Annotated in this window: 38 protein-coding genes; 14 read left to right on the top strand and 24 right to left on the bottom strand. The window is 70.3% G+C overall.

Features of this window, described 5'->3' with window-relative positions:
- From ALA01S_RS33200 to ALA01S_RS17945, 11 genes are all read right to left on the bottom strand, one after another.
- A partial coding sequence (locus ALA01S_RS33200) for a methyl-accepting chemotaxis protein (RefSeq protein WP_174548634.1) occupies positions 1–1,129 on the bottom strand: 1,129 nt, incomplete at its 3' end.
- A gap of 422 nt (positions 1,130–1,551) precedes the next feature.
- On the bottom strand, positions 1,552–3,732 hold the full coding sequence (locus ALA01S_RS17900) for a sugar nucleotide-binding protein (protein WP_066338993.1): 2,181 nt from the start codon (positions 3,730–3,732) through the stop codon (positions 1,552–1,554).
- Between the two features lie 4 nt (positions 3,733–3,736).
- A complete protein-coding gene (glf, locus tag ALA01S_RS17905; protein ID WP_238455847.1) occupies positions 3,737–5,011 on the bottom strand; it encodes a UDP-galactopyranose mutase in 1,275 nt (424 codons plus the stop codon).
- 173 nt (positions 5,012–5,184) lie between these two features.
- Positions 5,185–6,765 (bottom strand): nitrite reductase, encoded by a 1,581-nt coding sequence (locus ALA01S_RS17910; protein WP_066339079.1) that lies wholly within the window; start codon positions 6,763–6,765, stop codon positions 5,185–5,187.
- Positions 6,766–7,024: 259 nt separating this feature from the next.
- Positions 7,025–8,230: a heme d1 biosynthesis radical SAM protein NirJ gene (gene nirJ / locus ALA01S_RS17915; RefSeq protein WP_066338996.1), complete on the bottom strand. Its 1,206-nt coding sequence runs from the start codon at positions 8,228–8,230 to the stop codon at positions 7,025–7,027.
- A 2-nt stretch (positions 8,231–8,232) separates the two neighbouring features.
- Positions 8,233–9,312 carry a siroheme decarboxylase subunit beta gene (gene ahbB, locus ALA01S_RS34840; protein ID WP_238455844.1) on the bottom strand — a complete coding sequence of 360 codons (1,080 nt, stop codon included), beginning with the start codon at positions 9,310–9,312 and terminating at the stop codon, positions 8,233–8,235.
- Positions 9,305–10,297, bottom strand: coding sequence for a siroheme decarboxylase subunit beta (ahbB, locus tag ALA01S_RS17925; protein ID WP_066338998.1), 993 nt, complete (start codon positions 10,295–10,297; stop codon positions 9,305–9,307). The genes ahbB (ALA01S_RS34840) and ahbB (ALA01S_RS17925) overlap by 8 nt, the downstream gene beginning before the upstream one ends.
- Positions 10,298–10,388: 91 nt before the next feature.
- Positions 10,389–11,609: a cytochrome D1 domain-containing protein gene (locus tag ALA01S_RS17930; RefSeq protein WP_066339001.1), complete on the bottom strand. Its 1,221-nt coding sequence runs from the start codon at positions 11,607–11,609 to the stop codon at positions 10,389–10,391.
- Entirely contained in the window at positions 11,606–11,932 is a 327-nt protein-coding gene (locus tag ALA01S_RS17935) for a c-type cytochrome (protein ID WP_066339004.1), read from the bottom strand. Before ALA01S_RS17935 ends, ALA01S_RS17930 begins: the two co-directional genes overlap by 4 nt.
- A gap of 14 nt (positions 11,933–11,946) precedes the next feature.
- Positions 11,947–12,261: a c-type cytochrome gene (locus tag ALA01S_RS17940; protein ID WP_066339006.1), complete on the bottom strand. Its 315-nt coding sequence runs from the start codon at positions 12,259–12,261 to the stop codon at positions 11,947–11,949.
- Positions 12,262–12,391: 130 nt separating this feature from the next.
- Positions 12,392–14,140 carry a nitrite reductase gene (locus ALA01S_RS17945; protein WP_066339008.1) on the bottom strand — a complete coding sequence of 583 codons (1,749 nt, stop codon included), beginning with the start codon at positions 14,138–14,140 and terminating at the stop codon, positions 12,392–12,394.
- A gap of 153 nt (positions 14,141–14,293) precedes the next feature.
- On the opposite strand from ALA01S_RS17945, the gene cobA reads away from it, so the two are divergent.
- The 5 genes from cobA (at position 14,294) to ALA01S_RS17970 (ending at position 21,980) form a co-directional block, all read left to right on the top strand.
- Positions 14,294–15,112, top strand: coding sequence for a uroporphyrinogen-III C-methyltransferase (cobA, locus tag ALA01S_RS17950; protein ID WP_066339016.1), 819 nt, complete (start codon positions 14,294–14,296; stop codon positions 15,110–15,112).
- A 124-nt stretch (positions 15,113–15,236) separates the two neighbouring features.
- Positions 15,237–16,250 carry a ubiquinone anaerobic biosynthesis protein UbiU gene (gene ubiU / locus ALA01S_RS17955; RefSeq protein ID WP_066339017.1) on the top strand — a complete coding sequence of 338 codons (1,014 nt, stop codon included), beginning with the start codon at positions 15,237–15,239 and terminating at the stop codon, positions 16,248–16,250.
- Positions 16,251–16,255: 5 nt separating this feature from the next.
- On the top strand, positions 16,256–17,194 hold the full coding sequence (locus ALA01S_RS17960; protein ID WP_066339020.1) for a U32 family peptidase: 939 nt from the start codon (positions 16,256–16,258) through the stop codon (positions 17,192–17,194).
- Positions 17,191–17,673 carry a ubiquinone anaerobic biosynthesis accessory factor UbiT gene (ubiT, locus tag ALA01S_RS34845; RefSeq protein ID WP_084267689.1) on the top strand — a complete coding sequence of 161 codons (483 nt, stop codon included), beginning with the start codon at positions 17,191–17,193 and terminating at the stop codon, positions 17,671–17,673. The genes ALA01S_RS17960 and ubiT overlap by 4 nt, the downstream gene beginning before the upstream one ends.
- A gap of 239 nt (positions 17,674–17,912) precedes the next feature.
- Positions 17,913–21,980: a ribonucleotide reductase barrel domain-containing protein gene (locus ALA01S_RS17970; protein WP_066339023.1), complete on the top strand. Its 4,068-nt coding sequence runs from the start codon at positions 17,913–17,915 to the stop codon at positions 21,978–21,980.
- A 37-nt stretch (positions 21,981–22,017) separates the two neighbouring features.
- On the opposite strand, the gene ALA01S_RS17975 is transcribed toward ALA01S_RS17970, so the two are convergent.
- From ALA01S_RS17975 to ALA01S_RS35400, 3 genes are all read right to left on the bottom strand, one after another.
- A complete protein-coding gene (locus ALA01S_RS17975; RefSeq protein WP_238455845.1) occupies positions 22,018–22,920 on the bottom strand; it encodes an alpha/beta hydrolase in 903 nt (300 codons plus the stop codon).
- A gap of 34 nt (positions 22,921–22,954) precedes the next feature.
- Positions 22,955–23,683 (bottom strand): carbonic anhydrase, encoded by a 729-nt coding sequence (locus ALA01S_RS17980; RefSeq protein WP_066339029.1) that lies wholly within the window; start codon positions 23,681–23,683, stop codon positions 22,955–22,957.
- 125 nt (positions 23,684–23,808) lie between these two features.
- On the bottom strand, positions 23,809–24,132 hold the full coding sequence (locus ALA01S_RS35400; RefSeq protein ID WP_066339031.1) for a hypothetical protein: 324 nt from the start codon (positions 24,130–24,132) through the stop codon (positions 23,809–23,811).
- Between the two features lie 302 nt (positions 24,133–24,434).
- On the opposite strand from ALA01S_RS35400, the gene ALA01S_RS17990 reads away from it, so the two are divergent.
- Both ALA01S_RS17990 and ALA01S_RS17995 read left to right on the top strand, forming a co-directional pair.
- Entirely contained in the window at positions 24,435–25,340 is a 906-nt protein-coding gene (locus ALA01S_RS17990; RefSeq protein WP_066339032.1) for a trypsin-like serine protease, read from the top strand.
- 66 nt (positions 25,341–25,406) lie between these two features.
- On the top strand, positions 25,407–25,748 hold the full coding sequence (locus ALA01S_RS17995) for a hypothetical protein (protein ID WP_066339041.1): 342 nt from the start codon (positions 25,407–25,409) through the stop codon (positions 25,746–25,748).
- 42 nt (positions 25,749–25,790) lie between these two features.
- Here ALA01S_RS17995 and ALA01S_RS18000 read toward each other — a convergent pair whose 3' ends face one another.
- A complete protein-coding gene (locus ALA01S_RS18000) occupies positions 25,791–26,771 on the bottom strand; it encodes an MBL fold metallo-hydrolase (RefSeq protein ID WP_066339044.1) in 981 nt (326 codons plus the stop codon).
- A 92-nt stretch (positions 26,772–26,863) separates the two neighbouring features.
- On the bottom strand, positions 26,864–27,025 hold the full coding sequence (locus tag ALA01S_RS18005; RefSeq protein ID WP_066339084.1) for an oxidoreductase-like domain-containing protein: 162 nt from the start codon (positions 27,023–27,025) through the stop codon (positions 26,864–26,866).
- A 129-nt stretch (positions 27,026–27,154) separates the two neighbouring features.
- Between ALA01S_RS18005 and ALA01S_RS18010 the strand changes: the two genes are divergently transcribed.
- A complete protein-coding gene (locus tag ALA01S_RS18010; protein WP_066339047.1) occupies positions 27,155–27,745 on the top strand; it encodes an IMPACT family protein in 591 nt (196 codons plus the stop codon).
- A 16-nt stretch (positions 27,746–27,761) separates the two neighbouring features.
- Here ALA01S_RS18010 and ALA01S_RS18015 read toward each other — a convergent pair whose 3' ends face one another.
- Complete coding sequence (locus ALA01S_RS18015) at positions 27,762–28,067, bottom strand: hypothetical protein (protein ID WP_066339050.1); 306 nt, start codon at positions 28,065–28,067, stop codon at positions 27,762–27,764.
- Positions 28,068–28,174: 107 nt separating this feature from the next.
- Here ALA01S_RS18015 and ALA01S_RS18020 point away from each other — a divergent pair, with 107 nt between their 5' ends.
- The 5 genes from ALA01S_RS18020 to ALA01S_RS18040 all read left to right on the top strand — a co-directional run bounded on the left by ALA01S_RS18020 (position 28,175) and on the right by ALA01S_RS18040 (position 33,599).
- Positions 28,175–29,203: a LacI family DNA-binding transcriptional regulator gene (locus tag ALA01S_RS18020; protein WP_066339052.1), complete on the top strand. Its 1,029-nt coding sequence runs from the start codon at positions 28,175–28,177 to the stop codon at positions 29,201–29,203.
- A gap of 131 nt (positions 29,204–29,334) precedes the next feature.
- Positions 29,335–30,309: a Bug family tripartite tricarboxylate transporter substrate binding protein gene (locus ALA01S_RS18025; protein WP_066339054.1), complete on the top strand. Its 975-nt coding sequence runs from the start codon at positions 29,335–29,337 to the stop codon at positions 30,307–30,309.
- A gap of 168 nt (positions 30,310–30,477) precedes the next feature.
- A complete protein-coding gene (locus ALA01S_RS18030) occupies positions 30,478–31,776 on the top strand; it encodes a glucarate dehydratase family protein (RefSeq protein WP_066339056.1) in 1,299 nt (432 codons plus the stop codon).
- A gap of 185 nt (positions 31,777–31,961) precedes the next feature.
- A complete protein-coding gene (locus ALA01S_RS18035) occupies positions 31,962–32,297 on the top strand; it encodes a BON domain-containing protein (RefSeq protein ID WP_066339059.1) in 336 nt (111 codons plus the stop codon).
- A 156-nt stretch (positions 32,298–32,453) separates the two neighbouring features.
- Complete coding sequence (locus tag ALA01S_RS18040) at positions 32,454–33,599, top strand: SPM autocatalytic domain-containing protein (RefSeq protein WP_066339061.1); 1,146 nt, start codon at positions 32,454–32,456, stop codon at positions 33,597–33,599.
- A gap of 18 nt (positions 33,600–33,617) precedes the next feature.
- On the opposite strand, the gene ALA01S_RS32000 is transcribed toward ALA01S_RS18040, so the two are convergent.
- From ALA01S_RS32000 to ALA01S_RS18055, 4 genes are all read right to left on the bottom strand, one after another.
- Complete coding sequence (locus tag ALA01S_RS32000; RefSeq protein WP_084267692.1) at positions 33,618–33,839, bottom strand: cysteine-rich CWC family protein; 222 nt, start codon at positions 33,837–33,839, stop codon at positions 33,618–33,620.
- A gap of 5 nt (positions 33,840–33,844) precedes the next feature.
- Positions 33,845–35,392, bottom strand: coding sequence for a malonate--CoA ligase (locus ALA01S_RS18045; RefSeq protein WP_066339064.1), 1,548 nt, complete (start codon positions 35,390–35,392; stop codon positions 33,845–33,847).
- 137 nt (positions 35,393–35,529) lie between these two features.
- On the bottom strand, positions 35,530–36,534 hold the full coding sequence (locus tag ALA01S_RS18050) for a Bug family tripartite tricarboxylate transporter substrate binding protein (RefSeq protein WP_084267693.1): 1,005 nt from the start codon (positions 36,532–36,534) through the stop codon (positions 35,530–35,532).
- Between the two features lie 99 nt (positions 36,535–36,633).
- Positions 36,634–37,071 carry a response regulator gene (locus ALA01S_RS18055; RefSeq protein WP_218011490.1) on the bottom strand — a complete coding sequence of 146 codons (438 nt, stop codon included), beginning with the start codon at positions 37,069–37,071 and terminating at the stop codon, positions 36,634–36,636.
- A gap of 328 nt (positions 37,072–37,399) precedes the next feature.
- Between ALA01S_RS18055 and uvrA the strand changes: the two genes are divergently transcribed.
- A complete protein-coding gene (uvrA, locus tag ALA01S_RS18060; protein WP_066339074.1) occupies positions 37,400–43,069 on the top strand; it encodes an excinuclease ABC subunit UvrA in 5,670 nt (1,889 codons plus the stop codon).
- 131 nt (positions 43,070–43,200) lie between these two features.
- On the opposite strand, the gene msrQ is transcribed toward uvrA, so the two are convergent.
- The 3 genes from msrQ to ccsA form a co-directional block, all read right to left on the bottom strand.
- Positions 43,201–43,866, bottom strand: coding sequence for a protein-methionine-sulfoxide reductase heme-binding subunit MsrQ (gene msrQ / locus ALA01S_RS18065; RefSeq protein ID WP_238455846.1), 666 nt, complete (start codon positions 43,864–43,866; stop codon positions 43,201–43,203).
- Between the two features lie 13 nt (positions 43,867–43,879).
- Entirely contained in the window at positions 43,880–44,872 is a 993-nt protein-coding gene (gene msrP / locus ALA01S_RS18070; RefSeq protein WP_066339077.1) for a protein-methionine-sulfoxide reductase catalytic subunit MsrP, read from the bottom strand.
- A gap of 227 nt (positions 44,873–45,099) precedes the next feature.
- A partial coding sequence (ccsA, locus tag ALA01S_RS18075) for a cytochrome c biogenesis protein CcsA (protein WP_169805954.1) occupies positions 45,100–45,286 on the bottom strand: 187 nt, incomplete at its 5' end.

Here is a 45,286-nt window from a genome sequence, read left to right on the forward strand (position 1 = left end):
CGTCGATGACGTTGATGATGTCGGCGATCTTGCGCGAGCTCTCCTCGATGCCGCGCATGGTGTCCACCACCTGCGCCACGACCGCGCCGCCCTTGACGGCCACGTCCGAGGCGCCCTGGGCGAGCTGGTTGGCCTGCTGCGCGTTGTCGGCGTTGTGGCGCACGGTGCTGCCGAGCTCGTCCATGGAGGCGGCGGTCTGCTGCAGCGCCGTGGCCTGCTGCTCGGTGCGCTGGCTCAGGTTGTGGTTGCCCTGGGCGATTTGGGCGCTGGCGGAGGCCACGCCCTCGGCGTTGCGGCGCACTTCGCCCACGGTGCTCACCAGTTGCGCGCGCATGGCGGCCATGGCGGCCATGAGGCTGCCCTCGGCCGCGCCGTGGCGGGCCACGTCGCTGCAGAGGTCGCCCTGGGCGATGTCGCGCGCCACGCGCGTGGCTTCCTCGGGCTCGCCGCCGAGCTGCCGCGTGATGCTGCGCGTGATCCACACGCCCAGGCCCACCGCCAGGCCTATGGCCAGCAGCGGCCCGGCGATGAGCACGACCATGTTGATGCCGCGCGTGCGCTGGGCCGTGGCGATGCTGGCGGCCGCGGCCTCGCGCTGCGCCTTGTCGAATTCATCGTGCACGGCGCGGAAGTTGTCCATGGCGGCCTGGTCCAGGCCTTCCATGAAGGTGCCCACCAGGTCGGCCAGCAGGCCCCTGCCGGAGGCGATCTCGCGGCGCTCCTGGAGCAGCGGCGTGATCACCTTCTCGAACTCGACGCGGCGGGCGTCCATGCCCTCCAGCCGCTTGAGCTGGGCCGGCTCGTCGGCCACCAGGGCGCGTGCCCCGGCCAGGTGCTTCTCGAAGGACTTGTGGCCATCGTCCCAGGCGGCCAGGAAGCGCTCGTCGCCGCTGAGCAGGAAGCCGCGCGCACCGCCCTGCATGGCCAGCATGTCGCGCAGCATGTCGTCGGCCGTGGTGGCGGCCTCCCCGGTGCGGGTGTTGGTGCGTTCCGCGTCTTCCAGCTTCAGCGCGGTGTAGAGCGAGGCGCCCGCCACCGCCAGCAGCACCAGCACCACCAGGCCGAAGGCCAGTGACAGGCGCTGCGCCACGGTCATGCGCGCGGGCGATATGGGGTTGCGCGCGCTCATAGTCCGCGCTCCAGCGTGGCGGGCAACGAAAACCGCGGCGCAGCTTCAGTGCGGCAGCGGCGTGCAACGGGCGGCAAACAGGCCGGCATGGTCGTCCTCCTGGGGCTTGGACAGGCCGGCCCGCACATGGACAAGCCGCTGCCCGCTGTGGTGGTGTGACGGGCAAAAAAGCACTCCGCGACCAGGCGCGGTTTGCCGTTTGGCTTCAATGTAACTAGAAATTTCTTGCGGGTGTCACGGTGTTGCTTGCCGTTCGCACACCGCGCGAAAAAGTGCGTTTGTCACGCTGTTGAAAGCGATCCGCGTTTGGAACGTGCGCGAAAGCGGCCGTTGGGCGGACGCCGGATCGCCGCAACGCCACGGGATCAGCGGGGCGTCCGGCAAAAAAGCGGCCAGCCCGCCGCCGCGGCGGGCCAGGGGGCTTACAGGCCGAAGGCCGGCGCCGGGGCGCCCTCGTGCAGCCGCTGCGGGGCTTCGGCCAGAAAGCGCTGCAGCGCGTCTTCCAGCCGCGGCGTGAGCTCGCCGCGCTCGCTGGTGAGGGCGCTGTAGGGCGGGCGCGCGGCGCGCAGGCCCAGCGAGCCGCTGTCCACGGCACGCACCAGTGCGCACGGGTGGCCGGCGGCCTCGGCCGCGGCGCAGGCCAGCGCGTACCAGCTCAGCGCGCCGCGGTTGGCCACGTGCCACAGTCCCTGCTGCCCATCCACCAGCAGGTCCAGGCAGGCGTTGACCAGGTCGGGCACATACGTGGGCGAGACGATCTGGTCGTCCGGCGCCGTCCAGGTCTCGCCGCGCGCAAGCCGCTCCAGCCCAAGGTGCAGGAAGTTGTGGCGGTCCCAGGGGCCGAAGAAGGCGCTGGTGCGCACCACCAGCGAGCCCGGCACGCGCGCCAGCGCCCGCTCGGCGCGGGCCTTGGCGCGGCCGTAGGCGTTGAGCGGGTTGACGGGATCGCTCTCGCGGTAGGGGCGCTGCTGGCGGCCGTCGAAGACGAGGTCGCTGGAGAAGGTGAGCACCGGCACGCCGGCATGGCCGCAGGCGCGCGCCAGCGCCATGGGGCCCAGGGCGTTGTCGTGCCACTGGCGCGGGTCGTCTTCGGCGTCGTCCACGCGCACGTAGCCCGCGGCATTGATGACGGCCCAAGCGCCGCTGGATTGCAGCAGCGCGCGCACGGCTGCGCCGCGGGTGATGTCCAGCTCCTCGCGGCGCAGCAGCCGGTAGGGCAGGCCGCGCTGGCGGCACAGCCGCGCGAAAGCCTGGCCCAGCGTGCCGCGCGCGCCCACGATGAGCACGGGCGGCCCGCCGCAGCGCCGGCTTTGCACCTCGCCGTGGGGCAGGTAGACGTGGCGCTCCTCGCGATGCCACCAGCCCGCGCCTTGCAGCACCGGGTGCGAGGGCTCGCGCCCGGCGGCCAGGTCGCGCGCCAGGGCGGCCAGCGCGGTTTCGCGCGGCGTTGGGCCGCGCACGTCCCAGGCGCCGCTTTCGTAGTGGCCACGCGGCCGGGTGAGCAGGCTGTCCCAGTCGAAGGTGCCGAAGGCCGCCCACAGCGTGAGCGCGCGTAGCTTGACGCCGCGCGAGCGCAGCGCTTGGGCGGCGCTCCAGGCCTGCGCCAGCCAGCGCATCTGCTCCTCGCGGGTGCAGCCGATGTGGACCTCGGTGATGGCCAGCTCGTGCCCGGGGTAGCGTGCCGCCACCTCGCGCAGCCGCGCCTCGAAGCCGCCCACGTGCGCGCCCAGCACGCGCACGGCCTCGGTGTCCACGTAGCGGTCGCGGCCGTTGCCGCCGTGCAGGTGCGCCGGGTAGCGCTCCAGCCGGTGGTCCAGGAAGCGCTCGCTGGTGATGTAGTGGTTCACGCCGATGAGCATGTCGGCCTCGGGGGCCTCGCGCAGCGCGTCCAGCTCCCGCGGCGTGGCGCCGTGGTCCAGCAGGTAGCCGCGCAGGGGGTGGTGCTCGTCCACGCGGCCGGCCAGCAGGTCCAGGGCCAGCCAGCGGCGGGCGTTGTCGTGGCGGGCCTGGTACTGCAGTGGCGGCGTGGAGTGGATGAAGCCTATGTCCTCGGTCTGCACCAGGCGGGCCGCGGGCTGCGCCTCGCGCAGCCCGCGCATCGCCGCGGCCGTGCCCATCACCTCGTTCATGAGGGCGCGCACGAAGCTGCGGCCGTCGGCGCGGTGCGGATACCAGATGCCGTAGAGGCCTGAAAAGCGCGCCGTGGTGACGGGCTCGTTGACCGGCGTCCACAGCGTGGCCCAGGGGTAGCGCTCGGCCACGGCGCGGGCGAAGGCGGCGAGCTTGCCCGGGAAGGCGTCGTCCAGCAGGCTGGTGTGGCGCGGGCCGCTGCCGTGGTGCAGCAAGCCCACGATGGGCTCCAGCCCAAGCTCGCGCAGCCGCGCCATGCGCGCGTCGGCCCACGTGAAGTCCAGCGTGCCGTCGGCCTGCTCGGTGCGCTCCCACAGGATGGGGAAGCGCACACGCCTGGCGCCCAAGGAGGCCAGCCGGTCCAGGTCGTCCAGGCGGTGGTTGAAACCGCTGCATTCGAGCTGGTCGATGTAGCGATCGCCTATGCGGTTGACGGTCGCCTCGGGGGCGGCCCACAGCTCCAGCCCGGCCATCGCGTCAGGTGGCAGCGCTGCCGTTGAGCGGCGCGTGCGGCAAGGAGGCTTCGCGCCGCGTGCGGCCCGCGGCCGTGGAAGCCGCAGGCACAAGGGTCTCGGGCGCCAGCGCCACCGGCTCGGCGGCCTCGCCGCCGAGCTGCGCCTTGAGCTTGCGGAAGGTGGTGAGCGCCTGGGCCACGACCTGGTCCATGTTGTAGTACTTGTAGGTCGCCAGCCGGCCCACGAAGCTCACGTTGGGCACCTGCTCGGCCTCGGCCTGGTAGAGGCGGTAGAGCTCGGCGTTCTGCGGCCGCGGCACGGGGTAGTAGGGGTCGCCCTCGTCGCAGGGGAACTCGTAGACCACGGAGGTCTGCGCGTGCGCCTGGCCGGTGAGGTGCTTGAACTCCGTCACGCGGGTGTAGGCGTAGTCGTTGGGGAAGTTGACGGTGCCCACGCTCTGGAAGTGCTCCTGCGGCAGCGTCTGGTGCTCGAAGCGCAGGCTGCGGTAGGGCAGCTTGCCGTGGCGGTAGTCGAAGTAGGCGTCGATGGGGCCGGTGTAGACCATGTGCCGCCAAGGAAAGAGGTGCTCTATCTCGCGGTAGTCGGTGTTGAGCATCACCTTGATGTTCGGGTGCGCGAGCATGCGCTCGAACATGCGGGTGTAGCCCGCGCGCGGCATGGCCTGGAAGGTGTCGGTGAAGTAGCGGTCGTCGCGGTTGCAACGGGTGGGCACGCGCGCGGTGACGCTGGCGTCGAGCTCCGAGGGGTCCAGCCCCCATTGCTTGCGGGTGTAGCCGCGGAAGAACTTGTTGTAGAGGTCGCGGCCGACCTTGCTGACCACCATGTCCTCGGAGGTCTTCACGCTCTCCAGCTTCTCGGCCATGGAGGCGAGGAACGCCTCCATCTGCTGCGCCGTGAGGTTCATGCCGTAGAGGCGGTTGACGGTGTCGAGGTTGATGGGCATGGGCAGCAGCTGGCCGTCCACGCTGGCGAGCACGCGGTGCTGGTAGGGGCGCCACTCGGTGAAGCGCGAGAGGTAGTCGAAGACCTCGGCCGAGTTGGTATGGAAGATGTGCGGGCCGTAGGGGTGGACGAGCAGTCCGGCGTCGTCGTAGCGGTCGTGGGCATTGCCGCCGATGTGTGGGCGCTTGTCGCACACGAGCACGCGCAGTCCGAGCTGGCTGGCCAACCGCTCGGCCAGCACGCTGCCGGCAAAGCCGGCACCGACCACGAGCACGTCGAACCCGCCGGACGCGGCGGCCGGGCGCGGTTGGGCGGCCAGACCGCTGGTATTGATGGAACCCACGGGCATCTCCTGTCAGGACTTCACAAAGACAGGGCTTGGACGGCAATGCGCGTGCCGGGGGGATTTCCCGGGGCCAGGGCAAGGGACCTTGCGAGGGCAGGCGCTCGCCAAGCCAGCCTCGCAGCGGTGCGCTGCCGGCGGCTTTTTCAAGGCGCGCTGCCGCCTCAGTGCGACGTCCCTTCCGAGCGCGTGATCTTGTTCCACACGTTGTACTTGCCCACGGGCTTGCTCATGGGCAGGCGCTTGACCTCCTTGAGCGTTTGCGCGTCGTAGACGATGAGGGCGCCGTCCATCTCCCACAAGCTCACCAGGGCGAAGCGGCCGTCCCGGGTGAACTCGGTGTGGGCCAGGGTGCGGCCGGGCTCGCGTATCTGCGCGGCCACCTGCAGCGTGCGCTTGTCTATGAGCGTGAGCGTGTCCTTGGCGCCCGGGCTCATCATGGAATCGGTCCAGGCGTAGGGCGTGGCCTCGTGGCTGCGCATGAAGAAGCCCGGGCCCGGCGTGGCGATGCGCTGCAGCGGCCGCCAGGTCTTCATGTCGATCACGTCCACCGCGCCGCCTTGCAGGTTGGGGCTGGCCAGCACCGTGCTGCCCTTGAAGGGGAAGGTGATGCCCGACCCCAGGTGCGGCATGCCGGCAATGGGCAGCTCGGCAATTTTTTTGCGGATGTCGAGGTTCACCACCTGCGCCGTGGGCGGGGCTTGCGTGGGCGCCTGCGCGTCGCCCGGGGCGGCGGTGCGCGGGCGTGTCGCGCCCAGGGCATGGGCATAGCTTTGGTCGAAGAAGAAGTCGTCCAAAGGCTCGTCCAGCAGCGTGCGGCGAATGCCGAACGTGCCGGGCTTGGCGATGGCCTCGCCTTGTCTGTAGTCGTGCACGTAGCCGTCGAAGATGGGCTCGGCCTGGGGGTCGTAGCTGATCTCCCACAGCTCCGGGATGTCCTTGAGTGCGACGACGAAACTCTTGCGCGGCGCGGCGTCGTAGACGGCCGACACGCGCGAGCTGGCCTGGCCGTCCAGCGTCGTGGCGGCGTAGGTCTTGACGAGGTTCAGCGCCGCGTCGAAGAGGGCCAGCGTGTGCGGCAGGTAGTTGGCGGCCATGAGCCACTTTCCGTCGCCGCTCACGGCCACGTTGCGCATGTTCAGGCCCGCGCGCACCTCGGCCACCACCTGCAGGTTCCACAGGTCGTACTTGGTGATCCAGCCGTCGCGCGAGCCGAAGTACACGAAGCGCCCGTCCGGGCTGAACTTCGGCCCGCCGTGCAGCGCGAAGCGCGAGGCGAAGCGGTGGATGACTTCGAAACGGTCGCCGTCCACCAGCGACACGTGGTGGTCGCCGCCCTCGACCACCACGAACAGGTTCATGGGGTCGGCCTTCCATGCCGGCTTGGCGGGCAGCTCCTTCGCGTTGGGCGCCGCGGTGCGCGAGGCGCGTATGTCGGCCTCGCCCCACGTGGGCGCGGGCGAGACGGGGGCGTAGATCCAGGCAGCCAGCGCCTGCACGTCCTCGGCGGCGAGTTTTTCTCCGAAGGCCGGCATCTGCGTGGCGGCGCGGCCGTGGGTGATGACCTGGCGCGCCTCGGCGGGCTTCAATCGCTCCAGGCTTTGCGGCAGCAGCGCCGGGCCCATGCCGCCCAGGCGCTGCCCGCCGTGGCAGGCGGCGCAGTGCGCCTGGTAGAGCGCGGCGGCGCGGATGGAGTTGTCGGCCGGCTCGCCCGCCTCGGCGGCGCGGGCCAGGTCCACGCCCATGGCCACCAGGCCGGCGGCCAGCGCCAGGGGGCCGATCCAGCGCTTGCCGTGAGCCAGGGCGGCCGAACCCCACTTCGTCATGCCCGCGAAAGCGGGCATCCACGAACGACGGGACTGTTCCCCTGGCGAGGCTTTGCCTGACGATGACTTGTCCGGGGCTGCCGTTTCGGCGCGCGTGGATGCCCGCTTTCGCGGGCATGACGAACTATTTTGTGTGGCGTGCCGGCGTTGGCCCAACTTTCTTGTGCCCATGGCGCCCTCAGTGCGGCTGGTAGCTGAACGGCGTGATCGCCACGCGCTTGCCCGGCTGCGCCAGGCCGATCTCGGCGTCGTCGAGATAGCAGCCCGGGTCCTCGGCCCACGGGTCGCCGGTGAGCTGCTGCGCGCGCACGCGGGTGTTGCCGCCGCAGATGTCCAGGTACTGGCAACCCGCGCAGCGGCCCTGCACGGCGCGCGGCTGCTGCTTGAGGCCGGCCATGAGCGGGTCGGACAGGTCGTTCCAGATGGCGGAGAAGGGCCGCTCGCGCACGCTGCCCAAGTCGTGGTGCCACCACATGGTGTCCGGGTGCACGTGGCCCAGGTTGTCGATGTTGGCCACGTTGAGGCCGGAGGCGTTGCCGCCCCATTGGCGCAGGTGCAACTGCAGGTGGGGCAGCCAGTGCGGCAGCTGCCTGGCGGCCCACCGCAGCAGGAAGGGCCCGTCGGCGTCGTTGTTGCCGGTGACGTACTCCTCGCCGCCGCCGCGGCGCGCGTCCTCCCAGGCGCGGTCGAAGATCAGCTCCAGCGCCTCGCGCGTGGCCTCGAAGCGCGCGTCGCGCCCGCGGTGCAGGTTGCCGCGCCCGGCGTAGTTCAGGTGCGAGAAGTAGAACTTGGGGATGCCTTCGGCGCGCATGAGCTCCAGCAGCGGGCGCAGGTCGGCGGCGTTCATGTCCGTCATGGTGAAGCGCAGGCCCACGCGCACGCCGCGGTCGCGCAGCAGCCGCACGGCATTCAAGCTGCGGTCGAACGCGCCTTGCAGGCGGCGGAAGCGGTCGTGCACCGCCTGCAGGCCGTCCAGGCTGATGCCCACGTAGTTGAAGCCCACCTGCGCGATGCGCTCGGCCCACGCCGCGTCGATCAGCGTGCCGTTGGTGGACAGGCCCACGTAGAAGCGCTGCTGCAGCGCGCGGCGGGCGATGTCCAGGATGTCCGGCCTCAGCAGCGGCTCGCCGCCGGAGAGGATGAGCACCGGCACGCCGAAGGCTTTCAGGTCGTCCATGACCGTGAAGACTTCTGCCGTGTCCAGCTCGCCCGCGTAGTCGTGGTCGGCCGAGAGGGCGTAGCAGTGCTTGCAGGTGAGGTTGCAGCGGCGGATGAGGTTCCAGATCACGACCGGCCCGCGCGGCTTGCGGCCCTCGGCCAGCGCATAGGTGCCCGTGCGCTCGGCCTGGGCCAGCGCGTGCATGTAGTGGGAGATGCGGAACATGGTCAAACCCCCTGCGGATGCAGGCGCAGCCCGGTCTTCTTGAGCACCGCGCTGGAAAAGAGGATGTCGTGGCCGCGGCAGGCCGCGCCCAACAGCTCGGCCACGGCCTCGGCCTGGGCGTGCACCGAGGTGCGCGAGCGCCCGTGCAGCATGGCGAACAGGTTGTAGGGCCAGCCCGGGCGGCGCGGGCGGCGGTAGCAGTGGCTCACGCCGGGCAGCCGGCCCACCGCCTCGCCCAGGGCGTCCACCTGGTCGTCGTCCACGTCCCACACGCTCATGCCGTTGGCGGTGAAGCCCAGGCGCACGTGGTGGGGCACGGCGCCGATGCGGCGTATGAGGCCGCGCGCGAGCATGTCCTGCAGCGCGGCGCGCACGGTGGCGGACGACGTGCCCAGCGTGGCGGCCACGGCCTCGTAGGGGCGCTCCACCAGCGGCAGCCCGCTTTGCGTGGCCGCCACCAGGGCGCGCTCGAAGTCGGTCAAGGGACGCGACGCCGCTGCGTGCGCAACCTGCGCGGGCTGCGGCGCGGGCTGGGCCGCGGGCAAGTCCATGCCCCAGGCGCCGGCACGCAGCGGCAGCCGCAGCTCCACGTGGTACTCGCGCTCCTTGGGGAAGGCGTGCACCTGCAGCGCCGTGGCGAAGGCGATGCGGCCCAGCGCCTCCTGCGCCGCCGCGGGCGTCTCCGCCGCGATGACGAACCACATGTTGAGCCGGTGCTCGCGCCGGTAGTTGTGCGCCACCTCCGGCATGGCGTGCAGCAGTGCGGCCACGGTGTCGAAGTCCGATTCCGGCACCTCCATGGCGGCCAGGACGAACAGGCCCCCGGCGCGCTCGATCTGGAACAGCGGCCCAAAGCGCGTGAGTTGCCCGCGCGCCAGCAGCCGGTGCAGCCGCTGCAGCACCTGCGCCTCGTCCATGCCCAGATGCGCGCCGGCCTCGGCGAACGGGCGCTCGGACAGTGGAAAGCCGCCGTGCAGGTGCTCTATGAGCAGGATGTCGGCGGCGCTGAGCGCGGGCAAGGCGTCCTCTGCGCGGCCGTCGTCGGCGGCGCACAGGGGCGCCGCGAAGTCGGGTTCATGCATGTTGAAGCTCCTTTGGGCTGCCGAAGTAGCGCGCGCCGCGCTGCATGAAACGGCGGCGGCTGAAGAGCACGGCGCGCGGCGCGTCGTGCAGGCCGGCCGCGGCGGCGGCGCAGGCCAGTTGCGCCAGCACCTGTACGCGCTCGCGGCCGTGCACCATGGCGTAGAGGTTGTAGGGCCAGGCCTGGGCGCGGCGGCGGCGGTAGCACAGCGTCACGCCCGGCTGCTGCGCCAGCAGCGCGCCGGCGGCGTCCACCTGCTCGTCGGCCACGTCGAAGACGCACATGGCGTTGTGGCTGATGCCCAGCTCGTGGTGGCGCACCACCACGCCGAAGCGGCGCAGCGTGCCGCGCGCGAGCCAGCCCTGCAGCGTGTCCAGCACCGCGCCGGTGTCGCGGCCCAGCCCGGCGGCCCAGGCGGCATAGGGCTGCTCCACCAGCGGCAGGCCCTCGCCGGCCAGGGCGGCCAGCGCGCGGTCGGCGTCGGCCACGGGCGCCGCCGGGGAAAGCGGCGAAGGGGCCAACGCCATGCGGCGTGGGCGCGGCGCCTGCAGCAGGTCAAAACCCAGGTCTATGCGGTAGGCGCGCTGCATGGGCAAGCGCAGCGCGCGCAATCCCGTGTCGGCATCCAGCGCGTCCACGGCGCGCTCCACGGCCTGCGCGTCCACGCCCGTCATCACGAACCAGAGGTTGAAGCGGTGCTCGCGCTCGTAGTTGTGGTTGACGCCGGGGTGGGCCGAGACGACGGCGGCCACCCCGTCCAGCCGCACGGGCTCCACGGCATAGGCGCACAGCAGCGCCGCGCCGCCCGCACCCGCGGCGAACACGCCGCCTATGCGGCTCAAGCTCCCTTCGGCCTGCAGCGCGCGGTAGTGCTGCAGCACCTCGCGGGCGCCGCAGCCCAGTTGCCGGCCCACGGCGTCGAAGGGCTGGGGCAGCAGCGGAAAGCCGTGCTGCCAGTCGTTGAGCAGGCGCAAGCGGGCGTTCATGGCGCCACCTTTCCGGCCCGCAACACCCCGTCATACCCGCGAAAGCGGGCATCCACGAACGCTGTTCCGGCCGCCGGTTGGCAAGTGGTTTTCACAATCCCACCCTCCCGGCCCGGCTGGTGAAGAAGATGCCGCTGGGCGCTTCCATCGGCAGTTGGGCCAGCGTCTGGAAGCTGGCCGTGTCCACGACGGAGACGCGGTTGGCGTCGCGCGAGCTGATCCACACCGCCTCGCCGCGCGGCGTGAATTCCAGGTGCAGCACGGCCGCGCCCGGCTCCAGCGTGCGCACCACGCGGCGCGAGGGCGTGTCTATGACCTGCACGCGCTGGTAGTCCGGCACGGCGAAGTTCACCCACACCTGGCGGCCGTCCGGGCGCGCCATCACGAACACCGGCTGCCCGGCCACGGCGATGCGGTCCACCTCGGCCCAGGTCTCGGTGTCCACCACCAGCACCTCGTGCCGGCCTATGGCGGGCAGGTAGGCGTGGCGCCCGGCCACGGCCCAACCGCGCAGGTGCGGCATCTTGAACACCGGCAGCGGCGCCTCGCCGCGGCCGTAGCCGGCCAGGATGCGGCGCGCGCGCGGCGCGTCGTCCCACAGGTCGATGAGAGATAAACCGTCCTCGCCGAAGAGGCCGGCGATGTAGTGCCGCCCGTTGGGCGTGACCAGCGCGTCGTAGGGCTGGCGGCCGATGTCGCGGAATTTGGTGAGGCGCGGCGCCTTGGGCTCGGACAGGTCGGCGATCCAGATTTCGCCCGCGTCGAAGAGCGCGTAGATGAAGCGCGAGCCCGGCAGGTCGGCCAGGCCCACCACACGCGAGGGCTTGCCGTCGGCGCCCACGGCCGGGATGTCGGCCACGGCGGCGAGCGTGCGCGCGTCGAACACCTTGATGCCGCTGGGCTGGTAGTTCTGCGCGGCCACCAGGCGCCCGTCCTGCGAGATGGCGCCGCCTATGGAGTTGCCGGCCTGCATGACGCGGCCGGTGAGCTTCATTTGCAGCAGGTCCACGCGGCTGAGCGCGCCGTCGCGGCCGAAGACGAAGGCGCTGGCCGCGTCGCGCGAGAACACCACCGAGGCGTGCGAGAGGTCTCCCAGGCCGTCCACGCGGCCCAGCACGCGCGGCTCGCTGGTGTTGACGATGGCCAGGCGGCCGCTGGCGCGCTCCACCACCACGCCCAGGTCGCCCGTGCCGGCCGAGGGCGCGGCCCACGATGGGGCCGACAGCGGGGAGGGCGCCGAGGCGCAGCCGGCCAGGCCCAGCAGCGCGGCGCCGCCCGCGGCGGCCCGCAGCCAGTGGCGGCGTTGGATCATGGGGAAACCTCCGGCACGCCCGCGCGAAGCTGGCGGGCGAGCCACTGCGCCTCGTCGGCGCTCATGAAGCGGTTCCACGGCGGCATGGGCGTGCCCGGCCGGCCGTGGTAGATGGTGGCGGCCAGGCTGTCCGGCGGCAGGGCCGCCAGCGCCTGGCGCGTGAGGGCGGGCCCCAAGCCGCCGGTCAGGCGCATGCCGTGGCAGGAGCCGCAGTCCTGGCGCAGCAGCCGCAGCAGCTCGGCCTGGCGCGCGGCGGGCACGTCCTGTGCGGCGGCGCCGGTGCAGGCCAGGGCCAGCGCGAGGGCGAAAAGCTGCGGCCTCATGCGGTGCCTGGCGTTCAGGACTTGAGAATCTGCTCCACCGCCGCCTTGAGCTCGGTGTCGCCTATCTTGTCCGGCCCGTTGGGCGACATGGGGATGGGGCCGAAGCTGCCGGCGCCGCCCTTGCGCACCTTGTCCATGAGCTGGGCGGTGACGTCCTGGCCCTTGTACTTGGCGGCGATGTCCTTGAAGGACGGGCCCACGACCTTCTTGTCCTTGGCATGGCAGGCCATGCAGCCGGCCTTGTTCAGCGACGCGTCCACGTCGGCGAAGGCGGGCGCGGACAGCAGCGCGGCCACCGCGGCGGCGCTGCCCATGAGCAGGGATTTCATGCTGGTCTTCTCCAGGTTGGGTCTGCTGGCGTGAAAGCCCCCGGCCCAGTCCCGCTGGCCAAGAGGCTGCGGGGTCGTGCAAAGCAGGCCGGGGCCAAGGCGCGGGCCGTTGTGGCCGCACCCACTCAACTCAGTAGATGTCGTGCTGCGTGTTGTGGACGTTGAAGTGGCCCGTGGGCGTGACCAGGCGCGGGTCCTTGATCACGGCCTTGAGCTTGAGCGTCTTGTCGTCCACCACCACCAGGGCGCTTTGCTTGTCCTTGGCGGACCACACGGAGAACCACACCTCGTCGCCGTTCTTGTTGAACTCCGGCTGCACCACGCGCATGGCGCCGCCGTCGTTGAGGCCCGCCCACTCGGCGATGGGCAGCACGGTGAAGCCCTTGTCGAGGTTCTTGACGTCGTACACCGCCACCGACTGCGACAGCTTGGGATCGGGGTTGAGCGGCGTGTCCACGTACAGGTGCTCGGACTTCGGGTGGCTCTTGAGGAACAGCGAGCCGCCGCCCTGGCCCTTGATCTTGGCGACCTCCTTGAAGGCGTACTGCTTGTGCTTGACGGGGTCGGTGCCGATGAGCGAGATGGTCTCGTCGCCCAGGTGGCCGGTGGACCACACCGGGCCGAACTTCGGGTGCACGAAGTTGGCGCCGCGGCCCGGGTGCGGGATCTTGCCCACGTCCACCAGGGCGGCGAGCTTGTCTTCCTTGGCGTCGATCACGCCCACCTTGTTGCTCTGGTTGGCCGCCACCATGAAGTAGCGCTTGCTCGCGTCCCAGCCGCCGTCGTGCAGGAAGCGTGCGTTGGCAACTTCCGTGACCTTGAGCGCGTCCAGGTTGGAGTAGTCCACCATCAGCGTCTTGCCGGTTTCCTTGACGTTGACGATGAACTCCGGCTTGAAGTGGGATGCCACGATGGAGGCCACGCGCGGCTCGGGGTGGTACTCCTGCTTGTCCACCGTCATGCCGCGCGTGCCCACGATCTTGAGCGGCTCCAGCGTGTCGCCCTTCATGATCACGTATTGCGGCGGCCAGTAGGCGCCGGCAATGGCCAGCTTGTCGGTGAAGTCGCCTTCCTTGCCCTTGTACTTGCTGGTGTCCACCGACCGCGCTTCCAGGCCGATGCGGATCTCCGCCACGTTGTCGGGCTTGGGCATCCACAGGTCGATCATGTTGACGCGGCCGTCGCGCCCAATCACGTACAGGAAGCGGCCGGACGCGGAGGTGCGCGAGATGTGCACCGCGTAGCCGGTCTTGACGATGTTGATGATCTGCTTGGTGTCGCCGTCTATGAGCGCCACCTCGCCGCTGTCGCGCAGCGTGGTGGAGAAGATGTTGGCGATGTTGTAGTTGTTCTCCTTCTTGGCGGGCCGCTTCTCCGGCGGGATGAGCACCTTCCACGTGCCCTTCATCTCGGCCATGCCCCACTCCGGCGGCTGCGGCGGGTCCTGCTGGATGTAGCGGGCCATGAGGTCCACGTCCTGGTCGTTGAACTCGCCGGAGGTCAGCCAGTTGGGCATGCCCGCGGCCGAGCCGTAGGCGATGAACACCTTCAGGTAGTCCGTGCCCTTGGCCAGGGTGATGTCGGGGGTGAGCGGCTTGCCGGTGGCGCCCTTGCGCAGCACGCCGTGGCAGCCGGCGCAGCGTTCAAAATAGGTCTTGCGCGCCTTGTCGAACTCCGCCTGCGTCATGGGCGGCGCCTTGGGATTGGCGCTCTGGTACATGGGCTCGCCGGCCAGGGGCGAGCCGCCGGCCTGGTAGCCGGCCTCGGGGGCCGTGGCGTGGGGCTTGGCGTCGGCCTGGGCGTCCTGGGCCTGCGCCTGCAGCGCCAGCACCGACATCAGGGCGGCGGCGGCCAGTGTGGAAACTTTCAGGGGTCTCATGCGGGCTTCTCCTCTTCTTGCGGCAACTTGTCGTTGAGCCGGGAGGCATGCTCTGCCCGCGCCGCGCAGGCGTCCTTGAACTGGTTTAAGGACGGAATCGCTGCGCCTGCGGACCATGGCTGCCAACGCAACCGAAGCGAGCCCGATCAAGCCATGAGCGTTTTGGACGAACCGCTGTTCTTCGCCGGCCTGCCGCTGCAGGACGCGCCGCGCGCGGCCCGCGTCACGCTGGTGGGCGCCGGCCCCGGCGACCCCGAGCTGCTCACCGTGCGCGCCGAGCGCGCGCTGCGCTGCGCCTCGCTGGTGCTCTACGACCACCTGGTCTCGCGCGAGGTGCTGCGCCTGGTGCCCGATGGGGCGGACTTGATCTATGTCGGCAAGGAAAGCGCGCGCCACACGCTGCCGCAGGAGGACATCTGCGCCCTCATGGTCCGCCTCGCGCGCAGCGGGCGGGCGCTGGTGCGGCTGAAGGGCGGCGACCCCTACATCTTCGGCCGCGGCGGCGAGGAGGCGCAGGCCCTGGCCGCCGCGGGCGTGCCTTTCGAGATCGTCCCCGGCATCAGCGCCGCGCAGGCCGCCGCCGCCGAGGCCGGCATGCCGCTCACGCACCGCGACCACGCCACCAGCGTCGTCCTGGCCACCGGCCACCGCCGCGCCGGCGCCAAGGACGCGGTGGACATGGATTGGGCGGCGCTTGCGCGCCCGCACCAGACGGTGGTGATCTACATGGGCGTGTCCACGCTGCCCACGGTGTGCGCGCAACTGCAACGGCACGGCCTGCCGGCGGACACGCCCGCGGCGCTGGTGGAGCGCGCCTCGCAGCCCGGCTGCCGCCGCGTAGTGGGCACGCTGCGGACGCTGCCCGCGCTGGCGCGGCATCACGAGGTGCGCCCGCCGGCCCTGCTGATCGTGGGCGGCGTGGTGGCGCTGCACGCGCAACTGGCTGCGCGCGGCACGGCGCTCACGGCCTGAAGGCCGGCCGAATGTCCCTCCCAATGCCCAGCGTTTTTCAGCTACTTCGCCGCTTCTGGACGTGGGTCAACCTCATGCGAACCACTGTCCAGACAATGCCCCATCCGATGTTTGGAACGACGGGATGACTTTCCTACGCAAACCCGAGCTGGTGGCCCCTGCCGGCTCGTTGCGTGCGCTGCAGCTGGCCGTGGATGCCGGCGCCGATGCCGTGTACGTGGGCCTGAAGGACGCGACCAATGCGCGCAACTTCGCCGGCCTCAACTTTGACCTGGCCCAGGCCCGCGAGGGCGTGCGCTACGCCCATGCCCGCGGCCGCCAGGTCTTGATGGCGCTCAACACCTTTGCCCGCGCCGGCGACAGCGAGCGCTGGTTCCGCGCCGTGGACACGGCCGTGGCCATGGGCGCCGACGCGCTCATCTGCGCCGACACCGCCGTGCTCGCCTACGCCAGCAAGACGCACCCGCAGTTGCGCCTGCACCTGAGCGTGCAGGCCTCGGCCACCAGCTACGAGGCCATCGAGTTCTACCGCGAGCGCTACGGCATACAGCGCGCCGTGCTGCCGCGCGTGCTCACGCTCAGCCACGTCGGCCACCTCGCGCGCCACACCACGGCGGAGATCGAGGTGTTCGGCTTCGGCAGCCTGTGCGTGATGGTGGAAGGGCGCTGCGCGCTGTCCTCCTACGCCACGGGCCAGTCGCCCAACAACGCCGGCGTGTGCTCGCCCGCCTCGGCCGTGCGCTGGGAGGAAACGCCCCGCGGCGTGGACGCGCGGCTCAACGGCGTGCTCATAGACCGCTACGCGCCCAACGAGTCGCGCGGCTACCCCACGCTGTGCAAGGGCCGCTTCGACGTGGAGGGCCGACGCGAATACGCCATCGAGGAGCCCACCAGCCTCAACAGCATGGCGCTGCTGCCGCAGCTCATGGCCCTGGGCATCTCGGCCATCAAGCTGGAGGGCCGCCAGCGCAGCGCCAGCTACGTCGAGCAGGTCACGCGCATCTGGCGCCAGGCCATAGACCGCTGCGCCGCCGACCCCGAGAACTTCGACATGGCCCCGTCCTGGGAAGCCGGCCTGGCTCGCCACGCCGAGGCCCAGCAGCACACGCTGGGCGCCTACAGCCGGCCCTGGAGATGAGCGCCATGGCCATCCAGGACAACGCATCGCCCATGGGCCTGACCGTCGGCCCCGTGCTCTACCACTGGAGCCGCGCGTCGCTCACGCAGTTCTATGCCGACGTGGCCGACAGCCCCGCCGACACCGTGGTGCTGGGCGAGGTGGTGTGCTCGCGCCGCCGCGAATACAAGGCCGCCGACTGGTTGTCGCTCGCCCTGGAGCTGCGCCAGGCCGGCAAGGAAGTCATTCTCGGCACGCAGGCGCTGATCGAGAGCGAGGCCGAGCTGCGCACCCTGCGCGAGCGCTGCGCGCAGGACGACTTTCTCGTCGAGGCGGGCGACGCCTCCGCGCTGCGCCGGCTGCAGGGCCGCCGCTTCACGCTGTCGCCGCACGTCAACGTCTACAGCCGCGAGGCGCTGCAGGAGCACGCCGCGCTGGGCGCCGTGCGCTGGGTGCCGCCGGTGGAGCTGGACCTCGCCACCATCGCCCGCATCAACCCGGCCGACGACCCCGTGCGCACCCCGGCGGGCGAGGCCGTGCAGACGGAGATCTTCGGCTTCGGCCGCATGCCGCTGGCCTTCTCGGCCCGCTGCTTCACGGCACGCCACTACAAGCTGCCCAAGGACGAGTGCGAATTCCGCTGCCTGTCCGATCCGGACGGGCTGCTGCTGAAATCCACCGAGGGCGCGGACTTCCTCGTCCTCAACGGCATACAGACGCAATCGGCCGGCCTGCAGTGCCTGCTGGACCGCGGTCCGGCGCTGCGCGGCGCGGGCATCACGCGGCTGCGCCTGTCGCCCTGCGCCCAGGGTTTTATCGAGGTGCTCAAGCTGCACCACGCCGTGCTGCGTGAAGGCCTGGACGCGGCGCAGGCGCTGCGCGAATTGAATGCGCTGTCCCTGCCGGGCGCGCTGGTCAACGGCTACGCGCTGGGTGGCGCGGGCCTGGAATGGAGAGCGGCATGAAGGCCGAGGAACTGTTGAACAAGCTGCCGCCCATGCCGCAGGGGCTGCGCCGCCTGGTGGCGCGGCTGCCCTGGCAGCCGCCCAGCCTGGTGCTGGCGCTGGGCCTGCAGCGGCTGCTGTGGCCCAAGCTGGACGAGTGGCAGCGCAACGAGCTCGCGCGCAGCGTGGTGGAAGTGGAGGTGATCGACCTGGGCCTGCGCGGCCGGGTGTGGATTGCCCCGCAGGCCGGCTTCGAGGTCGCGCCGTCCTCCCTGGCGCCGCGCGTGCGCATCAAGGCCCGCGCGGCCGACTACCTGCGGCTGCTGCGCGGGCAGGAGGACCCCGACCGCCTCTTCTTCGAGCGGGCGCTGGTGATCGAAGGCGACACCGAATACGCGCTGCTGCTCAAGAACACGCTGGACGCCGTGGGCCCGCTGCAGCTCGATGCCTCGGTGCTGCCGCGCCCGCCCGCATTCCCTTTCCGGCGCCGCGGCGCCTGATGACCTTCTTCGTGTTGTCCTCGAAGGCTTGATCGTGTGCCGGCTGCGGCCGGCGTGGCGCAAGCGTTATGGGGCCGGCTTGCCGGCCCCTTTTTTCTTCATGGCAAGCCTGTTTGCATCATCGCAACAGGCATGGCGGCTGCTGGTTTTGGTGTGCACGGCAGCCGGACATACTTTCGCCGCCACGAATGCATCCGGCCCTCGCCGCGGCGCGGCGCGGGCCTGAACCGGAGTACCCGATGAGCGAATCCATCCTCGGCCCAACCACCGTGCAGAACCTGCCAGCGCAGCCCATCAGCGAGGAAGTGCTGCTGGAGAAATACGCCAAGGACGGCGAGCGCAGCGTGGACGAGGTGCGCACCCGCGTGGCGCGGGCACTGGCCGCCGTGGAGGCGCCGGAGCAGCGCACGCACTGGGAGCAGCGCTTCCTGGACGCGCAGCGCCGCGGCTTCGTTCCGGCCGGGCGCATCAACTCCGCCGCCGGCACGGACCTCTCGGCCACGCTCATCAACTGCTTCGTCCAGCCCGTGGGCGACTCCATCGCCACGGCCGAGGACGGCTTTCCCGGCATCTACACCGCGCTGACCGAGGCCGCCGAGACCATGCGCCGCGGCGGCGGCGTGGGCTACGACTTCTCGCGCATACGCCCGGCCGGCGCCTGGGTGGCCAGCACGCGCAGCAACGCCTCCGGCCCCGTGAGCTACATGCGCGTGTTCGACCGCAGTTGCGAGACGGTGGAGAGCGCCGGCAGCCGGCGCGGCGCGCAAATGGGCGTGCTGCGCTGCGACCACCCGGACATCGAGGCGTTCATCCACGCCAAGGACCAGGGCGACCTGCGCAACTTCAACATCTCCGTGGGCGTGACCGACGCCTTCATGGAAGCCGTGGTGGCGGACCAGGAGGTGGAGCTGGTGCACCGCGCCGCCCCGGGCGAGAAGCTGCGCGAGGCGGGTGCTTACCAGCGCGGCGACGGGCTGTGGGTCTACCGCAAGCTGCCCGCGCGCGCGCTGTGGGACCAGATCATGCGCAGCACCTACGACCACGCCGAACCCGGCGTGCTCTTCCTGGACCGCATCAACGTCGACAACAACCTGGGGTACTGCGAAACGATCGCGGCGACGAATCCTTGCGTGACGGCTGATACCTGGGTAATGACGGTCGATGGGCCGCGGCAGGTGGCTTCGCTCCTGGACCGGCCTTTTCTCGCGCTGGTGGATGGCAAGGCCTACCGCACCGAGTCCAACGGTTTCTTCGCCACGGGAACCAAGCCGGTGCTGCGCCTGCGCACGCGCCAAGGGCCTTCGGTGCGCCTGACGGCGGACCATCCAGTGCGACGCGTGCGGCGCCTCACGCGCTACACCGTCGAGGGCGAATGGACGCATGCCGGCGACCTCAAGCCGGGCGACCAGATCCTGTTGCATGACCACCGTGCCGCCACCGGGTGGGACGGCTTGGGCAGCGAAGGCGAGGGCTACCTGATTGGCCTGCTCATCGGCGATGGGCATCTGAAGGCCGACAAGGCCGTGCTGTCGGCCTGGGCGCCGGAGCTGAAGGTGGTGGGCGCTCCTACGGGCACTGCCACGCACAGCGCCAGCGGCATCATGGCCGCCGCGCAGGAAGCCGCCATGCGGCTGCCGCACCGCGCCGACTTCAAAGGCTGGCAAAGCCCGGTGGCGGGCAACCGGGGTGAGTTCCGCCTGTCCATGACAGCGCTGCGCGACTTGGCTTTTGGCCTGGGTATGTCGCCCGGCCACAAGACCATCACGCCGGCCGTGGAGGCCGGCTCCTCCGACTTCTGCCGTGGCGTGCTGCGCGGCCTGTTCGACGCCGACGGTTCCGTGCAGGGCAATCAGGCCAAGGGTGTGAGCGTGCGCCTGACGCAGGCCGATGCCGCGCTGCTGGAGAAGGTGCAGCGCATGCTGCTGCGGTTGGGCATCGTTTCCACGCTGTACCGCAACCGCCGTCCCGCGGGCTTGGCCTTGTTGCCGGATGGGCGGGGCGGGCAGCGCGAGTACCCGCAGCAGGCCGTGCATGAGTTGGTCGTCACGGGCGACAACCTGCTGCTGTTCACCGAGCGCATCGGCTTCGAGGACAGCGCCAAGGCCGCCCGCCTGGAAGATTCCTTGGGCGCCTACCGGCGCGAGCTGAACCGCGAACGCTTCGTCGTGGAGGTGGAGTCGTTGGAGACGGGCGGCGAGGAGCCGGTGTACGACGTCACCATCGAGCAGGTGCACGCTTTCGATGCCAACGGGCTGTACGTGTCCAACTGCGCCGAACAGCCGCTTCCCTCCTACGGCTGCTGCTGCCTGGGCAGCATCTCGCTCACCCCCTTCGTGCGCGACCCCTTCACGCCGCAGGCCAGCTTTGACGAGGCCGCTTTTGCCGACGTGTCCGCCGTGGCCACGCGCATGCTGGACAACGTGCTGGACGTCACCGTCTGGCCGCTGCCGCAGCAGGCCCAGGAGGCCGCCAGCAAGCGCCGCGTGGGCCTGGGCTTCACGGGGCTGGGCGACGCGCTGGCCATGCTCAACCTGCGCTACGACGAGGAACCCGCCCGCGCCATGGCACGGCGCATCAGCGAGGTCATGCGCGACGCGGCCTATGGCGCTTCCGTCGAGCTGGCCCGCGAGCGCGGCGCCTTCCCGCTCTTCAACGCCGACCTCTACCTGCGCAAGGGCAGCTTCGCCTCGCGGCTGCCCGCGCCGCTCAAGGAGCGCATCCGCGCCCACGGCCTGCGCAACTCGCACCTGCTGTCCATCGCCCCCACCGGCACCATCAGCCTGGCCTTCGCCGACAACGCCAGCAACGGCATAGAGCCGCCCTTCAGCTGGAGCTACACGCGCAAGAAGCGCATGGCCGACGGCGGCTTCAAGGAGTACGCGGTGGAGGACCACGCCTGGCGCCTCTTCCACCACCTGCACGGCGCCGACACGCCGCTGCCGCGCGCCTTCGTCACCGCGCTGGAGATGAGCGCCGAGGCCCACGCCGCCATGGTCGCCGCCGTGGCGCCGTGCATAGACACCTCCATCAGCAAGACCGTCAACGTCCCGGCCGACTACCCCTACGAGGACTTCCAGGGCCTGTACATGACCGCCTGGCGGTCCGGCTTGAAGGGCCTGGCCACCTACCGGCCCAACAACGTGCTGGGCGCCGTGCTCAGCGTGGGCGCGCCGGCGCCGGCCGCGGCCAAGCCGGAGCCGCTCTTGGGCGACGCGGGCATGAACCAGCGCCTGCGCCTGGAGCGGCTGCCCGCGCCCGTGCTGGCCTCGCTGCGCTGGCCGGGCCGGCCGGAGCTGCCCGCGGGCAACCCGTCGTGGAGCTTCATGATCAAGCACCCCCACGGCGAGTTCGCGCTCTTCGTGGGCGAGCTGCCGGCCGAGGGGCCGGGGCTGGGCCTCTTCGGCAAGACGCTGCCCTTCGAGGTCTGGGTCAACGGCGCCGAGCAGCCGCGCGGCTTGGCGGCGCTGGCCAAGACGCTGTCCATGGACATGCGCGCCAACGACGCGGCCTGGCTCAAGCTCAAGCTGGACGCCCTGGCCACCGTCGCCGAGGAGCGGGCCTTCGAGATGCCGTTCCCGCCGCATGGCGAGCGCCGTCTCTTCCCCGGCGTGGTGGCGGCCACGGCCGCCGTGATCCGCTGGCGCTGCGAGCAGTTGGGCGCCCTGGGCGAGGCGGCCGAAGCGGGCCCAACGCCCGTGCTGGACGCCATGTTCAGCCGCGAGGAGCCGCGCACCGGCACCTCCGGCACGCTCGCCTGGGCCGTGGACGTGGACAACCCCGCCACCGGCGAAACCTTCACGCTCACGCTCAAGGAAGTGACGCTGGCCGCGCGCGACGGCGGCGATGGCGGCGCCGTCACGCGGCCCTGCGCCGTGGGCTTTGCCGGCAACTACCCGCGCGCGCTGGACGGGCTGGCGCGGCTGCTGTCGCTGGACATGCGCGTGCTGGACCCGGCCTGGATAGGCATGAAGCTGCGCAAGCTGCTCAACGTGGGCGAGCCCTTGGGCCACTTCATGGCCCCCGTGCCCGGCGAGCGCCGCCAGCAGGTGTGGCCCAGCACCGTGGCCTACATTGCGCGGCTGATCATCCACCGCTACGCCATGCTGGGCCTGCTGGACGAGGAGGGCTATCCGACGCGCGAGATGGGCATCCTGGCCGCCCCGGCGCCCACGCGCGCCCAAGCGTCCGGCGAGGGCGTCGCCCCCATGGCCGGCAAGCCCTGCCCGGAGTGCGGCAACGCCACCGTCATCCACAAGGACGGCTGCGACTTCTGCACGGCTTGCGGGTACGTGGGGGTGTGCGGGTAAGCCGGTGAACCGGTGAAGGCGGCCTGATCGCCCCGCCTCAGCCTTCGCAGCCGTCCGCCTGCGAAGGCGCCGGCCCCTCCTGCTTCACCCATCCCAGCACCGCGTCCCAGAACGGCGCCGACTGCGCCGGCTCCAGCGGCGCGTCGTGGGTGAGGCCGTCCAGCAGTAGCAGTTGGCGCGGGGCGCGGGCGGCCTGGCACAGGCGCAGCGCGTCGCCCACGGGCACGTCCTCGTCGGCGCGGCTGTGCACGATCAGCAGCGGCTGCGCCACCTGCGCGATGCCGCGCTCGCCGTTCCACAGGTCCGGCAGCAGCCACGCCGCCCAACGCGGCACCAGGCCCACGCGCACCGCCATCTCGCGCGCCGAGGCGAAGCCCGCGCCCAGCACCAGCCCCTTGGGCGCCGGCTCCAGCAGCGGCGCCGCGTCCAGCAGCACCGCCGAGCCCATGGAAAAGCCCAGCGCGAAGCGGCCCGCCGCCTGCGGCGTCAGCGCCACGAAGCGGGCCCAGGCTTCCAGCGTGTCCTGGCGCAGCCGCGCCAGCGTCGGCCGCCCCTCGCTGGCGCCGTAGCCGCTGTAGTCGAACACGTAGGAGGCGATGCCCGCTGCATGCAGCCGCGCCTGCACCGAGGCCCACTGCGAGAGCTCCTCGCCGTCGCCATGCAACACCAGCAGCGCCGGCGCGCGCGGGTCGTCCACCGGCACCCAGCTCGCGCGCAGCCGCCGGCCGTCGCTGCTCAGCACCTGGGGCTGCGAGGGCACGCCCAGCGCGTCCGGCCGCAGCGCGCCCGGCGGCGGGGTGTCGAAGGCCGCGTACTCCACGGCCACGAACACCACGCTGCGCACCAGCACCAGCAGCGCCACCACCCCCGCCAGCCACGCGATCCCGCGCGCCACCCTTCTGTCGGGCTTGCGCCGGCGCACCGGCAGTCTCGGATCCACGACGGGGGCAACCATGGGAGGCGGGCGCTGCGGCTCACTCGACGATGAAGTCGACCTTGCCGTCGTCCAGGTCGTAGCGCGCGCCCACGATGCGCAGGTGCCCCGCGCGCTGCGGCTCTATCAGCGAGGGCTCGGACTCGCGCAGCCGCATCACCGTGCGGCGTATGTTCTCGCGCACGGCCTGGTCCAGCAGCTCATCCTCCTTGGCGCCGCCGCTGCGCGCCTTGAGCACGGCCGGAATGATGGGCTCGATCATCTGGCCGATGCTGCCTGGATACACCGCGTTCTTCTGCACCACCGACACGGCCGCGTCCACGGCGCCACAGCGCTCGTGGCCCAGCACCACGATCAGCGGCGCCCCCAGCACGTTCACGCCGTACTGGATGCTGCCCAGCGCCACGGTGTCCACCGTGTTGCCGGCGTTGCGGACGATGAACAGCTCGCCCAAGCCGGCGCCGAACAACAGCTCCGGCGGCACGCGGCTGTCCGAACAGCCCACCAGCACCGCGAACGGCGTCTGGCTGCGCGCCAGCTCCAGGCGGCGCCGCGCGTGGTCCGGCGGATCAGGCGGCAGCCGGTTGGCCAGGAAGTCGTCGTTGCCCTGCTTGAGCCGAGCCAGCGCCTGATGGGCCGTCAGCGTGGTGCGCGCGCCCTCGGCCGCCCAGGCGGACAGGGGCCAGGCGCCCGTGGCGGCCAGGGCGCCGCAGGCGCAGGCCTGGTGAAAGAAACCGCGGCGGGACGGGCGAAGCAGCGGGGCATTCATCGTGTTGTCTCCTTTGCACCTTCGGGGGGCGGCAAGTCTGGCCGCGCCCAAAGGTGTCTGCGAGCCAAGCCACAGTGCACCGAAGTGTTTATTCCCCCGGCTTGCGCGGGCCGCGTAAGCCTGGGTCAGCGGGCAGAGGAGGACGGCTGCGCGCTGTGCCCGGGCTTCGTCCCGGGAGAAGCCCTGGCGGCGGAGGGCGCGTCCGGCGCCTCCTGCTCCGGATCGTTCTTGCGCGCCGCGCGCAGGTTCAGGCCGAACAGGCCAAGCTGCAGCGCCATCAGCGCCCACGCCTTGGCGTGCCAGCCCCAGGCCAGCCACAGCACGTTGCTCAGGATGAACAGCCAGAACCCCAGGTTGCGCTTGCGCTTGCGTTGCGAAGCCACCATCCACGAGGCCACCAGCGTGGCCGCCATCGCCGGCCATTGCAGGGCGTCAATCAGTTCCGACATGGGTATAGCTTTCCGGCAGGAGGCAAGCGCGGGCAGGACGCGCCCGCGCGCATGGCGGGATGAGGGCAGGCGGCGTACCGCGCGGCCCGTAGCGGTTCCTCAATTTGTCCAGTAAATACGGGAAATAGGCGTTGCGAGCCATGACGCCGCCACTCATTCAAATTATGTCTATTGGCTTGTGGATATATTTGAGGATATTTTGTGGGCCGCAGAAATCTATTCACAAGCATGCCGGGCTGTGGTTTTTTTGGCCTTTGAATGCCTGTTTGCCGGGTAATGGGGAAAACATGGTTTCAAAACACATGTGCCGTTTCGCCGGTTTATCGGGGCTGGCTTGGGGACTGTTCATGAGCCTGCCGGCCGCGGGGCAGGGCTTGTGCCCGCCGGGCGCCACCGGGGCGGATTGCCCCCTCTCGGCACCCATCATCGGCGGCGTGCTCACGGCGCAAAGCGTGCAGCGCCAGCGCGGTCTGGTCACGCTGGCCACCGGCTGCAGCGGCACGCTGCTCAACCGCTTCTGGGTGCTCACGGCGGACCACTGCGTCACCACCAACGGCAGCATCAACGGCCCGCTGGCCCCGCTGGCCAACCTGCGCGTGTCGGCCGTCTGGACGACGCGCACGGCCACGCCCACGCGCGTGGTGCGCTACGCCAACGGCGCGGCGCCGCGCGACCTGGCACTGCTCTTCCTGGGCGCGGGCGACTTCGGGTCCATGCCCACGCAGGCGCTGTACGCGCCGGTGCTGGCCACCACGCAGACGCTGCGCGCCTACGGGCGCGGCATCAGTGCCTTCGCCACTGTGGCGGCCAACGGCACGGTCACGCCGGCCGTCTCCGATGGCCGCTACCGCAACGCCGACATACGGCCCACCACCGCCTCCGCGGCCGCCTATACCTACCCGCCCAATGCCGCCGGCCAGATCATTGCCGGCGGCGACAGCGGCGGCCCCGACTGGGTGCTGGACGCCAGCGGCAACCACCTCGGCATTGCCGGCGTGCATTCCTTTTGTTCCGGTGTGACCTATGCAGCCGGCAAACCCCAGGTATGGACCTGGGCCACCGGCCTCAGAAACTGCACCAGCGCCGCCGTGCGCGACAAGCGAGCCAATATCCTGGCCGTGATTCGCGAAGGCGTCATTCCCTGCGCCGGAGTTTCTGCCGGCTGCGCGGTGCCTGAGTTGGCCGCTTTTGAATTGCTGCTGAATTAGGCATGGATTGAAATCCGGGGCGGGTTTTGAAGAGGCCCGCCAATTTCCGAAAAGGAGGCGTCTGCCATGTCAAGCCTGTCTGCCTGCCGAGCCGCCGTGCTGCTGGCCGCCGCCGTGTCGGCCGCGCCCTCTTGGGCGGCGATGGCCTACACCGACTGGGGCTCGGTCACCTCGCTGGAGGGGGGCTGGACGGTGGACTCCATGTCCATCGCCCACTCCGCGCCGCTGGTGAATCCGGACTTCTGCAGCGTCACCAACGCCGGCTACGCCACCAACCCCGCCGACAGCGGCCACAGCCTGTTCCACACCATGCTGCTGGGCGCCTTCCTCAACCGCAAGGAGACGCGCATGCTCATCTCGGGCTGCGCCTTCAACAAGCCGCGCGTCATCTCGGTCCACATCCGCTAGCGGCGCCGGCGTTGGGCGCCGCCGGGCAAGCTCAAGGCGCGATCACTTCCCCGCTGGGGCCGCGGCGGCCGGCGCCACCGTCAGGCTGCTGTAGTTGATGGGCTGCCATTCGTAGCCCTTGCCCGCCGGGCGCAGCCGGCCCAGGCCGGGGAAGGAGAGGTGGGCGCCGGCGATCCACGTGCCCTGGCGCGCGGCCTCGGCCATCACCTTGCGCCGCTGCGGCGCGGCGGCCTTGGGGTCGGTGTCGAACAGGATGGTCACGCCCGGATCCGGCATCTGCACCGCCGCGGCGTGCATGGTGTCGCCCCACACCAGCATCTGCTCACCCTGGCTGCTCACCAAAAAGCCGTTGTGCCCCGGCGTGTGCCCGTGCAGCGGCACGGCCTTCACGCCGGGCACCAGGTCCGTCGGCCCCTCGAAAGGCTGGAACTTGCCCGCGTCCACGTAGGGCTTGAGCGACGCCATGGCGGCCTGGAAGAAGCCCTTCATGTCCTTGGGCGCCTTTTCCATGTTGGCCGTGCTCAGCCAGTAGTCGGCGTCGGCCTTGTCCACGCGCACCACGGCGTTGGGAAAGGCGCGCTGGCCGTCGGCCACGAGGCCGCCCACGTGGTCCACGTGCAGGTGGGTGATGTAGACCTCGTCCACCTGCTCCGGCTGGTAGCCCGCGGCGCGCAAGTTGGCCAGCAGCTTGCCCAGCGTGGGGCCGAAATTGCCGGCCGCGCCCGTGTCCACCAGCACCAGCTTGGAACCGGTGTTGATCAGGTAGCCGTTGAAGGACGACTCCACCGGCAGCGGCAGCCGCGCGTGGTCGAAGCGCTTGCGTGTCTCCTGCGGGCGGCCGTGCAGCAACTGGTCCATCGGCAGGTTGGTGGTGCCGTCGGACAGCGCCGTGATCTCGAAGTCGCCCAGCACCATGCGGTACCAGCCGGGCGCCTGGGTCTTGATCTGGGGCGCGGCGGCGTGGGCCGGGGCCAGGGCGAGGACAGCGGCGGCGGCCAGGCCGCCCAGCAGGGAACGCAGCATCGTGGAGGTCTCAACGAAAGTCGCAGGGACGGCCAGCATAGCCGCGCCCATCGCGCGAACCGGGGGCCTTGACGAAGCGCGAAGCCTGCTTGTCAGGCGTCTTCCAGCCGCCAGCCCGCCTCTTCCCACCAGTAGCCCGCGGCGTCGTAGAAGCCGTCCCACACGCAGCCGTTGCAGCCGCGGCCGCAGCAGGTGGTGGGCTCTTCCGGCGGGGCCGGCAAGGTGACGCCCAGCGCGGCGGCGCGCTGCTGCATGTGAGCGAAGAGGGCGCGCGCGGTGTCGCGGTCGGTGAAGAGTTCGCGGCTCAAGGGACTTACTCCAGGCAAGCCGCCATTGTCCGACGCCCGGCAATGCCGCCCCGGCGCGGACGGACAATCACGCCCATGCCGCTCACCCTTGCCGCCGCCTGCCACAGCGAACTGCTGATCCAGAAGAGCCGCTTCATCGGCTGCGTCGAGCCCGTGCCGGACCGCGCCGCGGCGCTGGTGCGCGTGGCCGGGCTGCGCGCGCTGCACCCCACGGCCACGCACGTGTGCTGGGCACTGCTGGCCGGCGGCCAGTCCGCCGCGGTGGACGACGGCGAGCCCGGCGGCACGGCCGGCCGCCCCATGCTGGAAGTGCTGCGCAGGCAACAGCTCGAAGGCGTGCTGGCCACCGTGGTGCGCTACTTCGGCGGCGTGAAGCTGGGCGCCGGCGGCCTGGTGCGCGCCTACACCGACAGCGTCGCCCAAGCCCTGCTGCAGGCCGAGAAGGTGCAGCTGCAGCGCCTGCAGGCCCTGCGCTGCACCGTGCCCTACGCGCTGGAAGGCCTGCTGCGCCGCGAAATCGAGGCCGCCGGCTTCAACTTGGGCGAAGTCGCCCACGGCAGCCTGGTGCAGCTCAGCTTCAGCGGCCCCGAGGACCGCACCGCCGCCTTCGTCGCCCGCATCAACGAGATGGGCCAGGGCAAGGTGGGCTGGCTGCGGGCCGATTGACCCGCGGGCCGCGGGCTCAGTACTGCCCGCGCCGCGATTCCTCGGTGTGCCCCTGGCGGTCGGCGCCGCCGCTGCCGGAGCGCATGGGCGGGCCCTTGGGCTCGCCGGCAGCGGGCGCCCCGGCCGTGCCGCCAGCGCCGCCTACACGGGCCTCGGCCAGCCAGTCCGAGCTTTGCGTGGTGCCGTCGCCCGCGCCGCTGCTGCCTTGCGCGGTATTGCCCACGGCGCTCGTGGTATCGGGCACGGCCTTGCCCGCGGGCCCCGGCGTGCCGTTGGGCGGCGTCTCGCCGGGCGGGTTGGCAATGGTGTCGGACTTGATCATGGCAACTCCTGTGGTTGCCCCCTGGGCGGCAAGCCCCATGCCGTGCGGCGGGGCAGGGGAGGTGGTAGCGCTGCCATCGGCTGCGGCGCGCGGCGCACAATCCCGCCATGGACGACACGACGAGCACTCCCCGCAAGCGCCGCGGCGGCGGGGGCATCACCCTGGGCGACGTGGCCCGCCTCGCGGGCGTGGCGCCCATCACCGCCTCGCGCGCCCTGAACACGCCCGCGCAGGTGTCGCCGCAGGTGCTGCAGCGCGTGCGCGAGGCCGTGCAGCGCACGGGCTACGTGCCCAACCTGCTGGCCGGCGGCCTGGCCTCGCGGCGCAGCCGGCTGGTGGCGGCCGTCGTTCCCTCCATCGCCGGCCCGGTGTTCCTGGAGACGGTGCAGGCCCTCACCGAGGCCCTGGCCGACAAGGGCTACCAGCTCATGCTGGGCCAGAGCGGCTACGACGGCGCGCGCGAGGACGAACTGCTCGAACAGATCCTGGGCCGCCGCCCCGACGGGCTGGTGCTCACCGGCGTCATGCACTCGCCCCAGGCGCGCCGGCGCCTGCAGGCCAGCGGCCTGCCGGTGGTGGAGACCTGGGATTTCACGAGCTCGCCCGTGGACATGCTGGTGGGCTTCTCGCACGAGGCCGCCGCCGCCGCCATGGCCGACCACCTCGTGTCGCGCGGCTACCGGCGCCTGGCCGTGCTGGGCGGCGACGACGCGCGCGCCCTGCGCCGCCAGCGCGGCTTCGTCGAGCGGGCCCGCGCGCTGGGCTGCGGCGAGGTGCCCGCGCTGGCGCTGCCCGCGCCCACGGGCGTGCCGGAAGGCCGCGCCGGCCTGCACCGGCTGCTGGCGCAGGCGCCGCAGACGCAGGCCGTGTTCTGCGCCTCCGACGCGCTGGCCCTGGGCGCCCTGGCCGAGGCGCAGTCCCGCGGCTTGCGCGTGCCGCAGGACCTCGCCCTGGCCGGCTTCGGCGACATGCCCTTCGCCGCCTCCCTGCACCCGGCCCTGACCACCGTGCGCATAGACGGCACCGCCATAGGCCGGCATGCGGCGCGCTTCATCGTGGAGCGCGTGGAGGGGCGCGAGGTGGGGGAAAAAGTGATCGACGTGGGCTTCAGCGTGGTGCAGCGAGAGAGCACCTGAGGCTGTCTCAAGACCCTGCGCAGGGGTAAACCCGAGCACGAATCCAATTCGGTAGCGCTACCATCGTGCCTTCATTTGGTAGCGCTACCGTTTGGATTCCACCGGCAGCCGCAGCATCAGAAAGCCCCGCCATGAAGTACACGCGCCGCACCCTGCTTGCCCTGACCCTGGCCGCCGCCGCCTGTGGTGCCGTGCAGGCGCAGGGCTATCCCAGCAAACCCATCACCTGGGTCGTCCCGTTCGCCCCGGGCGGCTCCACCGACGTGGTGGCGCGCACCGTGGCGCAGCACCTGCAGGCCGCGCTCAAGCAGGGCGTGGTGGTGGACAACCGGGCCGGCGCGGGCGGCGTGATCGGGGTCTCGGCCGTGGTCAAGGCCGCGCCGGACGGCTACACGCTGATCGGCGGGACCATCAGCACCCATGCCATCAACGCCTCGCTCTACAAGAACCTGCCCTACGACCCGGTCAAGGACTTCGAGCCCATCAGCCTCATCGCCTACGTGCCCAATGCGCTGATGGTGAATGCCGGCCTGGGCGTGAGCTCCGTGCAGGAGCTTGTCGCCTGGATCAAGGCCCATCCCAAGGAAGCGTCCTATGCCTCTTCCGGTGCCGGCACCTCCACGCACCTGACCGGCGCGCTGCTGGCCGACACCTTGGGCGTGCCCATGCAGCACGTGCCTTACAAGGGCAGCCCGCAGGCGCTGCAGGACGTGGTGGCCGGCAACGTGCCCTTCCTCTTCGACCAGCTCACCGCCGGCCTGCCCCTGGCCAAGGGCGGCAAGCTCAAGGTGCTGGCCGTGACCTCGCAGAAGCGCAACGTGCTCGCGCCGGACGTGCCCACCATGGTCGAGGCCGGCATGCCCGGCTTCAACCTCGTTTCCTGGCAGGCCGTGTACGCGCCCAAGGGCACGCCCAAGGAGATCACCCAGCGCCTGGCGACCGAAATCGCCAAGGTGCTGCAGATGCCGGAAGTGAAAACCAAGCTGGAGCAGCAGTTCGGCATGGAAGTCGTGGGCGGCGGCCCCGAGCAGCTCGCCGCGCTGATGCGCACCGACATCCCGCGCCTGGGCGCGCTGGTCAAGAAGACCGGCGCCAGCGCCGAGTGACGCGCCTCCCGGCTGCTCCTTTCGCCCAACGCTGAAACAAAGCCTCGTCATGCCCGCGAAAGCGGGCATCCACGCCGGCCGGGATGCCGCCCGGTGTTCGTGGACACCCGCTTCCGCGGGTGTGACGGCGGGGCTTCAGCGGCCTCAACCAACATTTTTGAACACCCCATGAAGCACCGCGACAACCTGATCCGCCACGTCCGCGTCACCCCCATCGCCTTCCGCGACGGCCCGCTGCTCAACGCCAGCGGCATCCACGAGCCCTGGGCGCTGCGCGCCATCGTGGAAATCGAGACCACGGACGGCCGCGTCGGCTTGGGCGAGACCTACGGCGACGAGCCCATGCTGCGCGCGCTGGACGTGGCCAAGCCGCTGCTGGAGGGCCTGTCGCCCTTCGATCTGAACGAGATGGAGCAGCGCGTGCGCGCCGCCTTCAAGCCCGCCGCCACGGCGGCGCTCAATGCCGGCGCGGTGGAATTCACCCTGGCCCCCGGCTCGCACACGGCCAAGAACGCGGCCAAGGTCACCAGCGCGCTGGAAGTGGCCCTGCTGGACCTGCAGGGCCAGCTGCTGAACGCCCCCATCGTGGACCTGCTCGGCGGCGCCGTGCGCGACTCGGTGGCCTACAGCGCCTACCTCTTCTTCAAGTACGCCGAGCACGCGGACAAGCCTTACGCGCCGGACGCTTGGGGCGAGGGCCTCAGCCCCGCGCAGATGGTGGCGCAGGCGCAGCGCATGGTGGACCTCTACGGCTTCAAGAGCATCAAGGTCAAAGGCGGCGTGTTCGAGCCCGCGCACGAGATCGCCACCATCCGCGCCCTGCGCGAGGCCTTCCCCAAGCACCCGCTGCGCCTGGACCCCAACGCCAACTGGTCGCTGGCCACCAGCATCCAGGCCGCGCAGGAGCTGGACGAGCTGCTGGAGTACTACGAGGACCCGACGCCCACGCTGGAAGGCATGGCCGAGCTCTCCAGGCACTGCAAGTCCCCGCTGGCGACCAACATGGTGGTGACGACCATGGACGAGTTCCGCCGCAACGTGGAGCTGGGCTGCAAGACGAAGATCATCCTGTCCGACCACCATTACTGGGGCGGCCTGCGCGCCACGCAGGCGCTGGGCCGCATGTGCGAGGTGTTCGACCTGGGCCTCTCGATGCACAGCAACTCGCACCTGGGCATCAGCCTGATGGCCATGACCCACGTGGCCGCCGCCGTGCCCAACGTCAGCTACGCCTGCGACACGCACTACCCGTGGCAAGAGGAAGAAGTGATTGCCGGCGGCCGCATCGCCTTCAAGGACGGCGCCGTGGCCGTGCCGACCAAGCCGGGCCTGGGCGTGGAGCTGGACCGCGAGGCCCTGGCCCGCCTGCACGAGCAGTACCTGGGCTGCGGCGTGCGCAACCGCGACGACCTCAAGCAGATGCGCAAGTACCAGCCGGACTTCAGCGGCAAGAGCCCGCGCTTCTGAGCCACCGGCCCGGTGGCAGGGGGGCACCACGCCCCACGCGGCACGCGGCTTGCCCAAGACGGGCGCCCGCCGCGCCGGTTTCCCATGAGCTGCCGCGGTGGACGTTTGCAGCGGCGGCCCGCGTCCAGTGATGTGCGTTGGGCCGGCCGTGCCGAACAAAACAAGCCTCTAGAGGACCATCCCGCATGAATGCCAAGCACTTGCTGCCCGCCGCCCTGATCGCTTCCGCCTTCCTGACCGGCTGCGGCACCCTGGCCGGCAGCCCCGACCGCGCCGACGGCGCCCCGCACCGCACCGTGGGCGAGGCCGTGGACGACGCCAAGATCGTCACCGAGCTCAAGGCCAAGTACGCCGCCGACAGCGACCTGAGCGCCCTCAAGATCAACGTCGATTCCACGCAAGGCTTCGTGCGCCTGCGCGGAGAGGTGAAAACCTTCGCCGCCCGCCAGAAGGCCGAGGCCATGGCGCGCGACATCAAGGGCGTCAAGTCGGTGGACAACCAGCTCATGATCACCGGCTGATTTCCGCTCCCCGCGCGGGCCGATGCCGGCCCGCTCTCTCCCGACGGCGCCGCCATCGACGGCGCCGTTTCGTTGGGGCGTCCGCAACGGAAGTCCTCAAGATTTCCAGGCACCGGCCGTTACTTCCAAGCAACGAAAGTCCCTGGGAGGGGTGCCATGAAGATCGCCAGTTCCAGCCTGCAAATGGCTTCCATGCATGCCGAAAGCCGTCAGACCGACGTGAAGGAGACGATGCAGGCGTGGAACGGCAACCGCCGCAGCACCCTCAGCCTGGAAGGCCACTACGCCAGTGCCGGCGTGGGCGTGGTAGCCAGCTCGGTGGAGATTTCGGAGGCCGGACGCCGCGCCGCCGCGCAGGCCGAGGCGCGGGCCTCCCTGCAGGAGGCGGCGCTGTCGGCCTCGGCCTCCGAGTCCACCGCGCCTGCGTCCGGCACGTCCGCGACGGAAGGCACCAGCGAGGAGGACGAGGACAACCTGCCGCCGCGCCTGAAGCTGATCAAGAGCGTGGTGGAGAAGGTGCTGGGCGAGTTCATACGCTTGGCCAATGCCCGCCCGCTTGAGGCCGCCCAGACCGCCCAGACCGCCCAGACCGCCCAGGCTGGCCAAGCCGCCCGCCGGCTCGACAACGCCACGGCCGTGGGCATGAGCTACGACAAGACCGTCACCCACACGGAAAGCGAGCAAATGCATTTCGAAGCCCAGGGCGTGGTGAAGACCGCCGACGGGCAGGAAATATCTTTCCAAGTGGCGCTGGACATGCAGCGCAGCTATTCCAGCTCGGAGAGCACGCATTTCCAGGTCGGCCAGGCGCCCAAAGACCCGCTGGTCATCACCTATCCCGGCCAAGTCCCGGAATTGACCGACACGAAATTCGATTTCGATCTGGACGGCGACGGCAGCAAGGAAAAAATCAATTTTGTAAAGTCGGGCAGCGGCTTCCTGGTTTTCGACAAGAACAACGACAACAAGGCCAACGACGGCAAGGAACTGTTCGGCACGAAAACCGGCAACGGCTTTGCAGAATTGGCTGAACTGGACGTGGACAAAAATGGCTGGGTGGATGAGAACGACCCGGCCTTCAGCCAGTTGAAACTCTGGACCAAGGACGGAGCCGGCAAGGACCACCTGCAGGGTTTATTGGCGGCCAACATAGGCGCCATTTCCACGCAAAGCACGGCTGCGCCTTTCAAATTCAAGGATGCGAATAACGTGGAGCAGGGCGTGATGCGCCAGGCGGGGGTTTATTTGCAGGAGGACGGAAAAGGCGCGGGAACGGTGGCGCAGGTGGATTTGATGGTGTGAGGGATTTGATGGCGGAATTTATTCCGCCCTATCCAATGCCGCTCCGCCCGCCAGCGCCGCCAGGCAGGAAACACACAGGCAGCCCTCGAACCGCTGCCTCAACGTCGCCTGCAATTCCGCACTCAATTGCACCGTCGTGCACGGGCAAGGCCCCGCGCCATTGACGCCGCAATGAAAACTCCCCCCGCAGCGTGGGCAGCGGTCGTCCAGCGGCGGGATATTCACGGCGGCGTCGTTCATGGCGGTCAGGCAAAGAGCGTCTTGTATTGGTCGCGCAGCAGGTTCTTCTGCACCTTGCCCATCGCATTGCGCGGCAGTTCAGGCGAAATGAAAACCTGCTTGGGCACCTTGAATCCCGCGATGCCGGCTTTCAGCTTGGCGATGACTTCGGCCGCATCCAGCGCCGCGCCGGCCGCGGGAATCACCACCGCCACCACCGCCTCGCCGAAATCCGGGTGCGGCACGCCGACCACCGCGCTTTCCGCCACGCCGGGAAAGTCGTTGATGAAACTCTCGACTTCGGCCGGGTAGACGTTGTAGCCGCCGGAAATGATCAAATCCTTGCTGCGGCCCACGATCACCACATAACCGTCGGCTTCGATTTTCCCCACGTCGCCGGTCTTGAACCAGCCGTCGGCGGTGAATTCCTCTTTCGTCTTTTCCGGCATGCGCCAGTAGCCGGCGAACACGTTGGGGCCACGCACCTGGATATGGCCGATCTCGTTGGCCGGGCAGGGGTTGCCTGCGTCGTCCATCACGCGCACGCCCACGCCGGGCAGGGGCTGGCCGACGGTGCCGCCGCGGCGCTGGCCGTCCTGCGGCTTGCAGGGGTTGGAGGTCAGCATGGCCGTCTCGCTCATGCCGTAGCGCTCCAGGATGGTGTGACCGCTGCGCTGCTGCCACTGCGTGAACGTGTCTATGAGCAGCGGGGCGGAGCCGGAGATGAACAGGCGCATGCGGCTGCAGGCCTCGCGCGTGAGCCCCGCGTCGGCCAGCAGGCGCACGTACAGCGTGGGCACGCCCATGAAGACGGTCGCCCGCGGCAGCAGCGACACGACCGTGCGCGGGTCGAACTTGTTGAGCCACAGCATCGTGCTGCCGTTGAGCAGCGCGCCGTGCGAGGCCACGAACAGGCCGTGCACGTGGAAGATGGGCAGTGCGTGGATGAGCACGTCGCCGGGCTGCCAGTCCCAGTAGTCCTTGAGCACCTGCGCGTTGCTCAGCAGGTTGCCGTGGCTGAGCATGGCGCCCTTGCTGCGGCCGGTGGTGCCGCTGGTGTAGAGGATGGCGGCCAGGTCGTCGGCGCCGCGCTCCACGGGCCTCTGCTCGTCGCTTTGCACCGACGCGCGCTGCAGCAGCGTGCCGTCGCGCTCCTCGCCCAAGGTGAACACGTGTTGGGCGCCCGCGTTGAAGGCCGTGCGGCTGACCCAGCCGAAGTTGCGCGGCGCGCACACCACCACGGCCGGCTCGGCATTGCCGATGAAGTACTCGACCTCGGCCGCCTGATAGGCGTTGTTCAGCGGCAGGTAGACCATGCCGGCGCGCAGCACGCCGAGGTAGAGCATCAGCGCCTCGACGCTCTTGTCCACCTGCACGGCCACGCGCGGCGGCACGCCGTCGCTGCTGGCCGGGAGGTCCAGGCCCTGCAGCAGGTTGGCGATCATGGCGCTGCCGCGCTCGATGTCGCGCCAGGTGTAGTGCAGCGGGCCGCCGGGGGCGTCCAGCGCTTCGATGGCGCAGCGGTCCAGGTCGGCGGGAAAGCCCGCGCGCAGCGCGGCGTAGAGGTTGCTCATGGTCTGGAAAAACAGGTCTGGGGGCAGCGGGGACGGGCGCCTGTGGAGCGCCGGCCCGTCTCGGACGGCGAACTTGGCGAACCCGCGATCATGCCAAGCACCGCGCCGCGGCGGCCCGGCGGGGGCGGTTTGAACCATCACTCCATGCGCGCGCCGGAGCTTTTCACGACATCGGCCCAACGCCGGGTTTCCTTGGCCGCGTAGGCTCCGAAGGCCTCGCCCCAGACGTTGGGCGTCTCGCTGCCCAAGCTGGTCCAGGCGGCCTTGAGCTCCGGCGACTCCAGCGCCTTCTTCAGCTCGGCCTGCATGCGCTCCACGGACTCGCGCGGCGTGCCCTTGGGCGCCCACAGGCCGTACCAGGTGCTCACCACGTAGTCCGGCACGCCCAGCTCGCGCGCGGTGGGGATGTCGGGGAAGCCGGGCGCGCGGCGCTCGCCGGCCACGGCCAGCGCCTTCAGCCGCCCGCTGCGGATGTGCGCGGCCGAGCTGCCCAGGCCGTCGAACATCATGTCCACCTGCCCGGCCATCAGGTCCTGCAGCGCCGGGCCCGCGCCGCGGTAGGGGATATGGGTGATAAAGGTCTTGGTCTGCAGCTTGAACAGCTCGCCGGCCAGGTGGTGCGAGGTGCCGTTGCCGGCCGAGCCGTAGTTCAACTGGCCCGGTTTACTCCGCAGCCGCTGCAACAGCCCGGGCAGGTCGGAGGCTGCCGGCCTGCTTGCGTTGACCACGATGACCTGCGGCACGCTGGAGACCAGGCCCACGGGAATGAAGTCGGCTTCCAGGCTGTAGTCCAGCTTGGGGTACATGGCCGGGGCGATGGCGTGGTGCACGCCGCCCATGAAGAAGCTGTGGCCGTCGGCCGGCAGCCGCGCCGCCAGCGCCGCGCCCACGGTGCCGCCGGCACCGCCCTTGTTGTCGATCACGAACTGCTTGCCCAACTGCTTGCTGAGCTGCGCGAACAGCGGGCGGGCGAAGGCGTCCGTGCCGCCGCCGGCGGGGAAGGGGACGATCACCGTCACCGGCTTGGTGGGCCAGCCGGCACTTGGGCCGGCAGCCGAGGTGGCGGTTTGTGGCCAAGCGGGCAGGCAGGCCCAGGAAAAGGCTGCGGCGGCACAGGCCAGCCGCGTGCGTCCAGTGGTCATGGTTTGTCTCCGGCGGCCCTGCTGCGTGGCAAAGGCTTCATGGAATGAGGGTGGGGGTGCCGGGCTGCGGCCCGGCGGCCGCAAGTGTATGCAGGCGTATCAGCCGGCCGACAGCTCCGGCAGCCAGCGCGCCAGGGCGCGGCGCAGGGTTTCGAAGACGATGGGCTTGGTGAGGTAGTCGTCCATGCCGGCGGCCAGGGCCATCTCGCGGTCGCTGGCCAGGGCGTGCGCGGTGAGCGCCAGGATGGGGAAGCCCGGCAGCCGCCCCTGTTGCTGCATCTCGCGCAGCCGGCGCGTGGCCTGCAGCCCGTCCATCACCGGCATCTGCAGGTCCATGAGCACCAGGCGCGGCGGCATGGCCTCGCAGCGCTCCAGCGCCTGCGCGCCGTCGTCCGCGGTGAGCACTTCCAGCCCAAGCGCCTTGAGCATCTCCAGCGCAATCATCTGATTGACCGGATGGTCCTCGACCAGCAGCACCGGACCGGCGGCCAAGGTTCCAACGGCATCAGTGGCGGGCGCTTGTGGCACCGAATTCATGCAGTTCTCCATGCGGGTGCCCGAAATGGCCGGGGTCTTTCCTGGTCTGCCGGCACGTACCGCGTAAGCACGCAGTCGGCGCCCATGCTAGCACCGGCCCCCTTGTTGACGGCCCCGGAAGCTTGCCCAGGTTTTTTCTTGTCGCATCAAGCATTTAGGTCCATTTCGGCAAAAAAGCCGAAACGTTAAACCTTGTATTCGGTCCCCGTCCATCAGGCCGCGGGATTGCTCTCCTGGGCAATTCTGGGGCCCTGCGTGGCAACCCTGCCCAGGGGTGTTTTTTTATACAGTCCTAGAATCTTCCGCCTCTTTCTGAAAAGACCCATCCATGAGTTCCGGAGTCATCCGCATCCGCGGCGCGCGCCAGCACAACCTGAAGAACCTGGACCTGGACATCCGCACCGGCGAGATGACGGTGGTCACCGGCCCAAGCGGGTCGGGCAAGTCCAGCCTGGTGTTCGACACCCTCTACGCCGAAGGCCAGCGCCGCTACGTGGAGACCTTCAGCGCCTACGCGCGCCAGTTCCTGGACCGCATGGACCGCCCGGCCGTGGACCGCGTCGAGGGCGTGCCCCCGGCCATCGCCATCGACCAGACCAACCCCGTGCGCACCAGCCGCTCCACGGTCGGGACGATGACGGAGCTCAACGACCACCTGAAGCTGCTGTTCGCCCGCGCCGCCGACCTGTTCGACCGGCAGACCGCGCTGCCCGTGCGCCACGACACGCCGGAGTCCATCTACGCCGAGATGCAGCGCCGCGCCGCGCTGAACGGCGACCCGCGCCTGGCCCTGACCTTCCCCGTGGAGCTGCCCGCCAACACCAGCGCCGAGGAGGTCGAGCAGTGGCTGGCCGCCGGCGGTTTCACGAAAGTGCAGGCCGAGCGCACCGTGGGCGAGCGGAAATTGCTGGACGTGGTGGCCGACCGCTTCCGCATCGGCAACGTGGAGCAGGTGCGCGCCATGGAGGCCATCGAGCTGGCGCTCAAGCGCGGCACCGGCCGGCTCACCGTCTACGTGCTCCAGGACGGGGGCGAGGAGCTGTGGAAGTTCTCCACCGGGCTGCACTGCCCCGAGAGCGACGTCCGCTACGCCCAGCCGCAGCCCTCGCTGTTCTCCTTCAACTCGCCTTTTGGCGCCTGCGAAACCTGCAAGGGCTTCGGCCGCGTGATCGGCGTGGACATGGGCCTGGTCATTCCTGACGAGCGCAAAACGCTGCGCGGCGGCGCCATCAAGCCCATGCAGACGCCCGCGTGGAAGGAGTGCCAGGACGACCTGATCAAGTACGCCGGCGAGGCCGGCATCCCGCGCGACACGGCCTGGTCGCAGCTCTCCCCGTCGCAAAAGGACTGGGTGCTGGGCGGCTCGCCCAACTGGAACGGCCAGTGGAACAAGCAGTGGTACGGCGTGCGCCGCTTCTTCGACTACCTGGAGAGCAAGGCCTACAAGATGCACATCCGGGTGCTGCTGTCCAAGTACCGCAGCTACACCGAGTGCCCAAGCTGCCGCGGCGCGCGGCTCAAGACCGAGGCGCTGCTGTGGCGCATAGGCACCAAGGCACAGGCCGACGCGGTGCTGCCGCCTGAAAAGCGCTTCATGCCCAAGGGCGTGGACTGGACCCGCGAGCAGCTCCAAGCGCTGCCGGGCCTGCACCTGCACGACCTCATGCAGCTCTCGCTGCAGCGCCTGCGCGGCTTCTTCGACGGCATCGAGGCCGGCGTGCAGGACAAGCCGCAGGCCGAACAGGCCGCCATGGAGCTGCTGCTCGACGAGGTGCGCACCCGGCTGCGCTACCTCTGCGACGTGGGCCTGGGCTATTTGACGCTGGACCGGCAAAGCCGGTCTCTTTCCGGCGGCGAGGTGCAGCGCATCAACCTGACCACGGCGCTGGGCACCTCCCTGGTGAACACGCTGTTCGTCCTGGACGAGCCCAGCATCGGCCTGCACCCGCGCGACATGGACCGCATCGTGCAGGCCATGCAGCGCCTGCGCGACGCGGGCAACACGCTGGTGGTGGTGGAGCACGACCCGGCGGTGATGCTGGCCGCCGACCGCCTCATCGACATGGGCCCCGGCCCCGGCGAGCGCGGCGGCAGCATCGTCTTCGACGGCACGCCGGACGCCGCCCGCCAGGCCGATACGCTCACCGGCGCCTACCTGGGGGCGCGCAAGCACGTCGGCGGCAGCATCAAGCGCTTCGTCAGCGACAGCACGCCGCGCCTCATCCTCGAAGGCGCGCGCGAGCACAACCTCAAGAACGTCACGGTCGATTTCCCGCTGCAGCGCCTGGTGGTCGTCACCGGCGTCTCCGGCTCCGGCAAGAGCACGCTGATGCAGGACGTGCTGTACCCCGCCCTGGCCCGCCACTTCGGCAAGGCCACCGAAGCGCCCGGCGAGCACGACCGGCTGCTCGGCGCGGACATGCTCTCCGACGCGGTGTTCGTCGATCAAAGCCCTATAGGCAAGACCGCGCGCTCCAACCCCGCCAGCTACGTCGGCGCCTTCGACGAGATCCGAAAGCTCTTTGCCGAGGCGCCGCTGGCGCGCGAGCGCGGCTATGGCGCGGGCATGTTCAGCTTCAACGCCGGCGACGGCCGCTGCCCAACCTGCGGCGGCTCCGGCTTCGAGCACGTGGAGATGCAGTTCCTGTCGGACGTGTACCTGCGCTGCCCGGACTGCGAAGGCCGCCGCTACCGCGCCGAAATCCTGGACGTGAAGATCGAGCGCCGCCTGCCCGCCGAAGTGACGGGCGGCGAGCTGAGCGTGGCCGACGTGCTGGAGCTGACCGTCAGCGAGGCGCTGCAGCGCTTTCGCGGCGACCGCGAGGTGGCGCGCGCGCTGCAGCCCATCGTGGACGTGGGCCTGGACTACCTGCGCCTGGGCCAGCCCGTGCCCACGCTCTCCGGCGGCGAGGCGCAGCGGCTGAAACTGGCGGGCTTCCTGGCCGAGGCGGCGCAGTCCGCCTCCAAGAGCCGCCAGCCGCTGGCGCGCAAGGGCACGCTGTTCCTGTTCGACGAGCCCACCACGGGGCTGCACTTCGAGGACATCGCCCGCCTCATGCGCGCGCTGCGCAAGTTGCTGGAGGCGGGGCATTCGCTCATCGTCATCGAGCACAACCTGGACGTGATCCGCGCCGCGGACTGGCTCATCGACCTGGGCCCCGAGGGCGGCGAGGGCGGCGGCGAGCTGGTGGCGGCCTGCACGCCGGAGGACATCAAGGCCCACCCCATCTCGCACACCGGCCGGGCGCTGTGCGCCTACGAGCGCGCGCTTGGGCTGGACGGCGCGGTGGAGGAGGGGCGGCCGCTGCAGTCGCTGGTCGCGTCGCGGCGCGCCACGCCGCCGGCCGAGTCCATCCGCATCGTCAACGCCCACGAGCACAACCTCAAGGGCGTGGACGTGGAGATTCCGCACGGCCGCTTCAGCGTCATCACCGGCGTCTCCGGCTCCGGCAAGAGCACGCTGGCCTTCGACATCCTGTTCAACGAGGGGCAGCGGCGCTACCTGGAGTCGCTCAACGCCTATGCGCGCTCCATCGTCCAGCCCGCGGGGCGGCCGGAGGTGGATGCGGTGTACGGCATCCCGCCCACGGTGGCCATCGAGCAGCGCCTGTCGCGCGGCGGGCGCAAGAGCACGGTGGCGACCACCACCGAGGTCTGGCACTTCCTGCGCCTGCTGTGGGTGAAGCTGGGCCTGCAGCGCTGCATCCACGACGGCACGCCGGTGATGCCGCAAAGCGCCGAGAGCATCGCCGCGCAGTTGCTGCGCGAGCACCGCGGCCAGCACGTGGGCCTGCTGGCGCCGCTGGTCGTCAACCGCAAGGGCCTGTACACGGACTTGGCCAAGTGGGCCCTGGCCCGCGGCCACACGCACCTGCGCGTGGACGGCGAGTTCGTCCCGGTGCAGCCCTTCCCGCGCCTGGACCGGTTCAAGGAGCACACGGTCGAGCTGCCGGTGGGCGACCTGCTGGTGACGCCGGAGAACGAGAACCGCCTGCGCGAGCTGCTGCAGTCCGCCCTGGAGCACGGCAAGGGCGTGATGCACCTGCTGCATCCGCTGGACAAGCTGCGCGACGCCATGGCCTGCGGCAAGCCGACCAGCGGGCTGTGCCACGTGAAAGTCTTTTCGACCAAGCGCGCCTGTCCGACCTGCGGGACGAGCTACCCCGAGCTGGACCCGCGCATGTTTTCCTACAACAGCAAGCACGGCTGGTGCGGCGAGTGCGTGGGCACGGGCCTGGCGCTCACGCGCGAGCAGCGCAAGGTCTATGACGACTCGGTGCGCGACGAGGACAACCGCGGCCGCGAGCAGGCTTTCCCGGCCGAGGAGGCCGAGGCCGAAGGCGTCACCGACCGCGCCTGCCCGGCCTGCCACGGGGCGCGGCTCAACCCCGTGTCGCTGGCCGTGCAGTTCGACCAGCGCCCCATCAGCGAGGTGGCGGCCTGGTCCGTGCAGCAGGCGCGCGAGTGGATGGACGGTTTGAAGCTCGTTGGGCGTGACGCCGGCATCGCCCGCGACGTGGTGACGGAAATCGCCAGCCGGCTGAAATTCCTGGAAGCCGTGGGCCTGGGCTACCTGACGCTGGACCGCGCCGCCCCCACGCTCTCCGGCGGCGAGGCGCAGCGCATACGCCTGGCCGCGCAGTTGGGCAGCAACCTGCAGGGCGTGTGCTACGTGCTGGACGAGCCCACCATCGGCCTGCACCCGCGCGACAACGGCATCCTGCTGGACGCCCTGCAGGAGCTGGGCAGCCGCGGCAACACGCTGGTGGTGGTGGAGCACGACGAGGACACCATCCGCCGCGCCGACCACATCATCGACATCGGCCCCGGCGCCGGCCGCCGCGGCGGCCAGGTGGTGGCCCAGGGCACGGCCGAGGAGCTGGCCGCGCAGCCGGCGTCCATCACCGGCCGCTTCCTGGCCTCGCCCTTGAAGCACCCGATCGAGGCGCGCCGCCCGGTGGACGACGGCGTGCAGTGGCTGCGCGTGCGCAAGGCGAATCTGCACAACCTGCAGAGCGTGGACGTGGGCGTGCCGCTGCGCCGCCTGGTGGCGGTGACGGGCGTTTCGGGTTCCGGCAAGAGCACGCTGGCGCGCGACGTGTTGCTCTCCAACGTGCAGGCGCTGGTGGCGGCGCGCGGCAAGGGCGTCTCGCTCACCGGTTGCGGCGCCGTGGAAGGCTGGCTGCACGTGGACCGCGTGCTGGAGGTGGACCAGACGCCCATCGGCAAGACGCCGCGCTCCTGCCCGGCGACCTACATCGGCTTCTGGGACGCCATCCGCAAACTCTTCTCGCAGACGCTGGAGGCCAAGGCGCGCGGCTATGGGCCGGGGCGCTTCAGCTTCAACACCGGCGAGGGCCGCTGCCCGGCCTGCGAGGGGCAGGGCCTGCGCACGATTGAAATGAGCTTCCTGCCCGACGTGAAGTTGCCCTGCGACGTGTGCCACGGCCAGCGCTTCAACCCGGAGACGCTGGCCGTCACCTGGCGCGGCAAGAGCATTGGCGACGTGCTGAACATGGCGGTGGACGAGGCGGTGGAGTTCTTCGCCTCCATGCCCGGCATCGCGCACCCGCTGCAGTTGCTCAAGGACGTGGGCCTGGGCTACCTGACGCTGGGCCAGCCCTCGCCGACGCTCTCAGGCGGCGAGGCGCAGCGCATCAAGCTGGTGACGGAGCTGTCCAAGGTGCGTGACGAGGTGGGCCGCCGTGGCCAGAAGGCGCCGCACACGCTGTACGTGCTGGACGAACCGACGGTGGGCCTGCACATGTCGGACGTGGAGCGGCTGATCCACGTGCTGCACCGCCTGGTGGCCGGCGGCCACAGCGTGGTGGTGATCGAGCACGACCTGGACCTGATCGCCGAAGCCGACTGGGTGCTGGACCTGGGCCCCGAAGGCGGCAGCGGCGGCGGCAAGCTCGTCGTGGCCGGCCCGCCGGAAGCGCTGGTCAAGGCGGGCAGCCATACGGGCAAGGCGCTGGCGCCGGTGTTGAGCAGGTGACGAGGGCGGCCCGGGGCGAAGCTTGCAGCGACCGGCTGACTGACTCGACACATGCCGAAAGCTCAAGCGTTTCGTCCTCTACTTCGTCATTTCCGCCTTCGCGGGAATGACGAAATTGGGTGTGAACCGCTTCAGCTCACGGGCTGCTTCAACAGCGAAGCGCTGCTGCGCTTCTTCGCCTCCCACACCCGCCACCCCAGCAGCGCCGCAATCACCGCCGCGTAGATCGACCACTGAGTGAAATCGTTCTTCCCCGCCTTCATCCAGAAGAAGTGCAGCAGCGCCAGTAGTGCGATGGCGTAGATGCTCTGGTGCAGCCGCTGCCAGCGCTTGCCGCCCAGCGCCTTGATGGCGCGGTTGAAGGAGGTCAGCGCCAGCGGCGTCATCAGCACCAGCGCAGCCGTGCCGACCAGGATGAAGGGCCGCTTGGCGATGTCCTTCAGGATCACTTGCAGGTCCAGGCCCTGGTCCAGCACCGCGTAGCAGACGAAGTGCAGGACGGCATAACCGAAGGTCGCCACGCCCAGCATGCGCCGAAAGCGCACCAGCGCCGGCTGTTTCAGCAGCACCCGCAGCGGCGTGATCGCCAAGGTCGCGCACAGCAGCCGCAGCGTCCAGTCGCCGCTGCGGCGTATCAGCGCCTCGGCCGGGTTGGCGCCCAAGCTGTCGGTGGCCGCGGCCCACACCAGGTAGGCCAGCGGCAGCAGCAGGAGCGCGAACAGCAGCGGCTTGGACGCCGGGTGCAGCAGCAAAGGCTTTTTCCTCGCCGCGCCGGCGGCGATTGCGGGGTTCGCCACGTCGGCCGCCTTGTCAGTAGTTCTTCTTCAGGTCCATGCCCGCGTAGAGCTGGCCGACCTGCGGCTCGTAGCCGTTGAACATCAGCGTGGGCCGCTTCTTGGCGAAGAGGCCGCCCTCGCCAATGCGCCGCTCCGTGGCCTGGCTCCAGCGCGGGTGGTCCACGTTGGGGTTCACGTTGGAATAGAAGCCGTATTCCTCGGCCGCCGACTTCTGCCACGCCGTGCGCGGCTGCTGCTCCACGAAGCGGATCTTCACGAGGGACTTGCCGCTCTTGAAACCGTACTTCCAGGGCACGGCCAGGCGCAGCGGCGCGCCGTTCTGGTTGGGCAGCACCTCGCCGTACATGCCGAACACCAGCATGGTCAGCGGGTGCAGGGCCTCGTCCATGCGCAAACCTTCCACGTAGGGCCAGTCCAGCACGCGGGAGCCCACGAAGGGCATCTGCTTGGGGTCGGCCAGGGTCACGAACTCCACGTACTTGGCGTTGCCCGTGGGCTGCACGCGCTTGATGACTTCCGACAGCGAAAAGCCGATCCACGGAATCACCATGGACCAGCCCTCCACGCAGCGCAGGCGGTAGAGGCGCTCCTCCAGCGGCGCCAGCTTCATGAGCTGCTCGATGTCGAAGGTCTGCGGCTTGGCGACGTTGCCCTCCACCGTCACCGTCCAGGGCCGCGTCTTCATGCGGCCGGCCGTGGCGAAGGGGTCGGACTTGTCGGTGCCGAATTCGTAGAAGTTGTTGTAGGTGGTGGCGTCCTGGTAGTCCGTCACCTTGTCCATGGCGTTGGCGCTGGGCAGGGTGCTGGGCACGGAAGCCAGCTTGGGATATTGACCGTGGCCGGTGAAGGCGGCGCGGGCGTCGCGCGCCGCCCACGTGGCCAGCACGCTGCCGGCAGCCCCGGTGGCGATGGTCTTGAGGAACTGCCGGCGCTGCTCATAAACGGCCTGCGGCGTGATCTCGGACGGGGTGGCGTGGTTGAAGCCGCGGTCCCTGATCGGATGCATATGAAGTCTCCTGGTTGCTTGTGGTCCAGACCGTGTACGAACCGGCGAAGTTCCTGGAGGCCTGTCGATGTGAAGTTTTCGTGAGAAAGCTGTCAGCGCTGCCAGCTTTCATGGGGCGGTGAAGCGCCAGTGGCCTGGAAAAACCCCGCCGCCCGCGGGCCGCAAATGAAAACGGCGCCCGCATTGGGCGCCGTCTCGTTCAAGGGTTTTATCCGTTCAAGCCGGGCTCACAGCTCGCCGTAGGAGTGCAGGCCGGAGAGGAACATGTTCACGCCCAGGAAGGCGAAGCTGGTGACCACCAGGCCGGCCAGCGCCCACCAGGCGGACATGGAGCCGCGCAGGCCCTTCATGAGCCGCATGTGCAGCCAGGCGGCGTAGTTCAGCCACACGATCAGCGCCCAGGTCTCCTTGGGG

The sequence above is a fragment of the Azohydromonas lata NBRC 102462 genome (assembly GCF_001571085.1).
Lineage (GTDB): Bacteria > Pseudomonadota > Gammaproteobacteria > Burkholderiales > Burkholderiaceae_C > Azohydromonas > Azohydromonas lata.

Excerpts from the sequence above, each read along its gene's own strand:
- ALA01S_RS17930 (WP_066339001.1), bottom strand. The coding sequence starts at position 11,609 with ATGATCCAACGCCGCCACTGGCTGCGGGCCGCCGCGGGCGGCGCCGCG.
- uvrA (WP_066339074.1), top strand. The coding sequence starts at position 37,400 with ATGAGTTCCGGAGTCATCCGCATCCGCGGCGCGCGCCAGCACAACCTG.
- ALA01S_RS17945 (WP_066339008.1), bottom strand. The coding sequence starts at position 14,140 with ATGAGACCCCTGAAAGTTTCCACACTGGCCGCCGCCGCCCTGATGTCG.
- ahbB (WP_238455844.1), bottom strand. The coding sequence starts at position 9,312 with ATGCATGAACCCGACTTCGCGGCGCCCCTGTGCGCCGCCGACGACGGC.
- ALA01S_RS17910 (WP_066339079.1), bottom strand. The coding sequence starts at position 6,765 with ATGGGCGTGGACCTGGCCCGCGCCGCCGAGGCGGGCGAGCCGGCCGAC.
- ALA01S_RS18040 (WP_066339061.1), top strand. The coding sequence starts at position 32,454 with ATGAAGATCGCCAGTTCCAGCCTGCAAATGGCTTCCATGCATGCCGAA.
- ALA01S_RS18035 (WP_066339059.1), top strand. The coding sequence starts at position 31,962 with ATGAATGCCAAGCACTTGCTGCCCGCCGCCCTGATCGCTTCCGCCTTC.
- ALA01S_RS17995 (WP_066339041.1), top strand. The coding sequence starts at position 25,407 with ATGTCAAGCCTGTCTGCCTGCCGAGCCGCCGTGCTGCTGGCCGCCGCC.
- ALA01S_RS18015 (WP_066339050.1), bottom strand. The coding sequence starts at position 28,067 with ATGATCAAGTCCGACACCATTGCCAACCCGCCCGGCGAGACGCCGCCC.
- ALA01S_RS17960 (WP_066339020.1), top strand. The coding sequence starts at position 16,256 with ATGGCCATCCAGGACAACGCATCGCCCATGGGCCTGACCGTCGGCCCC.
- ubiU (WP_066339017.1), top strand. The coding sequence starts at position 15,237 with ATGACTTTCCTACGCAAACCCGAGCTGGTGGCCCCTGCCGGCTCGTTG.
- ALA01S_RS18050 (WP_084267693.1), bottom strand. The coding sequence starts at position 36,534 with ATGACCACTGGACGCACGCGGCTGGCCTGTGCCGCCGCAGCCTTTTCC.
- ALA01S_RS18025 (WP_066339054.1), top strand. The coding sequence starts at position 29,335 with ATGAAGTACACGCGCCGCACCCTGCTTGCCCTGACCCTGGCCGCCGCC.
- msrP (WP_066339077.1), bottom strand. The coding sequence starts at position 44,872 with ATGCATCCGATCAGGGACCGCGGCTTCAACCACGCCACCCCGTCCGAG.
- ALA01S_RS18045 (WP_066339064.1), bottom strand. The coding sequence starts at position 35,392 with ATGAGCAACCTCTACGCCGCGCTGCGCGCGGGCTTTCCCGCCGACCTG.
- ALA01S_RS18055 (WP_218011490.1), bottom strand. The coding sequence starts at position 37,071 with ATGAATTCGGTGCCACAAGCGCCCGCCACTGATGCCGTTGGAACCTTG.
- ubiT (WP_084267689.1), top strand. The coding sequence starts at position 17,191 with ATGAAGGCCGAGGAACTGTTGAACAAGCTGCCGCCCATGCCGCAGGGG.
- ALA01S_RS17970 (WP_066339023.1), top strand. The coding sequence starts at position 17,913 with ATGAGCGAATCCATCCTCGGCCCAACCACCGTGCAGAACCTGCCAGCG.
- ahbB (WP_066338998.1), bottom strand. The coding sequence starts at position 10,297 with ATGAACGCCCGCTTGCGCCTGCTCAACGACTGGCAGCACGGCTTTCCG.
- ALA01S_RS18020 (WP_066339052.1), top strand. The coding sequence starts at position 28,175 with ATGGACGACACGACGAGCACTCCCCGCAAGCGCCGCGGCGGCGGGGGC.
- ALA01S_RS18030 (WP_066339056.1), top strand. The coding sequence starts at position 30,478 with ATGAAGCACCGCGACAACCTGATCCGCCACGTCCGCGTCACCCCCATC.
- ALA01S_RS17990 (WP_066339032.1), top strand. The coding sequence starts at position 24,435 with ATGTGCCGTTTCGCCGGTTTATCGGGGCTGGCTTGGGGACTGTTCATG.
- nirJ (WP_066338996.1), bottom strand. The coding sequence starts at position 8,230 with ATGTTCCGCATCTCCCACTACATGCACGCGCTGGCCCAGGCCGAGCGC.
- ALA01S_RS17980 (WP_066339029.1), bottom strand. The coding sequence starts at position 23,683 with ATGAATGCCCCGCTGCTTCGCCCGTCCCGCCGCGGTTTCTTTCACCAG.
- ALA01S_RS17935 (WP_066339004.1), bottom strand. The coding sequence starts at position 11,932 with ATGAGGCCGCAGCTTTTCGCCCTCGCGCTGGCCCTGGCCTGCACCGGC.
- ALA01S_RS35400 (WP_066339031.1), bottom strand. The coding sequence starts at position 24,132 with ATGTCGGAACTGATTGACGCCCTGCAATGGCCGGCGATGGCGGCCACG.
- cobA (WP_066339016.1), top strand. The coding sequence starts at position 14,294 with ATGAGCGTTTTGGACGAACCGCTGTTCTTCGCCGGCCTGCCGCTGCAG.
- ALA01S_RS18000 (WP_066339044.1), bottom strand. The coding sequence starts at position 26,771 with ATGCTGCGTTCCCTGCTGGGCGGCCTGGCCGCCGCCGCTGTCCTCGCC.
- ALA01S_RS18010 (WP_066339047.1), top strand. The coding sequence starts at position 27,155 with ATGCCGCTCACCCTTGCCGCCGCCTGCCACAGCGAACTGCTGATCCAG.
- ALA01S_RS17900 (WP_066338993.1), bottom strand. The coding sequence starts at position 3,732 with ATGGCCGGGCTGGAGCTGTGGGCCGCCCCCGAGGCGACCGTCAACCGC.
- ALA01S_RS32000 (WP_084267692.1), bottom strand. The coding sequence starts at position 33,839 with ATGAACGACGCCGCCGTGAATATCCCGCCGCTGGACGACCGCTGCCCA.
- ALA01S_RS17940 (WP_066339006.1), bottom strand. The coding sequence starts at position 12,261 with ATGAAATCCCTGCTCATGGGCAGCGCCGCCGCGGTGGCCGCGCTGCTG.
- ALA01S_RS18005 (WP_066339084.1), bottom strand. The coding sequence starts at position 27,025 with ATGCAGCAGCGCGCCGCCGCGCTGGGCGTCACCTTGCCGGCCCCGCCG.